We start from the raw sequence: 57,344 nt of genomic DNA, 5'->3' as shown, positions 1-57,344 counted from the left end.
TTGTTCGCTGTATTTATGGCATATCCGATCGTTTATTCGTTTCTGCTCAGCTTTCAAACGAGCGAAGCGGGAGAAATGGTGCCGGCTGGACTATCGAACTATGAGCGGCTGTTAAGCGATCAGATCTTTTTTACGGCGCTTAAAAACACCTTTATCATCATGATCATACAAGTGCCGCTCATGCTGTTTTTTGCGATCGTACTGGCATCCAGCCTGAATGCGGTGAAGCGGTTTAAGGGCGTATTCCGGGTTTCGTTCTTCATGCCCGCAGTTACATCGCTCGTTGCGTACTCGATCATTTTCTCCATCATGCTCATGGGCGACGGCATTATCAATCAAGTGCTGGGGTGGCTTGGCATTGGCGCAATTCCTTGGCTTTCCCATCCGTGGTGGGCGAAGGCGGCAATTATTCTCGCTATGACCTGGCGCTGGATCGGCTATAACATGGTCATTTATTTAGCAGCTATGCAAAATATTCAAGAATCGCTTTATGAAGCGGCAAGCATTGACGGTGCAAGCCGGATCAAGCAATTTTTCTCCATTACGGTTCCGCAGCTTAAACCGGTTATTTTGTTTACGGCTATTCTATCTACGATTGGAACGATTCAGTTGTTTGACGAGCCTTATACGCTCACGAAGGGCGGTCCAAGCGACGCAACGCTTACGATCGGAATGTACTTGTATCAAACAGGCTTCCGCTATTTCGATTTCGGCTATGCCTCGACGCTTGCTTATGTCATTGTCGTCATCATCGCAGTACTTTCTTTCATTCAATTTAAAGTAACGGGGGATGAATGATGAAAACGTCAAACGTCCGATCCTTGCTCGTCTATGTCATGCTGATCATCGGTGCGGTTGTGTCGCTGTTTCCGTTTTATTGGGCAGCTATCGCAGCGACGAACGAGAGCGGTAAAGTTTTTGCCAAGCCGCCTGTGCTTGTTCCCGGCGGAATGCTATTTGAGAATATCGCGAATTTGAATGAAGCGATCGGCATCGGCCGGGTAATGTTCAACTCGCTGTTTGTCGTCGTTATTTATACAGCGCTCAGCCTCATTATTTGTACGATGGCCGGGTATGCATTTGCGAAGTTTCGGTTTAAAGGGAGAGACGTCTTGTTCGCAGTGTTCCTCCTCTCGATGATGGTGCCATATCACGCGCTCGTCATTCCTTTATTTAAAATGATGGCGGCATGGGGCTGGCTGAACACCTATCAAGCGCTGATTTTGCCTAACCTCGCTTATCCGTTCGCGATTTTCCTCATGCGCCAGAATATGCTGGCCGTACCGGATCCGATGATGGAAGCGGGCCGCATTGACGGTGTCAATGAATGGGGCTTGTTCACGCGCATTATTTTGCCGTCGGTTAAGCCTGCGCTTGCCGCGACAGCGATCTTCCTGTTTATGTACCAATGGAACAGCTTCCTATGGCCGCTAATCGCGATGCAGACAAAAGAGATGTACACCTTGCCGATAGCCTTATCGAGCTTGTTCGGTTTGTCGCGAATCGATTATGGGCAAGTGATGGCCGGTGTTACGTTCGCGACGGGTCCGATTATTATTTTCTTCCTGCTGCTGCAGCGTCATTTTATATCGGGAATGCTTGGTTCGGCGGTTAAAGGATAAAGAGACAGCTAGAGCTAGGAGACGGAGGAGAGAGAGAGCATGTATGTAGGCGTAGATTATTATCCGGAATATTGGCCGGTCCAGTTGATGGATGAGGATATAGAAGGAATTGCAGAGCTTGGAGCCAATATGGTACGAATCGGAGAGTTTTCGTGGCATAAAATGGAGAGTGAGGAGGGAAGGTTCGATTTCTCCTTCTTTGACGATGTTGTGGCACGGCTTAAGAAGCGTGGACTTCACGTCATGTTCGGCACGCCAACGGCCACCTTTCCAGCTTGGCTCGTGAAGAAGCACCCGTCTATTTTGTCTAAGGACTTGGATGGCAATGCTCGTTCATTCGGAGGCAGAAGGCAGTATTGCTTCAACTCCGATATGTATTGGGATTACAGCTCAAGGATTACTCGCAAGCTAGTTGAGCACTATGCTGGTGAAGAGGCAATTGTATCCTGGCAAATTGATAATGAGTTTGGGCATGAGGGCAGCGATATGTGCTATTGTCCGCAATGTCATACTGCATTCCAATCGTTTTTGAAGCGAAAATACAATGGGGATATCGGGCGGCTGAATGAAACGTACGGTACGATTTTTTGGGGACAGACCTATAATGATTTCTCTGAGCTTCCGCTGCCGCTGAAAACGATCACCACCCATAATCCTTCGCTGCAGCTCGATTGGGCGCGATTCCGGTCGTATTCCGTCAATTCTTTTGCGGCGCGCATGGTGGAGGTTGTGCGCGAGGCGAAAGGCGGGCATCAGACGGTGACGCATAATTTGCCGGGAGGCTTTTTTCAAAAATGGTATGACCATGCGGAGCACGCGGAGGCGCTTGATTTCGTCTCGTATGATAATTATCCGGTATGGGGAGGTCTTGCAGAGCCCATTACGCCGGCAGCGATCGCGATGGGGCATGATTTCATGCGCGGTCTGAAGGATGCGAACTTCTGGATCGTCGAGGAGCTGATGGGCGCGCAAGGTCATGATGTAATTGGCTATCTTCCTCGTCCGGGCCAAGCGAAGATGTGGTCGCTGCAGGCGTTCGCGCATGGCTGCTCGGACATGCTTTATTTCAGCTGGAGAGCGATGACGCGCGGTGCAGAGCAGTTCTGCATGGGCATTGTCGATCATGATAATCGCCGCGGCGACAAATATAAAGAAGTTCAGTCGGTCTTTCAGACGATTACGCCATATGCGGATGTGCTGCAAACTGAAATTCAAGCTGACATCGCGGTGCTGTACGACTACGACAATGTGTGGTCATGGCGTTTCCAGAGGCAGAGCGAGGCTTTCGATTTTACGGAAGAGCTGCTGCGGTTGTATACGCCTTTTCATCGTTTGAACACTCGTATTGATGTTGTACCTGCTGCTCGTGATTTTTCTCGTTACAAGGTGCTCGTTGTGCCTGTTCTACAAGTCATCGATAAGGATCTGGGAGAGAGGCTTGCCGCCTTTGCCCGCGAGGGTGGAACAGTCATCTTCTCCTATCGTGCGGGTATTCGCGATAAGAGCAATAACATCCACTTCGGTATGGAAACGCCGGGTTATGTCGCTGAGATGGTTGGTGCGGTTATTCATCGCTCAGAAGCGCTTCCGCTAGGCAAGAAGGTTCCGATTGCGAAAGCGGGTGCTAATGGAGAAGGCGCGAAGGGCCCCTCCACCTGCGCAGTATGGCGCGATTTACTGACGCCGGCAACGGCCGAGGTGCTGTATTACTACGATGAGCTTATATTCCCTGCGGCGGCGGCGACACGCAATCGTTATGGCAGAGGGAATGTTTATTATATAGGAGGAGGCTTGAGTGCGGATGTCCTCCATGAACTTGCCAATTGTATTGTCAAGGAGCTGGAAATCTGGCATATTGAGAGTGACGAGGGCGTTGAGGTAGTTGTCCGTGAAGCAGGCGATCGCAAGCTGTGGTTTCTGCTGAACCATACGGAGGAGACGAAGACGTTCAGGGGCCAGCAGCTGGACCCGTACGAGAGCAGGATCTTGGAAGCCGAACGGTTGTAGATTGGAATCCATGCTTTAGCTCGTATTTAGGTAGTTTTTAGCCGCGCCTAGCAGGAAGGATAGATAGTATGGCTACGATAAAAGATATTGCGCAGAAAGCGAAGGTTTCTCTCGCAACGGTATCTCGGGTGCTTAACTATGATCCAGGCATTTCCGTTGCGGATGAGACGCGTAAACGAATATTTGAAATTGCGCAGGAATTAAATTATAAGACGCTGCGGCAACGGAGCGGTCAGACCGTGAAGGAGCGCTACCGTGTGGGGCTTGTCAATTGGTACTCGGAGCAGGAGGAAATGCTTGATCCTTACTATCTCGCAATCCGGCTTGGCATCGAGAAGGAGTGCTTCCAGCGCCAATTTGAGCTAGTCAAGTTGTACATGCACGGTGATGAAGGCATCAAAGATTGGTCCAGCGACACGCTTGATGGCATTATTGCGATTGGCCGGTTTGAGAAGGATGATCTGGACTGTTTTCCAGAAGGGCTTGAAAATATTATATTTGTCGATTCGTCTCCTGACGATAACCGGTTCGATTCGGTAGTCATCGATCTGAGGAGGTCGGTTACTGAGGTACTCGATTACCTGGTCGGTCTAGGGCATACCGCAATCGGTTATATTGGCGGGCATAATAGGGTCAATAACAAGCGGGTGAAGGATGAGCGCGAGCTTGTGTATACGGAGCAGTTGACCTCACGTGGGCTTTTTGACCCAAAGTTTGTGTTTACCGGCGAAAATCTGTATTCCGAGGACGGCTATAAGCTGATGAAAGAGGCGATAAGCGGGGAGAAGCTGCCCACAGCCTTTTTTATCGAAAATGATTCGATGGCAGTCGGCGCGCTCCGGGCGCTGCATGAAGCGAAGCTGCGAGTACCGCATGATATATCGATCGTGGGCTATAACGACATCGCGATTTCTGCCTTTTTGCAGCCGCCGCTTACAACTGTGAAGGTGCATATGGAGCATATGGGCGAGACGGCGGTAGAACTGCTAGCCGACCGCCTGGCGGCGAAGCGGGACATCGCGAAGAAAATCGTACTGCCAACCTCGCTGCAGGAGCGGGAAAGCAGCGGCAAGCCGAACATAAATAGTAATTCTGTGGACCAGTCAGGACTTCCCAATGGTCAACTTACTTAGCGCGGAGGTGCGAGCATGTCGTTGCTGCTGAACGGTCAGAATGTATTGCCGGCTGTACATAAGCTGAAGGATGTGGAGGCGGTTCTTGCCTCCCCTTTTTCATATATGGTACTGCTTGGCGGTCATTTGGGGCAGTTGAAAAATATAGTCGATCTGGCGAGCCAGCACGGGAAAAAGGTGCTGCTGCATGCTGATCTGATTGACGGACTGAAAAATGATGAATACGCAGCAGAGTTTTTATGCCAGTCGATTCGTCCTGCCGGCATTATTTCGACACGCGCAAGCGTGATTGGGCGCACGAAGCAAAATGGGCTGATCGCGATCCAGCGTATGTTTCTTATCGATTCGGATGCGTTGGAGCGCAGCTATTCCCATTTGGAGAAGGTGCGGCCCGATTATATTGAAGTGCTGCCAGGCGTACTCCCCGATATTATTCGGGAGGTCAAGGAACGCAGCGGCATTCCTGTCATCGCAGGCGGCCTCATTCGCACGCAGGAACATGTAAGGCAGGCGCTTGCTGCGGGGGCATCGGCGATTACGACATCGCGTAAGGAATTGTGGAAGATGACATAATTAGGGGTACAACGGTAAGAGGGGGGAAACGATGGACACTTATATGCTATCGCTAGACCAAGGGACGACAAGCACAAGAGCGCTGCTCGTTGATCGCAGCGGCTCGATTATCGATATGGCGCGCGAGGAGCTGCCGCTCGAATATCCACATTCGGGCTGGGTTGAGGCGGATGCCCAATATATTTGGAAATCAACGAAGAAGGTCATGGAGGAGCTGCTAGAGAAGTCGGGTGTTCGACCGGAGCAGATCGCCGGCATTGGCATTACGAATCAGCGTGAGACGACAGTTGTCTGGGATAAAGCAACAGGGGAGCCGATTCACCGCGCGATTGTCTGGCAGTCGCGCCAAACGGCGGAAATTTGCGAGCGGCTTAGGCATGAAGGACATGAGCAGACCTTCCGGGATCGGACAGGGCTGCTGATCGATGCTTATTTTTCCGGCACGAAGGCGCATTGGCTGCTGGAGCATGTTGAAGGCGCGCGGGAGAGAGCGGAGAAGGGCGAATTGTTATTCGGAACAATCGATACATGGCTGATTTGGAAGCTGACTGGCGGCCGTATTCATGTGACGGATGTAACGAATGCGTCAAGGACATTGCTGTTTAATATTCATGAACGCAAGTGGGATGACGAGCTGCTGCGGATTTTGGCCATTCCGAAGTCGATGCTGCCGGAGGTCCGCTCCTCCTCTGAAATTTACGGTGAGCTTGATGAAGCATGGTTAGGCTGCAAAATACCGGTCGCAGGCGCGGCTGGCGATCAGCAGGCAGCTTTGTTTGGGCAAAATGCTTTTCAAGAGGGCAGCACCAAAAACACCTATGGCACGGGCTGCTTTATGCTCATGAATACGGGCTCGAAGGCTATTGCTTCGAGCAAAGGCTTGCTCACGACAATTGCCTGGGAGGTTGACGGCAAGCTGGAATATGCTTTGGAAGGCAGTGTATTTGTGGCGGGAGCCGCCATACAATGGCTTCGCGACGGACTTCAGTTAATTGGCTCGGCTGCCGAGACGCAAGCGTATGCTGCCGAGGTTGAATCGACCGATGGCGTTTATGTCGTTCCAGCCTTTGTCGGGCTAGGTACACCTTATTGGAACAGTGATGTTCGAGGCGCAGTATTCGGACTCACGAGAGGAACGTCTAAAGCTCATTTTGTCCGCGCTGTATTGGAATCACTGGCGTATCAGACGAAGGATGTGCTATCTGTGATGGAGGAGGAATCAGGCTTGCCGCTGCAATCTCTGTCGGTGGACGGCGGAGCGGTGGCGAATGATTTGCTGATGCAGTTCCAAAGCGATCTCCTCGGCGTTCCGGTAGAGCGTCCGGTCGTAAATGAATCGACAGCGCTTGGCGCGGCCTATTTGGCTGGGCTCGCGGTGGGCTTCTGGGAGAGCCGCGACGAGCTTGCCAAGCTGCGCAAAGTGGATCGCGTGTTTAAGCCTTCTATGGATGAAATGCGGCGCGATGACTTATATAGCGGCTGGCATCGCGCGGTCAAAGCGGCCATGGCTTTTGCTGAGTAATTATGGTATGATGGCGACAAGTTAATATCGGTTGGAGACTTGGAGAAACCACGATGACCGCTTCTGAGCCCCTGTTTGGGGCGGGAAGCGGTTGGAGTGGTTTTTTTTATTCATATTGCTTGGAATCTGAGTAATGAAGTGAATATGGCATAATACGATTACGGATAGATAGCTGGGAGGCTGCGTATATGATGACAGAACTAAGGAAACAAGATTTTGGAGCGGAAAGCCGGGAGAAGCTGTTAGCGGAGATAGAGAAGTCTCCGATTGATGTATTGGTGATTGGAGGCGGCATAACCGGCGCGGGCATCGCGCTTGATGCCGCTGCGCGCGGCATGAAGGTTGCGCTCGTGGAGATGCAGGATTTCGCGGCTGGAACCTCGAGCCGCTCGACGAAGCTCGTGCACGGAGGCTTGCGTTATTTGAAGCAGCTGGAGATTGGCGTCGTTGCTGAGGTGGGCAAGGAAAGGGCGATCGTATACGAGAACGGACCGCATGTGACGACGCCGGAATGGATGCTGCTGCCGCTTTATAAGGGAGGTACGTTCGGTAAATTTTCCACATCCATCGGTCTGCGTTTGTACGACTTTTTGGCTGGCGTGAATCGGAACGAACGGCGGGTTATGCTGAGTCTGGCGGAGACGCTGCATAAAGAGCCGCTATTAAAACGGGAAGGCCTTAAGGGCGGGGGCTACTATGTCGAATATCGGACGGACGATGCGAGGCTGACGATTGAGGTTATGAAGAAAGCAGTCGAGACAGGAGCGCTTGCCGTCAATTACGCCAAGGTAGAGACACTTCGGTATGATGGCGGCGGTAAAATAACGGGTGCACTCGTACGAGATAGGATAAGCGGTTCGGAATATGAGATGAAAGCGGCGAAAATCATTAATGCTACTGGTCCATGGGTGGATGATCTTCGCGAGATTGATGGATCCAAGCGAGGCAAGACGCTTCGACTGACGAAGGGCGTCCATCTCGTCTTCGATCAAGGACGCTTCCCACTGCGGCAAGCGGTCTACTTCGATACGCCGGATGGCCGCATGGTGTTCGCGATTCCTCGCGAAGGCAAAACCTATTTCGGAACGACGGATACGAATTATAAGGGCGACACCGTTAACCCCGTGATGACGCTCGAGGATCGGACATACCTTCTGAAGGCAGTCAATTTTATGTTTCCTGACCTGAAGCTCCGTGAAGCGGATGTGGAATCGAGCTGGGCAGGCCTGCGGCCGCTCATTCAGCAGGAGGGCAAATCGCCGTCAGAAATTTCGCGAAGAGACGAAATATTTGTATCGGAATCTGGACTGATTTCCATAGCAGGCGGAAAACTGACGGGCTACCGCAAAATGGCCGAAACCGTCGTTGACAAGGTCGTAGAGCTGCTCGGACAGGAAGGCAAGGGCGCCACCTACGCGAGCAGCGCCACCAAAGCGCTGCCGATGTCGGGCGGAGAGCTTGGCGGCTCGAAGGGCTTCGAGTCCTTCGTAGCGAAGAAAACGGCTGAAGGCGCAAATTTCGGCTTCACCAAGGAGGAAGCGGCATTTCTTGCCCGCCGCTACGGCTCGAACGTCGACAGGCTGTTCTCGCTGGCCGTGCTTACGGCAGAATGGGCGGCCTCGTTTAAGCTGCCGCTCATGCTGGCAGTACAGCTTGTTTATTCGATGGAAGAGGAAATGACGGTGAAGCCGGTCGACTTCTTCATTCGCCGTACGGGGAATCTGTTTTTCCGTATTGCTGATGTGCAGCAATGGAAGGAGCCAGTAATGGCGGCGATGGCCAGCCGATTGGGCTGGAGTGACAAGCAGCAAGCCTCTTATGCGGCTGAGCTCGAGCAGAAGCTGACGGAGGCAATAGAGCCGCTGCGGAGTTAAAGGAGTAAAGGGCATCGATACTGGACATCGTTCAGCAGACGGTGTCCTTTTGTTTTTCGTTCATTTTTAGACCATAAGCGTTATGTTTGAATACGATGGAGCAACCTAATGAAGGGATGGCGGAGCGCACTTTATGCGGCAGTCGTTTTTTGAAAGCTGCAGCTCGTAATCTGTTGTTGCATAAGAGATGGAATTTACATATAATATATATGAGCATGTATTCATATGTTATTCTGATTCAGAGCAAAACACATCTATACTACACGTTTAATTGACTGAAAATGGATAGCTGATCTGCGGATTCGAACTGGGGGAGATTACGATGAGTAAAACCGGGCATGAGCCTAATGAAGATCACAAGCATAAATGCAGCGGGGAGCAGCATGGAGAGGAGGGTCAGGGACATTTGGACGGACAAAAAAGTGGTCACGCTTGCTCGCATGATGAAGGCGATCATTCGCATGATCATCATCATGGCAAGCATTCGCACGGCCATGAAAATCATGGTCACCACCATCACGGTCCAAACAATAAGGCTGGCTTATGGATTGCCCTTATTATTACAACGGGTATTATGGTTTTGGAGTTTGTTGGAGGGTTGGTTACGAATTCTTTGGCGCTCCTATCGGATTCCGGCCACATGCTAAGCGATGTGGCAGCACTAGCCTTAAGCTTAGCTGCGATGTGGTTTGCTGCCAGGCCATCGTCACCGCATCGCACGTTCGGCTTCCATCGCTTTGAAATATTGGCTGCGCTGCTGAATGGAATTACGCTGTTTGTTATCGCGGCATTCATTATAGCCGAGGCGGTCAAACGGTTTGCAGAACCGCCGACAGTCGCCAGCGGCTCAATGATGATCATTGCAACGATTGGGCTGCTGGCCAATCTTTCAAGCGCATGGTTTCTTATGCGGAAGGCCGATGTGAAGAATAATCTGAACGTTCGCAGCGCGTACCTCCACGTGCTTGGGGATGCGTTAGGCTCGGTAGGCGCCATTGCTGCAGGTATTTTAATGCTCGCATTTTCCTGGTATATCGCTGATCCGATCATCAGTGTTATCGTCGCATTGCTTATTTTAAAAAGCGCATGGGGCATCGTCAAATCTACCGTTCATATTTTGATGGAAGGAACGCCTCCTTCGGTCAATGCTGAGCAGGTCATAACTACGCTGCAGCAGATCGATGGGGTGAAGGATGTCCACGATCTCCATATTTGGACGATTACCTCTGGACTTGATGCATTAAGCTGCCATCTCCTCGTTGAGGACAGCAAGGATTGCCAAGCAGTGCTGCAGCAGGCTATCAAGCTAATTACCGTAAAATTCAATATCGAGCATACGACCATTCAGGTCGAAAAGTCGCAGCTTCAGCATGCGGCATGCAAGGTGTAGATTAAAGCAAAACAGGGCTGTCCCGAAAGGTCATAGTTGACCTAAGGGATGGCCCTTCCAGTTTAGCCGCAAACATAGCGTATTGGTATACAGTTGAATGTATGGCCAAGGGCAAGGCGCGACGCAACAAGAAACAGAAAAAAATGGAATCGGAATTTTGAGCAGGCGGAAAAATAAGGAGCGGCAGGCTGGACATTAAGATCCAGCTTGCCGCTCCAATTATTAGTTCGAGCTTGCTACAGTTAGATGAATCGCTATGCCTACAGGATCGTGCACGACAAATGCACTGTCTTGCTCTGTAAGGGCAACGCCTTCGGTGCGAAGATGGCTAAGCAGCTTTTCGCGTGAAGCAGCGCTTGGAAAAACGATCGTGAAATAGGAGAGCCCAACCGTATTTGCAGGCGGCAGTACAGCACCTGCGCCTGCCCAAATATTCAATCCGATATGGTGGTGATAACCGCCAGCGGATATGAACAAAGCGGACATTTGCGCATAGTTGCCGACGACATCGAAGCCAAGCTTTCCTTCATAGAAAGCTCGAGATACGCGAAGGTCACCGATATGGAGATGAACATGGCCGATGACCGTGCCTTCCGGAAGGCCGTTCCAATGGTCGCCGTCCGCTTCGCTCTCAGCAAGAAGGCTCTCGATGTCGATCGGATCGGTAGACATCACGTAATTGCCTTCCGCATCGCGCTTCCATTGCGCTTTTGGACGATCCGCATAAATTTCAATGCCGTTGTTATCGGGGTCGGAAATGTAGAGCGCCTCGCTGACGAGGTGATCTCCTTGCCCGACATGAATGCCGTGACGAGCCAAATTGCGCAAGGAGAGCGATAAGGAACGTCGGTCCGGAAGCAGTATGGCAAAATGATAAAGTCCCGCATGACCGCGCCGCTGCGGTATGATCGCATTTTCAATTTCCTCCAGCACCAGCAGCGTATTCCGTCCATCGGCGGTGAAGGCGGCAGTACGCTTCTGAGCATCATGCCGCAGCACCCTCAGTCCGACAATCTGCTCATAAAATTGGATCGACCGATCCAGCTGACTAACCTTTAGTTTTACCTCGCCTAACGAAATATCATCATCCAGTAATGCTGACATTCGGATCACTCCTGCAAGTTGTTATAGTTAAACTTTTTTATTAACATGCCTCTTATACCGCTTATTTTACAACATCATCACATAAAAGTAAAGCTGCTAATTAAAAGTAAGTGAAAATGAAGACGATCGTTTTATTTTTGGAACTAGACTATAATGATAAGACGTTTATACATAGAATCGTAAATTCGAAATGAGGGCTTGCGATGCCGATAACAAAACTGAATTTAGTTGGCTTCACAGTATTTGAGCATTTGGAAATGACCTTCTCGGAAGGCATCAATGTGTTCATTGGCGAGAATGGAACGGGCAAGACCCACCTGCTGAAGCTGCTGTATGCTGCTTGCCAGGCTTCGCGCAGAGATGTTTCATTTGAAGATAAATTGGGAAAAGTGTTCAGGCCGAAGGAGATGAAGCTCGGCAGACTTGTACGCAGAGTTAAAGGAGGCAGCGGAATGGCAGCCATTGAGGTGAGCATAAAGGATGCCAGCCTGCATACGGATATCTCGATCAAAGCGGGTAGCAGCAGAGGCGTTCACACGAGAGGCGAGGAGCAGTGGAAGGAGAATTTCCCGGGGAGCAGCGCATTTATACCTGCGAAAGAAATTTTGTCTCACTCGTACAATTTTTTGGAAGCGCATCGCGCGGGAAATATTGATTTCGATGATACCTACGCCGATATTATTGCCTATTCCAAGGTCGATATACGAAAGGGGCCGGAGTCTCCGCACAGAAAGCTGTTTTTAAAGGATTTGGAGAGTTTGGTCAGCGGAACGGTCAAAGTGGATCGGGATGTCTTTTATTTGCAGCAGAAGCACGGCGGGCCGCTTGAGTTCAGTCTGGTGGCCGAAGGGATTCGCAAGCTGGCTCTCCTGTGGATGCTGATCAAGAATGGTACGCTGGAGAAGGATGCGGTTCTGTTCTGGGATGAGCCGGAAGCGAATATTAATCCATCGGCAATTCCCGTTGTCGTGGGCATTTTGCTGGCCTTGGAGCGAGAAGGGGTTCAAATATTTATCGCTACGCATAATTATATTTTATTGAAAGCTATCGATCTAAGAAAGAAACGGGACTCTCGGATCGTGTACCATTCCTGTTATCGTGAGCAGGATGCCGTGAAGACCAACAGCTTTGCGGAAATGCACCAAATATCGCCTAACCCCATTATTGATGCTTATGCCATGCTTATGGACGAATCCGTTCATGCAGAGCTTGGAAACTGACCATGCCAGCGCATAATGCCAAGCAAGTGACGGAGAAGGATATTTTCTTTGATTTTTCAAACGCATTGCAGGTTAATAAGGGTGATGCAGTTACGATAAACGGCATGAAATTCGTCGATTTTATTATCGAGCTGGCCGATCGATTTATATTTCTTGAAGTGAAGGACCCGGATAATCCAAGAGCTACGCCGGAAGCCAAATTGAATTATTTGCGGAAAATGAGATCGAGGGAGATAGGCTGGGAATTAGGCCAGAAGGTGAAGGACACGCTGCTGTATGAGTGGGCCCGCGACAGGAGACTCGATAAGCCGATCCATTATGTTGTCTTGATGGAAGCGAGCTTTGCGGACAGCCCAACCTTACTGGCGCTTATCGATCGCACGAAGGGCTACCTGCCGCTCGGCTTAACGAATAGGCCCGAGGTGAAGCGGAATTGTATTGACCATTTTCTGATCTTAACGCTGCAAAAATGGAATGAGCATTATGCAGAGCTTCCCGCTCATCGAATGAGCAACACAATCGCTGCGGATAGTTGAAAGGTGGGGTTTCTCTCATGTGGCTGACTTTTTCGATTTTCGCGGCTTTATGCTTCGGATTACGCGGGATTTTTTATCATTGGACGAGTCAAAAGCCGATCAGCCGAAATTTGCTGCTTTGCGGCACGTTCAGCATGGGTGCGATTATAAATGGCATTTGCGCGCTTATTTTTGCGTCGGACTGGACGCTGGCAGCACTGATCGGCATCCAAATGGGGCTGTTCTCCTTCGGCGCCAATGCAAGCATGTTCAAAGGCTTTGCGGTCGGCAAGGCTTCGATTGTCGCCATATTGACGGCATTGCCGTCGGTCGTTGTCGTAATTGCAGCTTTCGGACTATGGGGAGAGAAGCTGCATGCGATGCAGCTCGTAGCCTTCCTTGTTATTGTCGGCGGTGCATTGCTCGTACGGCTGTCGAATGATATCTCGCTCAGCAACCTGCAAGGGGCGCAGTGGGGACTCATTGCGATGCTGCTGTTCGCGGCAAATGATCTGTCGGGCAAGTGGTCGACGATCGAGGAAGCGTCGTTGTTTCCGACAATGTTTTTTATGTTCGTGACCGGAGCGGCCTGTTTCGGGCTATGGTGGCTGCGGGATTTGCAGAAGGAGCACGCTGCTTTACGTGTGCGGCAAGTAAGTGATCGGGTTTTTTCTGAGGTACATATATCACAGCACACCTCTGTTGAGTCCGCCAGCGGCGCAAGTTCGGGATGGAGCGGCAAGCGCACCTTTCTTGTCGGACTAGCGATCGGAACGACGAATGCGTTCGGCATGATGCTGATCGTGACCGCCTTTGATCTCGGCAAAGCGGGTCTCGTATCTGCGGTCACAGCGCTTAACGTATTGATCGTGCTGCTGTATACTCGATTTGTCGTGAAGGAGCGATTTACTAAAATCGAGGTAACAGGCATCTCGCTAGCATTTGCGGGGATAGTGCTTATGCGTTTGTTTGGGGCTTAGCGAGAGCCGCAAGCTGAGTATTGAAAAGCTGCCAAGAGGGCAGCTTTTTTTGTTTTGAAATTTATCATTTTTTCTATTAGGCTAACTTAGCTCTTCTTGTATTGAGCAGGGGTCATGCCCGTCAGCTTCTTGAACAGCCGGTGAAAATGAGGCAGGCTTTCGAAGCCGCATCGCTCAGCGATGTCAGCGATATTGACGTCCGTCTCGATCAGCAGCTCCTTGGCCCGAATGTTTCGTTTCGTTGTAACGTATTCGGTGACGTTCATGCCGGTCAGCTTTTTGAAGACGCGCGAGAAGTGGGCCGGTGTGACGGCTGCGCGTCCCGCAAGCTGAGACAAGCCGAGCGGCAAGTCCGGATGTTCATCGATATAAGCAAGAATACTCGTCATCCATCCGGGAAGCGAGCTGGAGACCGTTTGCTCTGCATCCGATGGAGGCGCCGCGCGCCCTAGAAGCAGCAGTATTTGCTGGAGATGGAGCAGCACCGCCTGACGATAGCCTTGCTGCTTCTCGGTTTCCTCCGTATGAATGGCTTCGATTAATGCGATTACCTGCTTCTTGTCCGCGTCGCTTACAGGCAGCTTAAATGACTTGCGGCGAGAAGCTTGCTCGTAGCAGCGCAAAAAAGAATAGGAGTCGCCAAGCGGCGGGCTATGCACCAGCGATGCGCTGAAGAATAATGCCGTCGACAGCTTCGGGTCGTGCGGATCGGGGAACGAGCGATGGATTGTGTTGCCGGGAATGAGGAAGATATCGCCGGGTTCGGCGTTGTAGATTGATTGATCAATAAAAAATGTCCCTTTGCCGCTATAAATATAAACGAGCTCATACCAATCATGCAGATGATCGGGAAGCTCGTTTTGTGCGGTTTTCGAATCGCGATAAACACATTCGAACGGAAAAACGCTTTGCGTATGGAATCTTTTACGATAAGGATTCATATGCGGCACTTCATTGTTCTGGTTTATCAGCCTGATTGTAACAAATATCCATCTTCGAAAAGAGAAAAGTCCATTCCGATCGAAGGAAAATCGTGTAAGATAGAAATTGTTGCTGATAATGGTTATCACTCTGAGAAGAATGACCTGAAAGCAACATCATTTTTTGAGATTAACTGAGAATGATTATCTTCGATAATGCCGTTCGATTTTGCTTTTCGTTTAATTTGAATCCAGTCGATTTGAGGAACTGTGATGAAGCTAAGGTATCTATTAATAGCGCTTGTTCTATTATCGTTCACCTCGCTGTTTATCGGCGAGAGCGATTTATCGCCGCTCCATCTGATGAGCATGACCGAGCAGCAGCTGCAAATTTTAACGATCAGCCGTTTTCCGCGTCTTATTAGCATTATCATCGCGGGCGCGGCTATGAGCATCTCTGGCCTGATCATGCAGCAGCTAAGCCGCAATAAGTTCGTATCGCCGACGACGGCGGGAACGGATGACTCGGCCAGGCTCGGCATTCTGGTCGCGCTCATGCTGTTCACCTCTGCTAGCGCAATGGAGAAAATGCTGATCGCTTACGCCAAGCAGTCCTCCGCGAAGCAAGCGATCGAGAACGAGCTGGTCAAAAATACGAATGCCTACAAAGAAGGCAACATCGTATATCTTGATTCGAATTACTGGTACCTCTCCGGCGGCGGCCTTGTATCCGTTGCGGAAATGGTCAAGGAAATCGACGCTGGCATAAAATAAACTTTAATGGCAGCTTATTTTGTTCGTGTACAATAACGCTATAATAGTAGAGAAAGCAGATTGGAGGGCAGTTCGTGGAATCTGTAATGACATCATGTTAAGCCTGTTAAGCAGCCGGTTGTGGTTTACGAACGATTTGCGCATTCAAAAAATTGAACAAAAAGGATGATGGATATCGTGAAAGTATACAATAGCGGAACCGCTTTAAGCGAGCAAATCGTCAAAACAGAGCTGCCAGATCAAGCATTAGCGTTGTGGGCGTTGGGACAGGAGGGCTTTCTCGTCAAATGGAAGAACAAGACGGTGTTATTTGATCCTTATTTGACAAACTCCGTTTATGAACAAGCCGGATCGCCGTGGTCGAGATCGTTTGAAGCACCGCTGACACCTTCACAGCTTAAGGATGTTGATTATGTCGTTTGCTCGCATCATCACGAGGATCATATGGACAAGCAGACGCTGCAGGCGATCGGGCAATCCGGCATCACGCGTTTTGTCGTGCCTAAGGCTCATCTTTCTCTTATGAAGGAATGGGGATTTCGTGACGATCAGCTCATCGGCATTTCCCACGGTCAATCGCTGGAGCTGGCAGACGGCATGAAGCTGGAGGCTTATGCCGCTAAGCATGAGCAGTTTGAGCAGGATGAGGCAGGCGAGCATAAATTTCTTGGCTACGCCGCTGATTTTGGAGGTATTCACCTCTATCACGCCGGAGATACGATCGGGTTTTCGGAGCTTGTGAGCTGGTTGCAAAAGCGGCAGATCGATATCGCTCTTCTGCCCATTAATGGACGGGATTTCGTTCGGCAAGGACAGGGTATCGTCGGCAACTGCAATTACCGGGAAGCGGTTGAAATCGCGGCACAAATTGAGGCGGATATCCTCGTTCCGATGCATTATGGGCTCTTTCCGCACAATGACGAGAATCCTGCCTTTTTCGTGGACTACTTGTACCGCAATTATCCAGCTCAAAAATTCCATATGTTCGCGCCCGGAGAGAGATTTATTTATATGAAATAATCGTAGAATAACCGGTATGACAATTCGATTGCGCCCCTTGGCAAACGCAAGGATGATTTTATGAACAGCAGGGCAAAATGACGGGAGAGTGACGACTGGAGGGTGGGAGTAATGGTGAATAGAGGATTATGCACGGCGCTTACAGCTGTCGCTGCAGCGCAAGTGCTGAAGCTGCCCGTTAATTACGCTGAAACAGGCAAGTGGGATTTCACGAAAATCATTGGTTCAGGAGGCATGCCTAGCTCGCATTCAAGCGGCGTGTCTGCGCTGGCTGCCTATACAGCCACGAAATATGGCATAAAGACGCCGGAATTTGCGATTTCGGCAATGCTTGGCATAATCGTTATGTATGACGCGATGAATATACGCAGGCATGCCGGAGAAATTGCGATGCAGGTGAATGATTTGGATGAGGATGTCGAGAAACTGGCAGGCGAGCATCCTGGTGTATATCATAAGCGTCAGCGTGAGAAGCTCAAGGAAAGCTTGGGCCATCAGCCGATTGAGGTTTTGGCAGGTTCTCTGTTAGGAGCTTTTATTGGATTGACGGGGGCGCTAACGGCTCGATACTGAATATGATCGATGTACGTTCTGCTAGCTTGAAGCTTCACCATATTAAAGCACTGCCAATAACGGATTCTCCGATCTCGATGGCGCTCGGCATTTCTACCAGTTTAACATAGCTGTGTAAGATCATTCCATATATAATGGGGAAAGATTACATTTTCTATGCAGCGAAAAGGAGTAGATGCAAGTGAGTGAGCTATTATTGTGGCCAAAGGGAGCGCCTTATGCAGAAGGAGAGTCGGATGAGGACCGTCCGGCAATAACGCCGTTTTTGGTGGAGGGAGATAATCGGCCTGCGGTAATCGTCTGTCCAGGCGGCGGATATGGGATGCGTGCTCATCATGAAGGGGAGCCGATTGCGAAGTGGCTGAATAGTCTGGGGATTTCCGCCTTTGTGCTGCGTTACAGAGTTGCGCCGTATCAGTATCCATGTGCGCTTATCGATGTACAAAGAGCGATCCGCCTCATTCGTCAAGAAGCGAAGGCATTTCGGATTGATCCTAATAAATTGGGACTGCTTGGTTTTTCTGCGGGCGGGCATTTGGCGGCTAACGCCGGGACGAGCTTCGATTCCGGCAACAAGCATTCAGAGGATGTGATTGAGCGTCAATCCTCCAGGCCTGATCTGCTAGTGCTGTGTTATCCGGTTATTACATTAACAGATCCCTTCACGCATACGGGCTCCAGAGAAAATTTGCTGGGCAAGGAGCCTTCGCTTGTCCAGGTTGAGCAGCTCTGCAATGAGATGAACGTAACCGAAGACACGCCGCCGACCTTTCTATGGCATACCTCTGATGACGCGGCCGTTCCCGTTGAGAACAGCCTGATGTTCGCAGCGGCGCTGAGTAAGCATAAGGTGCTGTTTGATCTTCATATTTATGCGAAGGGGCGGCATGGATTAGGACTAGCCGAAGAAGAAAAGCATACTAACGGCTGGAGCGATGCCTGCGCTTCCTGGCTGAGATGGAATGGCTTTAACTAGAGCAGCTTTTACGTGCATAATATAATTTGTCTTACAAAATTACCTTTTCTAGTCGTGCAGCGATCTTGAATAAGGAAGCCTGCGTTCTCAATCATGTCGTCCATCGGGTCCGCCGTTACGATGACGGCTCTGCTCGCGATACGGCGGGCATGCTGCAATAACGAAAGCTGCGCCTCAGGCGTTGTTCTCGAAAAGTGATTATAAGGCATATCGAGAATCGCCGTATCATAATGTATGGTCACGTCGGCAATATCACCGCACACGACATCGGACTGCAGGTCAAAATGCTTCAGATTCTCTCTCGCTCCGCGGACGATAAAATGATTCATATCCCGACCATCGATATCCATACCCATGGACCGTGCCTCGACTAACACGGTTCCAATGCCGCAGCATGGATCAATCGCTTTCGCTTCGGCGGGGTTCGGCACAGCAATATTGGCAATCGCGCGGGCTACTCGCGTGCTAAGGGCAATCGAGTAGCTGCGCGGCTTGCTCATATGGGTAAGCCAAACCGCTTTGCTCTTGGCGTAATGACCGAAATACCAGCGGCCGCCTAACGTTATAATACCGAATACGACATCCGGATTTCGAACATCAGCCTCTCCCTCGATATGAACTCCGATTTCGCGTTCAATTACACGTGCCTCATCGAATTCGATTTTATCCGCTGGCGCCAAATCATTTGTTTTCACGAAAATCACTTTGAAGGTTGCTTCATGTAATTGTATTTCCTTTACTTGCTCCCAAATCTCGGGCAAGCAATTGCCCTGATAGAGCACCTCAAGCCGCTCTCTGAGAAAAGGACTGCGGTCAGGGTGCACCTCCACATCGCTCATGACAATGTTAGCGGGCGAATCCTCTCCGAAAAACGCACGCATCTCCAGCATGCAAAGCTCGGCTTCTTCCTCACGATAGGCATAGGTATAAATATATAACGGTGTTTTCATTATCGTTTTCATAATTAACAGGGTAACATAGTTAAGGGTCAGGTGAAAGCCAAATGGATGAAAAGGCGAATCGTCTTATCCAATTAGCGCAACGACATGCTGCTCGGCATGCAGCAGCTGCTCGCGTATACGGACAACCTCACCAATAATAATGAGAGCGGGATTACTTAGCTTCATGGTAGCGGCTAATGTATGAATGTCCGCCAGCGTTCCTACGATGGTGCGCTGTCGCGAGGTGGTGCCGCGTTCGATCACGGCTACCGGCGTTGAAGCGGGCTTGCCGTGCTTCAGCAGCTCTTCGCGAATAGCAGGGAGCTGGCTGACGCCCATATAGATGGCCAGCGTATCCACACTATGTGCAAGCAAATCCCAACGGATCGGCGACTTGTCTCCATGGCACCGGCTGCCGGTTACGCAGGCGAAGGAAGCGGCATAGTCGCGGTGTGTAACCGGAATGCCCGAGGCAGCAGCAGCTCCTATGGCCGATGTAATGCCGGGTACGATCTCATATGGAATTCCCCATGCTGCCAGCTCAAGCGCTTCCTCGCCGCCTCTTCCGAAGACGAAGGGGTCGCCGCCCTTCAGGCGGACGACCTGCTTTCCTGCCGAAGCATAGCTCACGAGCGCTTGGTTGATGAGCTTCTGCGGCATAGCATGTGAGCCCGGCGCCTTGCCGCAGTATACAAGCTCTGCATCTGGGCGAGCATAACCGAGCAGCTCCGCGCTCACCAGTCGATCATAGAGAATGACGTCAGCCAGCTGGATGCGTCTCATTGCTTTGACTGTAATGAGCTCAGGATCGCCTGGGCCTGCTCCAACAATATAGACTGTGCCTCTCGATGATTTTCTCATGGGCTGCTCCCTCCGGCGGTCATGGCCGCCACTGTATTTTGTAAACCTCAGTTGCCTTTATATCGTCAAGTAGATTGAGCCGCTGGCACTGTCGATTTCGGTTTCGAAGGTCGTAACGCAGCCGTCGTCGGGCTCTTGCACGCGACCGCTGCGCAGGTCGATTTTCCAATCGTGAAGGGGACAGTGTACGGCTGTGCCGCATACCATCCCTTCCGAAAGTGATCCGCCCTTATGCGGGCATTTGTTTTCTACGGCAAGCACACGATCATCCGACAAGCGGAATACGGCGATCTCAATATCCTTGACTGTGATTCTACGGGAGCCTTTTACATCAATTTCCGATAGATTGGCTACGAACAGCTTTGTTGTCATCGATGTGTCCTCCTATAATTGAGCCGGCGCAGCGGCAGTTAATGGCTCGAAATTTTTGCGTAATTCATCGTTCTCCACGATTTGCTTCCACGGATCAGTCGTTAGGCTGAGCGTTTTCTCGATCCGTTCCATGAGAGCAAGACGATCCTCGCGTTTCTCTAGCGCTTTCTTGACGGAATCCAGCCCGACGCGCTCTATCCATTGCGCAGTACGCTCGTTCCATTGCGCGTTCTCACGGTAATATTGCAGGAAGGCGGATGACCATTCCATGACCTCATCCTCGGTTTTGACGATGCACAGCAGATCGGTCGCGCGAACCTTCACGCCGCCGTTGCCTGCCACATGCAGCTCCCAGCCCCCGTCGATGGCTACAACGCCAAAATCCTTGATCGTTGCTTCCGCGCAATTCCGAGGACAGCCGGATACAGCGAGCTTCACTTTAGCTGGCGCATTGAGCCGCTCGAACGCTTTCTCCAATCGAATGCCCATACCGATCGCATCCTGTGTGCCGAATCGGCAGAAGGTATTGCCGACGCAGGTTTTGACCGTGCGCAGTGTCTTTCCATAGGCATGGCCGGAAGGCATATCGAGCTCCTCCCAAATTTTCGGCAGATCCTCTTTCTTCACGCCGAGCAGATCGAGACGCTGACCGCCCGTGAACTTCACCATCGGAACGTCGAATTTCTCGGCAACCTCGGCGATCTTCTTCAAATCGGCAGGAGAGGTTACGCCGCCGTAAATACGCGGAACAACCGAATACGTACCGTCCTTCTGAATGTTGGCGTGATAGCGCTCATTCGTAAAACGGGATTCATTCTCATCCACATATTCCTCCGGATAAAGCATGCCGAGATAATAGTTGAGCGCAGGGCGGCATTTCGTGCAGCCCTCCGTATTTTTCCAATCCAGCACGTTCATAACCTCTTTGGTGCTCATCAGCTTCATACGGGTGATTTCCTCGACGATCTCATCTCGGCTTAGCGTCGTGCAGCCGCAAATGCCTTCCTTCACCGCAACGGCGGCATCGCCGGCATAAAGATGCAGCAGGCCTTCTACTTGAGGCTTGCAGCCGCCGCAGGAAGCGGATGCTTTCGTGCAGGATTTAATGGCGCCAACTGTATTGCAGCCTTTATTCATGATGGCATCGCCAATCGTACCCTTCGATATGCCGTTGCAGCCGCAAACGATCTCATCCTCGGCCATGGACGCCAGTCTGTTGCTGCCGCCGCCGGATTGACCGAGCAGATCGGAGGAGATGCCAAGCAATATTTCCTTCTCGCGCCCGGCAATGGACTCGCCTTTTTTAATGAATGAGAATAATTCGGCGCCATCTGATGTATCTCCGAATAGCACCGCCCCAATCAGCTTGCCGTCCTGAATGACAATTTTCTTATAGGTGCCAGCCAAATCGTCTTGAATTTTCAGCGCTCGTGTACCCGGAGCCTCAATGAAGCTTCCTGCGGAAAACACGTCAACGCCGGATACTTTAAGCTTCGTAGAAGTAACCGAACCCGCGTAGCCAGCCGTTTCTACGCCGGCCAAACGCTTGGCCAGCACAGCGCCTTGCTCATACAGCGGAGCAACGAGGCCATAAGCGATGCCGCGGTGCTCGGCGCATTCGCCTACTGCATAAATGTCGGGCTCACTCGTTTGCATGAAATCGTCGACGACGATGCCCCGGTTTACCTCGATGCCGGATGCTCTGGCGAGCTCGATGTTTGGCTTGATCCCGACAGCCATGACAACCAGATCGCCGTCTACCTCGGTTCCATCCGTGAAGGAAAGCCCGGTTGCGCGGCGTTTGCCTTTAATGGAAGCAGTGCTCTTTTGTAATAAAAATTGCATACCCTGCGCTTCCAGCTCCCGCTGCAGCATTCGTGACGCCGCTTCATCTAATTGGCGCTCCATGAGGTAGCTGTGGATATGAACGACGTTGACCTCCATCCCCAGATGGAGCAGGCCTCTGGCCGCTTCAAGACCGAGCAGTCCGCCGCCGATCACGACCGCTTTTTTATATTTTTTGGAGGCATCAATCATGACCTCGCAATCATGAATATCACGGAAAGCAATGACGCCTTCCTTGTCAGCGCCAGGAAGCGGCAGCATGAAGGGGTTAGAGCCAGTCGCGATAATAATCGCATCGTAATTGACCTCAATGCCAAGATGTGAGGATACCTTTTTGCGCTCCGTATCGATTTTCGTCACCTTGTGGCCGGTATGCAGCGTAATGTTATTTTCCTTATACCAATCCCAGTCATTGATGACGATCTCTTGCATATCCGCGCCGCCCGCCAGCACGGACGACAGCATTATACGGTTATAGTTGGGATGCGGTTCAGCGCCGAAGATCGTAATGTCATAGCTCTCTGGAGAAAGCTTCAATAGATGCTCGACCGCCCGTACCCCCGCCATACCGTTACCGATTAATACTAGCTTCCTTCTTATCGTCATTATGTTTCTCTCCTCTCCAAACTCTGTCTGTATGATAAAAATAATAAAAGCCCGCCTCGCATCCAGGGAAAACGTACGTCTCCCGTGAAAACGAAAGCAGGCTTCTTTGCCGCTTCAAACGAACACATCGTTGTATTCGCGAATGATATAAAGTTGTTATTGTCACTATACAATGTTTTTTTCTTTCATGTCAATATACTTGACGTGAAATGGAGCTAAAAACTTGGATGATGACAAACTAGGCAAAATTATGTTATATATATTCACAAAGGTATCGACTTAAGCTTTGCGGTAAAAAAGTCGAATAGGAGGGGGCGCTTCTTCATGCGTTCTTTGTTAGTGGTTGAGCATCCAATGGCAATGGCGGCGGGGGACCCTCAGTCGGATCAAATATCGAAGAAACAAACGCCAAAATATATTCTCGAGGCTTATGGCTATCATGTGATGCGCGCAAATGATGAGAAGAAGGCAGAATTCCAAATGGGCGGCGCGGACGCCGTCATTTTCCATCTGCCCTTGAATGAAGTCAAGGGAATCGGGATGAAGCTGATCAAGCAGAAAACTGCTCCGATGTTGTGGTGGTGCAGCGCGTCGGCTGCTTCCTTGTCGGCAGCGTTTTGTGAGGATGATGTGCCGATTGACGGCGTACTGACACCTTCCATGAGCGAGCAGGAGCTGCATTGGTCACTGCATTTCGCATCGAAGCAATGCTTCGAGAGACAGCAGTGGCTTAATGAGCGCAAGCAGCTGGAAGGCAGGCTAGAGGAGCGGAAATGGATCGACATGGCGAAGGGGATATTGTGCAAAATTAAAAACATTTCCGAAGCTGAGGCCTATGACGTGCTCCGCAAGCAAGCGATGAATGAGCGCAAGCGCATGGTTGACGTTGCCACGTCCATCGTAAAGGTGTATCAAATACTTCAGGAGCAAAAATAAGGGGGTCTCGCGATGATTACGAATCTATTGAAGGAAGTTGCACGGGGAAAGCGAGGCGCTCGAGATCTGGGCTATGAGGAGGCGCTGCAGGCTGCTGAAGCCATCCTGGAGCTGAAGGCGACCCCCGCACAGATGGGCGCATTTTTCATCGCTGAGAGGATAAAGATGGAAAGTGTAGAGGAGCTGGAGGCGTTCGTGGCTGTATGCCGTAATCATGCCTATCGCGCGCCGATTCATCAAGGAATCGATTGTGCGGGACCCTACGACGGACGGAAAAAATCCTTTATCGCAACGTTCCCAACCGCATTTCTTCTGTCGGCCGCCGGGCTGCCGGTTACGCTTCATGGCGCAGCCTCGCTTCCTCCGAAGTGGGGCATAACGCTCCATGATTTGCTGCATCAGTCAGGAATAGATGCGGAGCGTCAGTCACGCGAGCAGATTATGAAAGCGGCTGCGGATACGGGGGTGCTGTATGTGCCGTCTGATGAATGGTGCCCTCCGCTCAAGTCGCTGCGGTCGATCCGGATTGAGCTAGGCATGCGGACGATATTAAATACGGCCGAGAAGCTGATCGATTACGCCCATTCGCCTTATTTAGTATTCGGGGTTTACCATAACACGGTATTCGAGAGAATGGCGAAGCTGGCGAATAATCTGCAATATCGGAAGGCACTTATCGTGCAAGGGGCGGAAGGCTCTGAGGATTTGTTCATTGATCGGCCGACTCGTACCTATAGGGTGGAGGAGGGGGAATCCAGACTTCATATCATTAGTCCGGACAGCTACGGTCTGGAAACGCCAATACCTGACATGGAGTGGACGCCTGCTGAGCATCTTCGTGTGACGGAAGAAGTGCTGCAAGGACGCGGGCATATCGCCTTCGCGAATCAAGTGCTGCTGAACGGCGCTGTCAGACTTCACTTGGCGGAGAAGGTCGATTCCGTCGAGGAGGGGCTGTATGTATGCAAGGATTTGCTTGACAGCGGAGCGCCATTGGAGCTCTATCGCAGGTGGCAAAATGTAATGCGGAGCGAAGGCGTACTGTCCTGTCCGGGCTGAGTGCCAGAAGTGCAGCTGTACAAAAAATAAAGATGGATAAAGAAGCTGTCGGGCGTTGTCCGACGGCTTCTTTTGCGCGTTTGCGCCATGCTGCGAGCTTGACAGGTTATGCTACTATAATGGCTACGGAGCTCTTTCAGCTGCGGAAGAGCACGTTTGTGTTCGCATCTGTGCTGTTATGTAACGGACGGCCCTTACTTGAGAGAGAGATACGGCGTCGTCCAAGGCGCTTCCGATGCGCGAAAGAGGACGCGCGGCTCGCCGGTAGCCCGCTTCAGATCGGCGCAGATCAAAATGATCTCGACTTGATCTCTAAACAAGTATTATCCAAAATGGATAAAATAAATATTAATATTCTCTTTATTTGAAAATCCCTGCACATAGTGCTACAATAATCCTGAGCTCATACAAAAATAACCAGAAGGGAGGAGGTTATCCATTAATCGTAATGAAGTTGGAACGCTAAAGAAAGGGCTGGATATCTTTCATTTAATTTCAGAGCATCCTAATTTGACTACTCAAGAGATTATCGAGAAGCTGAAGTTAAATCAGAGTACCGCCTATCGTTTGATCAGCACGCTGGAACAAAATCATTTCATTGTGAAAACCAGAGAAAATCGATACGTAGTTTCAGATATTCTGATTTCGAAGCTCCTGGAGAAAAACCGGCAGAAGCACGACTACTTCCTGTGGCGATCCGTATCCTTTATGGAGCAACTAAGCAACAAAACCGGGGAGACGACATATATCGGGATGCTTCATGGGACGGAAATGATCATCACACAGGCCGTTCAAGGGAATTATGCTACGCGAACCCATCATGAGATTGGGGACCAGCTTCCCCTTCATACCGATGCGATCGGGAAATGTCTTTTAGCTTTTCAAGACAGGGAAGAGCAGACACGGATCATCGGCAAATTATCTTTTGACAAAAAGACGGAGCATACGATTACGTCCTTGGATTTATTTTGCAAGGAATTGGACCATATTAAGATGAACGGCTATTCCTTGGATAATGAAGAGGGAGAAGTCGGCGTCCGCTGTATAGGCGCTCCGATTTATAAAGGGAACCAGGTCATTGCTGCCATTGCGATGTCCGGTCCTTCGGTTCGATTGTGCCAGGAAAAGGACACGACTCATATAGAGTTAGTTAAAGAATGCGCCAAAGTCATTTCGGAAACACTCAACTGATTTTAGATAAGGACTAGGAGGATTTGAAATGGGAAAAAAAGTTGCTGCTGTAATCACTGATTTGTTCGAGGATGTAGAATTCACGGATCCAGCACAGGCATTGGAAGCTGCAGGCCACAAGGTCGTGACGATTGGACCGGAAGCAGGTAAGGAGATTACCGGTAAGCATGGCGAGAAATTAACTCTTAATAAAGGCATCGGCGATGTGAATCCTTCTGATTTCGATGCGCTGCTTATCCCTGGCGGTTTCTCGCCTGATCTGCTTCGCGAGGATGACCGTTATGGGGAATTTGCGAAGGCGTTCGTTCAGGAAGGCAAGCCGGTATTCGCGATTTGCCACGGCCCGCAAGTTCTAATCGACACGCACCTGCTGAAAGGCGTCGATATGACAGGTTTCCGCTCCATTCGCAACGACTTGAAAAATGCCGGAGCAAACTACAAGGATGAAGAGGTTGTCGTCAGCCACAACATCGTAACGAGCCGTACTCCTGACGATCTTCCGGCATTCAATCGCGAATCTTTGAAGCTGCTGGGCTAAAGCTAGACCATGAAATGAATCGAGGAGGAAAATATGATGGATTTTGTTACTCTAAATAATGGTTTGAAAATGCCACAGCTCGGCTTCGGCGTTTGGCAAGTTGATGATGACGCAGCTGAAGCGGCTGTTGCCAAAGCGCTTGAAGTGGGCTATACGTCTATCGATACCGCGATGATTTACAAAAATGAAAAAGGTGTCGGCAGAGCCATTCATAAATCGAATGTGCCTCGAGAAAAGCTGTTTATTACGACAAAAGTGTGGAACGCCGATCAAGGCTACGAAAATACCCTGCGCGCATTTGATGAGAGCCTTGAAAGATTGGGACTCGATTATATTGACTTGTACTTGATTCACTGGCCTACCCCGGAGTATGATCAATACATTGATACGTATAAAGCGATGGAAAAGCTGTATCGCGATGGACGCGTCAAAGCGATCGGCGTATGCAACTTCGAAATCGAGCATTTGGAGCGACTGCTTAAGGAATGCGAAGTGAAGCCGGTTCTAAACCAGGTGGAGTGCCATCCATACTTAGCCCAAAACGAATTAAAAGATTTCTGCAGCAAGCATGATATCTTTGTGGAAGCATGGAGCCCTCTGGACCAGGGCGGCGATGTGCTGAAGGACGAAGCGGTCCTGAAAATGGCTGAAGCTTACGGCAAAACGACGGCTCAAGTCGTGCTGCGCTGGCACTTGCAGAACAACACCATCGTAATCCCGAAATCAGTGACGCCTTCACGTATTGAAGAAAACTTTAAGGTGTTTGATTTCGAGCTGACTGCGGATGACATGGCAGCGATCAACAAGCTGAATCAAGATCGTCGCAAAGGTCCAAAGCCAAGCGAAATGAATGTTCGATAAAATAAGCAAATAAAGTTTGATTGCTCGTCCCATGCCTCAAGCAAAACGGTTGTACCGTGCTGTTTGGGGCATTTTTAATTTCATAATATCCCCCAATTTCCATCTGACATTAATCGACAAAACCCCTCTATCGGATTAGTGCTGATGACCGTGCACGAATAACCTTGAAACTGTGATATACATTACTCCGGATAAGCTGATATACTTGTTCTGGAAAACATAGGCATAGCAGTGTGATTTTTATCAATATTAGGTTTGAATTGAAAAAGAGTAATTGCAGCAGGAAGAGGGGAAAGCCATGTCTTTTGTAATGCGCTTGAAGTGGTTTTTCAAGGATAGGTGGAGGAGCTATGCGATTGCCATCAGTATTATGGCTTGCGTAAGCTTGCTCTCAACGATACCGCCCAGCCTGATCGGGAGAACGGTTGATTATATCCGTGACGGGGAGCTTACCGCTTCGGGCTTGAATCAAACGGTGCTGCTGCTTGTAGGGCTGGCATTACTGCAATACGTATTGGTTTACATATGGATTACAACGTTGTTCGGAAACTCTGCGCTTATCGAGAAGGTGCTGAGAGGCCGTTTCTTGGCGCATCTGACGAGAATGAAGCCTGCGTTCTTCCAGCGAAACAGTACTGGACAGCTGATGGCGCTCGCCACCAATGACATCCTTGCGATCGGGCAAACGGCAGGCTATGGCGTCATGACGCTTGTGAATACGCTTGTCGGCGCGTCGGTCGTTATTGTGATGATGGTTTCGTTGGTCAGCTATAAGCTGATGCTTGCGGCGTTAATTCCGCTTCCGCTGCTCGCGGTAGTCATCAACATGCTTGGCAAAAGGGTCCGGACACGCTTTCTGGATGCCCAGGCCGCCTTCGGCCACATGAACGATCATGCGCTGGAGTCGATTTCCGGTATCCGGGTTCTGCGCTCCTATGTTCAGGAGGATAACGATATCGGGGCATTCGACAAGGTGACCTCCGAGGTCATGAACAAGAACAAGCGCGTTTCGATTCTAAATGCGCTCTTCCAACCTACAATCTCGTTGATTGTGGGCATTAGCTATTCGATAGGAATCGGCTATGGCTCTTATCTTGTATTTCAAAATGAAATTTCGCTTGGTCAGCTTATCTCGTTTAATATCTACTTGGGCATGCTGATCTGGCCGATGATTTCTTTCGGCGAGTTTATTAATGTATTGCAGCGCGGCAGTGCCTCTGTCGATCGTCTTGACCAGGCGCTTACGCAGAAGCCTGATTTGCAGGACCCGGATCATCCGGCTGTAATCGTTGCGCCGACAAGCATCGAGATGAAGCAGCTGACCTTTACGTACCCGGCGGCCGGCCAGCCTAGTCTTGACCAGGTTTCCTTCCGGTTGGAGCAGGGGCAAACGCTTGGCATTGTCGGCAAAACGGGAAGCGGAAAAAGCACGCTGTTGAAGCAGCTGCTTCGTCAATATCCGGTGGAGCCGGAGAGGTTGTTCATATCCGAAGTGCCAGTCGAGCGGATTGCCCTCGAGCAGATGAAGCGCTGGATCGCTTATGTGCCGCAGGAGCATTTGCTGCTGTCCAAGACGATCCGCGATAATATCGCGCTGGGCAAGCACGACGCATCCCCCGAAGAAATTGCCCGGGCAATAGAGATGGCTTCTTTTACTTCGGATATCGCGCAAATGCCGGAGGGGCTGGAGACGATTGTCGGGGAGAACGGCGTTATGCTCTCAGGCGGGCAGAAGCAGCGTCTCGCGATTGCGCGGGCGCTGCTCATGGATTCGGAAATATTATTGCTTGACGATTCCCTGTCCGCTGTCGATGCGCGAACCGAAAGCCGGATTCTCCATCATATCCGGCTGGAGCGCGAAGGGAAGACGACGCTCATTACGACGCACCGGCTCTCGGCGGTCAGTCATGCGGATTGGATACTCGTGTTGAACGGGGGAAGCATTGTCGAGGAAGGCACACATGATCAATTGATGCTGCTTGGCGGCTGGTACAAGGAACAATGGGAACGTCAGCAGATGGAAGCTAGCTTGGAGGAATGAGGAGGCGCGTGGGATGTCCAAGCAATCAACGGCAAGAAGGCTGATCGCCTATGCTCTTGTTTATAAGTATAGAATTATCGGCGCGCTGCTCATTCTTTTCTGTGCGGTAGCGGCCGAACTCAGCGGACCTTTTATTATCAAAACGATTATCGATAAGCATTTGGATGTTGAATCGGGCGAGTTGACCTCTGTTCTGGCCCTGCTTGGCCTATACATGGTACTGCTGTTTCTCGCGAGTGTCGCGAATTTTTCGCAAGCTTATTTGCTTCAATCGACAGCTCTGCAGATTATTAAAAATATGCGGATGGATCTGATGCGTCATATTCAGCGGATTCCGCTGCGGTATTTCGACAATACGCCGATTGGACAGATCGTGTCGCGTATAACCAATGATACGGAGGCCGTCCGCGACTTGTTCATGAGCTTCATGGCGACGTTCGTCGTAAGCTTCGTACAGCTCATTGGTATATACACGGCGCTGTTCATCCTGGATATGCGGCTTGCTCTATTTTGCTTACTCCTTCCGCCGCTGTTCGCCATCATTATGGTTGTACATTTGAAATATTCAAAAGGCTACATAGCCGTCATGCGGGCGCGGCTGAGCGATATGAACGCGATGATCAACGAATCGATCGCCGTCATGCCGATCATTCAGGCTTTTCGTCGGGAGAAGGCAACCTTACGGGAATTCGAGGAGCTTAATGAAGACAGGTATGTGAATCAAATCAAGCAGTTTAGAGTTTTTTCGTTGTCCTCGCGGAATATCGTAGGGACAATCGGAAGTCTGGTTACCGCGCTGGTCATATGGTATTTTGGCCGGGAATCGTTGGATGGCTTGATTTTGTTCGGCGTGTTTTATGCGTTTATCGATTATTTAGGACGGATATTCCAACCGATTATCGGGATATTCGACCAATTGACGAATGCGCAAAGAGCGTTTGTATCCGCAGAGAAGGTATTTGCGATATTGGACATGGAAGGCGATGAGGTTGAGCGTGTCGATTCGGTTAAACGGCCGGATGGCGTAGTCAGATTCGACAACGTGACCTTTGGCTATAATGAGGGAGAGTCAGTGCTCAAAGGTATATCGTTTGAGGCCAGACGGGGAGAGACGGTCGCGCTAGTCGGTCATACGGGATCGGGAAAGAGTTCGATTATGAACCTGCTGCTTGGCTTTTATGAAGCGGGTAAGGGGATCATTTCGATCGACGGACGGGATGTAAAGTCCTTCTCGAAGCAGGAGCTGCGCAAACATATGGGTATCGTGCTGCAGGATCCGTATTTATTTGCGGGAGATATTAAATTTAATGTCAGCTTATACAATAAGGACATTTCCATTGATCGGGTGAAGAAAGCGCTCAAGGATGTAGGAGCTGATACCTTCGTTGAGCAGCTTCCCGCTGGCTATGACGAGCAGGTGGTCGAGCGCGGAAGCACGCTATCCTCTGGACAGCGCCAGCTAATCTCGTTCGCGCGGGCGCTTGCATTCGATCCGGCGATACTCATTCTGGACGAGGCGACAGCAAGCGTGGACAGCGAGACGGAAGGACTGATTCAGCAAGCGCTGCGCGTCGTAAGTAAAGGGCGGACCACACTCGTCATCGCGCACAGATTGTCGACAATCCGCGAAGCTGATCAAATTCTCGTGCTGCACCGCGGCGAGATTGTCGAGCGCGGCGATCATGATACGCTGATGGCGCTTGGTGGACGTTACTTCAAAATGTATCAGCTGCAAAAGGGCGAGAGCGCGGCTGTAGATCCGGCAGGACGTAAAGGCTAGCATCGCGGCTGAAATTTCATCCGATGATCATCTGGACCTTGAGCAGCTTCTTAAGCTTGCTGATCAGGAAATGTACGATAATAAAGCTTTTCACACAAAAAAACAACAGGCGTAGTGTGATACAATGGCTGTACGCAAACAATTAGGAGATGACGAATAATGACTGAACAATTAAATGAGCAGGAGCTTGTGCAATACATTGCGGCCAAGACGAAGGCGGATGATAAGCTGATCAAGCTCGTATTGAAGCATGAGCAGGCTTTCATTAACAACGCGAAGGAGGATAAGAACGGCGAGGTCGACATTGATAGCGACGAGCTGGTCGATTATATTCTTGGCCGTTCCGATGTAAAGTCAAACGAGCTGATTGTAGAGTCCATATTGGAAGCAGAAATGGATTATTTGATGGATAAGGGATTGGCTGGCTATATTGATTAATAGGTGAGAATGATGTTATATTTTTGTAAAAATAGTATTTTTGTGGTAAAGTCAAAAGATTAAAGGAATGCAATGGGGGAAGGACCGTTGGCTAAGACGCACAAGAAGTTATCCTTTTTAGAAGTGATAAAAAGGTTTATTTTTATTACGATCGGCTCGGTATTAATGGGTGTTGCGCTTGAGTTATTTCTTGTGCCGAATACGATCATCGACGGAGGCATAGCAGGGATTTCGATTATGCTCTCGTACGTAACGCCGCTTCCCCTGGGACTTTGCTTGTTTATTCTTAATGTTCCATTTCTTATTCTCGGCTATAAGCAAATTGGCAAAACGTTCGCTTATTCTACTCTTTACGGTATCATTGTCATGTCGATCACGACAACGCTGCTGCATCATTCCGAACCGTTTACCGATGAGAAGTTGCTGGCTGTTCTATTCGGCGGTTTAATTCTCGGTGCGGGTGTAGGTCTTACGATTCGTTTCGGAGGCTCGCTTGATGGCGTAGAAATCGTATCGATATTAATTTCAAAGAAGCTGCGTATGCCGGTCGGGCAAATCATTATGGTTTTTAACGTCGTGATTTTTATTATAGCCGGCTTCGTATTTACGTGGGATTCCGCCATGTATTCGATGTTTACCTACTACATTGCGATCAAATTAATCGATATTGTCGTAGAAGGGCTGGAAGAGTCAAAGTCTGTCACGATTATATCGAGCGAATACGAAGAAATTTCCGAAGCGATCATTGATCGGCTTGGACGCAGCACAACGCTGCTGCAGGCGCGAGGCGGCTACTCCAGAGAGAATACGCAGGTCATTTATTGCGTGGTGACGCGTCTGGAGCTGGCGAAGCTGAAATCGATTGTGCAAAATATTGACGGCAATGCATTTATCGCCATTGAATCTGTAGCCGATGTGATGGGTGGAGGCTTCAGCAAGGGCAGCATACACTAATCAAAAAATCCGGACCGTTGTCGAAAGACGAGGGTCCGGATTTTTTGGTGCGTCGTTAAAGGCTGGACGCTGCGCCTTTTTCGGGAATGGCATTGTCATTGGATAAGCCTTTGTCCTTCACGCCAAGCAAGCATAACAGGGCGAGCAGCATCCCGCCGGATGCGAAGTAGAACAGAACCGAATAGCCGAATAAATCGATCATGCCGCCCATTAACGGCGGCGACGTAATGGCCGCAAGCGAAGAAACTAAATAGTAGATGCCTGTGCGTGTCCCTATGCTTTGCTCTTTGCCGAGCGCGATGATGTACGGGTAGGAGTTAATGTTGATCATGGCCCAAAAGACCCCTCCTGCGATAAGAAGCACTCGGAGCGGCAACAGCGCATCAATAAATGATATAGCTGCAAAGGTAAGCAGCAGTCCGATTACGCCCAGCAGGATAAGGAGTTTTTTGCCGAAGCGTCTTCCTAGCAGTCCGCTTGGAATGGAGGCAAGCACGAACGCCAGCGAGAAGAAAGCGAGCGAGAAGGAGGCTTCTCCCTCTGATAGTCCCAGATGGTTTTTGCCGTAGAGCGTGAATAAAGCTTCAACGCCCTGATAGGATAGAAACCAGAAGAAAATCGCGCCCAGCAAAAAGATCGTAGGCCGGTTCCACTCGCCTTTGAATGAGAAGGCAGTGTCTTTCTCGACTGGCTTGTAGGAGATTGCGTCGCGTTTTTCTTTTATAACATACAAAAGGATGGCGAGGCATAGCAGGGTCAAAAGGGATGAGGATAAAAAAGGCAGCGAGGCATGCTTCTCATACAGAAAAGCGCCTCCCGCAAAGGCGATAATGGAGCCGATGCCGCCCATGAAATTGATGATGCCGTTAGCCTGCGTCCGTTTATGATCAGCCGTAATATCCGGCATGAGCGCAACGGTGGGCGAGCGGTACAGGCTCATGGACAGGTTCATCAGCACCATAAACAATACGAGCGTCAGCAGACTGGTATGCCAAGGAATTAAAGCGCCGAATACAGCTGCGAGAGGCATACCGATGAGCAAGTATGGCATTCTTTTGCCGAAACGGCTGTTTGTGCGATCGCTTCGGCGACCGATCCAAGGCTGCAGAAACATCGCGAAGTAATTGTCTATGGTCATCATGAAGCCGATTAATGCGGTGCTCGATATAAATTTTTCAAGGAAAAAAGGCACAAACGCGTTGTAGAGAGCCCACGTAATGCTTATGCTGAAAAATCCAAAGCCGAGCAGCCATGTTTTTTTCATACCTTGCCCGCTCCTCTCCTAATCAGCGCCTCGGCCAGCCGGTCTGGATAATCAGTAATGATGCCGGAGACGCCCATTTCGATCAGCCGCTCCATTTCGGCATTCTCGTTAACGGTAAACGGATGATATGCGATGCCGTGCTCGGCGGCCTCAGCTGTCCATTCCGGAAGGACTGCGTATTTGTAAGCGTGAAGCGCATAAGGCCGCCATCGTATTCTCGGGACAATAGCCGCTTGCTCCGCGATGGGCGAAATTAATGAGCTGGTTCATTTGAATTCATCCTCTCGGTTAAGGTTGTCATAGAGCAAATATACAGGCTGTTTGTTTGGGCTGTATAATAAGAAACCGCTTGAAAGCTGCGCAAAGCGTTAAATTTGCGGAAGCTGCAAGCGGTCTTGGATGAGAGCCTAGGCGAATCTGTAATAAATAAGGACGAACGTTGCCAATACGAAAATAAAGTTAAGCGATACGAACACCATTCGATCAATTGCTGTACGGTGCATGGCAACCGGAGGCTTATAGAAGCTGACGCCTTCGATAACAAACAGAATCAGAACGATATGGATCATAAAATGTCCAATCAGCTCCGTCATGCCAAACAGCATTGTTGTGGAGATAAAGATCAGCGTCAATACGACGGCAAGGAGCCGGTTCAGTATGCCGACAACGAGTAAATAACCAACGACAAATTCGATAAAGCCGGTCATCACGATAAACAGCCCCGGAGCAAAGCCGAAGGTGGGCACGTTGTGATTTACGATAATATCCTCGGCCATCGTCGGGTAGATCCATTTCTCGACGGCAACCCAGCAGAGCGATAGGCCTGTTCCGAGATAGAGCAGCGGGAAGCGGAGCTGTGATTCCCTCGTCCGCTCGATAAGCAGAACGCCGATAATCGCAAGATAGAAGCCATAGTCCAGCATGTGGAACAGTCCGGCCACTCTTAAGGTATCGGCGAATAAGACGAGCATAGCAAGCGCGCCCGCTTTGGTCGCATAGTGATGAGGAAACAGAAGCAGAATAATTGCGGCCCACATAACGATCGTTTGCCAGCCGCCTGCAAGATCGAATTCGTTAGCAAAGCGGGTACCCGTCAGCGCTTGAATCAGAAGGGCTGCAGCTGTTCCGTATTTCAGGATAGGCGAAGAGTACTTCCTTAGCTTATCCAGCCCGTTGTCGATTCGTGTAGACAGCCCCGATTCTGAGATTGAAGGGAGCAGCTGAGTCAGCACTGCAAGCAGAATAGCTGTGAATACGGCAAGCGTCATAAAAAAAGGAGATAACACGCCTGCAATCGGTTCTTTCTCAGCGACAACGTCTGTGAACCATTTGACATGCGCATAATAATCCATATGTGATTCTCCTCCGTCTATGTATAATGTTACCTCGCTGATTGGATAGTAGCATAATGTTAACGAGATTAAAAGTAGTCGTAATGGGATAAATAAACAATTTTAAAATAATCGCTTTACATACCCTACGGGGGTATGTTATCCTGATTTCAGGAACAGATACCCCATGGAGGTATGTTGGATGAACAAGGAATCGAAAGAAGCGATAGTTGACGTTCTTAAGCATTCGCATGAGACGGGCTCGGCTGAATGCTGCGATACAGTGGCTCCACGCAAGAGTCATCATTCCGTTCAAATGAAGGATAATTTGACGAAGCGGCTCAATCGGATCGAAGGACAAATTCGAGGCGTGAAGGCGATGATCGAGAAGGACACGTATTGCGACGATGTGTTAAACCAAATTGCTGCGGCACAATCCGCGCTGAACAGCGTCGGCAAGCTTCTTCTTGAAGGTCATATGCGAAGCTGTGTCATTGAGCGAATCCAGTCCGGCGAGAGCGAAGTCATCGATGAGCTGCTTATAACCGTTAACAAACTAATGAAATAATTTGAGAGGGGATATAATTATGGCAAACACAGTATTGAAGGTAGAGGGTATGACTTGCGGACATTGCGTAAGCGCGGTAGAGAAGGCAGTCAGCAAAGCGGGAGCAAGCGGCACAGTGGACCTTGCAGCTAAGAGTGTTGCAGTGGAATACGATGAAGCGAAGGTTTCGATCGAGGCTGTGAAGGAAGCGATTGAGGATCAAGGCTACGACGTCGTGTAAATCAAGGAAAAAACGGGCTTCTTACTGTCTTGTGAAGACAAGCTGAAGCCCCTTTTTTTTCAATAAAATATACCCCATGCGGGTATGTGGAGAACGGGTGATCGGGCATGAGCAAAACACAGACGACGATACAAATAACAGGTATGACCTGCGCGGCCTGCGCCACTCGAATTGAAAAAGGGCTCAATCGCATTGATGGCGTGGAGGCGAACGTCAATCTCGCGCTCGAGCGGGCATCGGTTACTTACGATTCGGGTATGGTGAATCAGGATAAGCTGGAGCAGAAAATCAAGGAATTAGGCTATGGAACGGTAAAGCGTCCGGAGGAGGGAACAGAGGTCGATGGCGATTATAAGCAGCGGGAAATTAACAAGCAAAAGCTGCGCTTCATCGTTGCGGCGTTGCTCTCTTTGCCGCTGCTGTGGGCAATGGCGGGCCATTTCTCTTTTACAAGCTTTATTCCCGTTCCGGATTTATTGATGAACGCTTGGTTCCAGTTGGCGCTAGCCGCGCCGGTACAGTTTGTAATAGGCTGGCCGTTCTATCGCGGGGCGTATAAAGCGCTGCGAAATGGCGGAGCCAATATGGATGTTCTGGTTGCGCTTGGCACCTCGGCTGCCTTCTTCTACAGTTTGTATGTGACATTTGAGACATTGAATATGCAGGGACATGGTGGGCATCAAGTAGAGCTTTATTACGAGACGAGCGCGGTATTAATAACATTGATTGTCTTAGGGAAGCTTCTTGAGGCCATCGCTAAGGGCAGATCGTCTGAAGCGATAAAAACGTTGATGAGTCTGCAGGCGCAAACGGCTACGGTTATTCGCGACGGAGCGGAGCAGCGCGTGTCCATCGATGAGGTTGTCCTTGGCGAAGTCATCGTGGTGAAGCCCGGAGAGAAAATTCCAGTGGATGGCATCGTCCTGGAGGGCGCTTCAACTGTTGATGAATCGATGCTTACCGGCGAGAGTATGCCGGTGGAGAAACGGGCGGGCGATGCTCTAATTGGCGCAACGATCAACAAGAATGGCGCGCTTCGCATGCAGGCCGAGAAAATCGGGAAGCAAACGGCACTCGCCCAAATTATACGGGTAGTGGAGGAGGCGCAGGGCTCAAAGGCGCCGATTCAGCGGGTAGCTGATCATATATCCGGTGTATTCGTTCCGATTGTTGTGGCCATAGCGCTTCTTACGTTCGGGATCTGGTTCCTGTTCGTACAGCCCGGCGAGCTTGGCGGCGCTCTCGAGAAGGCGATTGCCGTTCTTGTTATCGCATGCCCATGTGCGCTTGGTCTGGCGACACCGACCTCGATTATGGCCGGGTCCGGCCGTGCCGCGGAATTAGGGGTGCTGTTCAAGGGCGGAGAGCATCTTGAAAGCACGCATCATGTAAATACAATCGTACTGGATAAGACCGGTACGGTAACAAAAGGAAAGCCGGAGCTTACTGATGTTATCGTGGCAGCACAATTTGATGAAGCTGAGCTGCTGACATGGGTAGGCGCTGCAGAACGAAGCTCGGAGCATCCGGTAGCACAGGCGCTAGTGGCTGGTATTGAGTCCCGTTCGATTACGTTGCCTGCAGCTGAGCAATTCGAAGCTATTCCTGGCTATGGTATTCAAGCCGTAGTGAATGGGCAACAATTGCTTGTGGGAACTCGCAGGCTTATGGAGAAAAATGGAGTAAGCACTGCTACGGTGCAGCAGGAGCAGGAAAAGCTGGAGTCCGCAGGAAAGACGGTTATGCTAATTAGTGTTAATAGCCAGTATGCAGGTATGGTTGCCGTGGCGGATACGGTAAAGGATACATCTGCTGCAGCGGTAGCCCGTTTGAAGGGAATGGGGCTCGAGGTGATCATGCTGACCGGTGATAACGAGCGGACAGCAAAAGCGATTGCTCGTGAGGTTGGCATTGACCGCGTGGTAGCCGAGGTGCTTCCAGAGCAGAAGGCGAAGGCGGTTCAGGACCTCCAAGCCGAGGGACGGAAGGTAGCCATGGTTGGCGATGGTATGAATGATGCGCCGGCCCTTGTTGCAGCTGATATCGGCATGGCGATTGGGGGCGGCACGGATGTTGCTATCGAGGCGGCCGACATCACGCTCATGAGAGGCGATTTGAACAGTATAGTCGATGCGATACGGATGAGCCGCGTAACCATGTCTAATATAAAGCAGAATTTATTTTGGGCGCTCGCTTACAATGTCATTGGAATACCGATAGCGGCAGCGGGCTTCCTTGCACCGTGGCTGGCTGGAGCGGCGATGGCTTTAAGCTCGGTTTCAGTCGTGCTTAATGCGCTAAGACTGCAAAGAATGAAAGGTTGAGCTAGCAGATATGGTATAGTCGCTATGAAAACAAACTCAAGGCTTCCTCTTTGTGGAGGAGGCCTTGAGTTGTTAATGCTGTGGAGCTGGACTTACCACTGCTGCTCGTCTTACACTGCCTGAAGGCCAGCTTGGTTGAGCAGGTTCCACGGCTTGTTGTAATGCGGCTGGAAGAAGAAGTCGACATAGCTTAATTCATCCATCGTCATGCCGTTCTGGATGCAGACCGACAAGGTGTTGATCGACTGTGTGAGGTCGACCTTCGACAGGACCTGAGCGCCGACGATTCGGCGGCTGTCCGCCTCATAAACGACCTTCAGCGTGACCTGCTCGTAGGTTGGCATAAACTCGGGACGATAGTTATCGATGATTGTGACATTTTTCACATTCAATCCCGCAGCAAGAGCAGCCGTTTCTGTCAGGCCAGTCGATGCGATATTGTAATCGTAAATTTTGATGCCCGATGTGCCCTGTGTGCCTAAATATTTGACGGTTGGCTGCATGAGGTTCTTAGCGACAAGCGTCCCCATTCGAACGGCATTGGTGGCAAGCGGGATATATGCATTTTGGCCGGTAGGATTGTAATGAACAGCACAGCTGTCGCCAGCGGCAAATACGTCTGGTTTGCTCGTTCTCATATATTCGTCGACGATGATTGCTCCGTTCGGAAGCATATCGACCTGCCCCTTCAACAGCTCGGTATTAGGTCGGAATCCAATGCACAGCACGACGAGATCTGCTTCATATTCGCCAGCAGTTGTAACGACGGTTGTTACACGGCCTTCCTCACCTGTAAACGAAGTGACGGTCTGGCCTGTTGCGATTGTTATCCCTTTGTCGATTAACGCTTGCTCGGTCATGTCCGTAAATTCACGATCCAAATATTTATAAAGTATCCGCTCCATGTTATCGATCAGCGTAACCTGCTTGCCAAGCTGCTCGAACGCTTCCACCAGCTCGATCCCGATATAGCCTGCTCCAATAACTGCGATCTGCTCGGCTTTTTTTGCTTTCTCGATAATAGCTTGCGAATGGCTGTAGTTTTTGCAAAGCAATATATTGTCGAGCTCAATACCATCCATTTGCGGGATGATCGGCCACGAGCCCGTCGTCATGACCAGCTTATCGAACGTATCGGTGAATGCTTCACCAGTAGCAAGATTGCGGACCAAAATTGTTTTTGCTTCCGTATCAACCTCCAATACATCATGCCGCATATTCGTTGTTACACCGAGTGCAGCCAACTGGTCAGGTGTAGCGTAGAATAGCTGCTGGGCATCCTTTACGACGCCGCCAACGTGAAGGGCAATGCCGCACGATAGAAACGAGATATTGTCATTCCGTTCATATACAGTAATTTGTGCTTCGGGGTAGAGCTTGGCCATTTGGGTAATCGCAGCGGTTCCTGCGTGGGTACAGCCTACAACAGCAAGTTTTATAGTCATAATAAACGCCTCCAATGTAGTATATGAATTGTGAGCAGCAAGAGCTGTCACTTTCTATAACGTGAAATATTTCACAACTAACTCTACAATGTGAAAACATTCACAATCATTTCTTGCATTTATCATATGCGTTTTACAAGCAAATATCAAGGGCTTAGCATGTTATTTTCCTTAAATTAATTAAATTTTCAGATAACTTGACATACAAGTTTCACAATTGTAATGCTTCTTTGTGTCGGATGCTTCTATAGCTGGATTGTACACAGGCTGCTGCGATCAGGTACAATGGGAGACAAATGATAAGGCAAGGAGAGTGGATGTTATGGAAACCAAATTTACGAATAAATACGTTCTAATAACGGGTGCCGGAGCGGGGATTGGCCGTGCAATTGCACTTGCCTATGCGGAGCAAGGAGCAGTTCCTGTATTAGTGGATAAAAATGCAGACGGGCTTGCGCAAACGTCGAAGCTGCTGAAGGAAGCAGGCTGTGAGGCGGCTTCCTATGTGACCGATATGAGCAAGCCTGAAGAAATCGTGCAGATGATGCAGGCTGTAGAGGCTACGTTGGGACGATTGGATATTGTCATCAACAATGCAGGCTTTGGCATTTGGAAATCGCCGTATGACCTTTCGCTGGACGAGTGGGATAGCGTGGTGAACACAAACCTTAGAGGTACCTTCGTCTGCTCCCGCGAAGCTGCGAAGCTATTGAAAACGAGCGGAGGCGGAGCGATCGTGAACATCTCCTCGACGCGGGCAATCATGTCGGAGCCGAACTCGGAAGCGTATGCCGCCTCCAAGGGAGGCATTCTGTCGCTGACGCATGCGATGTCGCTGTCGCTGGGACCGGATCGAATTACGGTGAATGCCATCTGTCCAGGCTGGATTGAGAATGGAGACTACAGCAAGCTGCGTGTGGTGGATCATGAGCAGCATCCGTCGCGGCGGGTCGGAAGGCCGGAGGATGTCGCGCGTGCTTGTCTTTATTTAACCAATCCCGATAATAATTTCATTACGGGTACGCACCTTACAATTGATGGCGGTATGACGAGGAAAATGATTTACGAGGAGTAGGCTTGTTCTTTTCGGACAATGATGTTTCTGAGGGCGTGATCAATACCAAGCATAGCAGGTATACAACGCGAACATAATAGGAAATAAACCTATGATGAACTGGTCAGGAGCATGAACCGATGTATACAGAAAAAGCCATTTCAATTGTTGACCGCAAAATTAAAGTTATTGAAAGTGATCGAAGTAATATTTATTTAGTTGGACCGATTCGTCTTCCGGTACGGCTGGGTGAGGAAGAGGCAACATTTCACTGGTACTGCTGGCTGTCATGTGAGGAGAAGCTTGAGGATGCCCAGAAAGTGATCGAGAAGCTATCGTCGATTAATTTGGCGGAAATGCAGCAGTCCAGCGTGCTTGTCTATGGTGATTTTGATCAGGCGGACGAAGCATGGATTCGTATGCACAGCATTTGTCACACTGGCGATATCTTCGGCAGCAAACGCTGCGATTGCGGCTTCCAGCTGAATGAATCGATGCGGAGGATCGTCGAGCATGGCTCGGGCGCATTATTCTATCTCGCAAACCATGAAGGAAGAGGCATTGGACTATTCAGTAAGGCAATGGCATATTTACTTCAGGAGGAAGGCTTCGATACGGTCGAAGCTAACATACAGCTTGGATTTGTCGATGACGCACGCAGCTACGGCGATGCTATTCGGGTGCTAAAGTCACTTCGGACAAAACCGGTAGCTCTGATCACGAACAATCCAAGGAAGCTGGATGCGCTGCAAGCCGAAGGCCTTAATGTGACAGAGCGTATCCCGCTCTGGGGGGATCGATCGAAGCATAACGAACGTTATTTAGCGACGAAAATAAACCGCTCAGGACATTTTGCCGAGAGCATATGTCCGAACGAGTAAGCACGTCAAAATTGGACAGGGCTGTCCTGCGAGCGCATAAATGCGTATCGCGGGACAGCCCTTATTTGGTATTGTATATTTAACCGGACCTTTTGGCTAATAAAAGGCCGTGTCGAATCCCCTTGTTAACAGCAAATAGCATGTATACCAAGTTGTTAATAACTCGCATCCTAAAACAACGAAAGCCCTACCTCTCTCTCGTCCTTGCGGCTCCGATGACCGCGCCAGTGTGAATCAGAAATACAGCACGAAACATGATTGGAATTAACAGCAAAGAAATCAAAATCCGAGGAAATCAATGAATTTTACTGGGGATTTACTGGGGTTAAATATAATACATTCATATCATCATACTATATAATCGTGAAAGTTGCAATAGACATTTGGAAACGAATGACTTTTTCTGTTCTGGACACTATAAAGATCGAAAGGGGGATGGACATGCCGAATTGGCTGGAAATCGTTATTCGTACATTAGCTGCTATTTTTATTTTATTTGCGTTCACCAAGGTGCTGGGAAAGCGACAAATATCTCAGCTTTCCTTATTTGAGTACATAACGGGTATATCGATCGGTAATATCGCCGCTTATGTGTCGTTGGATATTGACAATTTATGGTACTTAGGTATTATTTCCTTGGGAGTGTGGGTGATTGTATCGGTCGGGATGGAATTTTTGACGATGAAGAGTAAAAAGGCGCGCGACTTTGTCGACGGGAAGGGGAGTGTGCTTATAAAGGACGGTCAGATATCCAAAAAGCAGCTGTTCAAGGATCGTTTGACAATAGATGAGCTGCTTGAACAGCTGAGGAAAAAGGACGTCTACCGCGTAGCTGATGTTGAATTTGCAGTAATGGAGCCAAGCGGAGATCTAAACGTGCTGCTCAAAAAACAGTACCAGCCCATTACGCCGGATATGCTTGGCTGGAAGTATAGCGAAGAAAAGGCGCCTCAGACAGTCATTATGGACGGCGCGATTTTAGAAGGGGCTCTAGAAACGGCGGGCTTCGATAAAGAATGGCTCCACCATCAGCTTAAAAGAAAAAAGACCGATTTAAAGGATGTGTTTCTCGCTCAAATCGACAGCAACGGCGAGCTTACGCTGCAGCCAATGGATGGACACCAGCAGCCGGATAGCGTGCAGTCAAAACCAAGGGACCGAGTTGCAATACTGAGCGAGCAATTCGAAGAAGAGCTTATCCGGCTGAAGCGATTCGCGCGCAATGAAAAGGATAGACGCGTCTATCAGCATGCCTTGGATCGGTTTCAAGCAGACTTCAAACCGCTTACAGAACGATTGAAGCGGAATTAGCTACGTCCATCTAGCTGACCAAAGCTTCATTTCCTTTAGAATTTGATGCAAATCCTCGCCTTTCGGCGTCAGTGTATACTCAACGGTGACCGGTACGGTCGGAAATACGGAGCGCTCGAGCACGCCCTTGTCTTCAAGATGACGGAGCGTGCTTGTTAGTGCGCGTGGACTTACGGACGGAATAAGCCGCGCAAGCTCTCCAAATCTCTTCGTCCCGCAGAAGAGCTCCCTTAGTACGAGAAAAGCCCATTTTCCTCCGAGGACATCTAAAGTCTTCTCAATATTGCATTCAATATGTACAGGTTCCTTCGGAACATAATTATGTGCGCACATGCGTAATTCTCCTCTCTTTATCTACTATCACCAAGTATAGTATATATAGTAAAGATTAGAAAATGAAAAAATATTCACTACTATTAATATCCCCTGATCTGCTATACACTACGAAGGAGCTCGTAAGGAAATAAGCGAGGAGCGATACATATGAAATATAGAAGGCTTGGCAAAAGCGGACTGAAGGTAAGCGAGATCGGACTTGGTAGCTGGCTTACCTATGGAACGGCGACTGCCGCTGATACAGCTGGGGCATGCATTCATAAAGCCTATGAGCTGGGTATTAACTTTTTCGATACAGCCAATGCTTACAACAATGGAGAAGCCGAGAAGGTTATGGGCGACGCTTTGAAAGCGTATACCCGCAGCAGCTATGTGCTTGCTACAAAGGTGTTTTTTCCAATGGGCGCAGGTCCAAATGATCGCGGTCTGTCTCGCAAGCATATCGTGGAGCAGTGTGAGGCGAGCTTGAAGAGACTCGGAGTCGACTACATCGATTTATATCAATGCCATCGCTTTGATGAGGATACGCCGGTTGAAGAGACGCTGCGAGCGCTTGATGATTTAACGGCGCAGGGCAAAGTGCTTTATACAGGCATAAGTGAATGGAGCGCTTCACAGATTGCAGAAGCAAGCGAGACGGGCAAAAGACTTGGATTGCGGCCTCTCGTCTCCAACCAGCCTATCTACAACATGTTCGAGCGGTATATTGAAAAGGATGTGCTGCAGGTATGTGAGCGGGAAGGCATGGGACAGGTCGTATTCTCACCGCTGGCGCAGGGAGTGCTAACCGGCAAATACAAGCCTGGTCAAGCAGCGCCAACGGACAGTCGTGCTGCGAATGACAAAACGAACAGCATCATTAACAGCTATATGCGGGAGGATGTCCTTCTGGTAGCGGAGAAACTGGAGCAGCTAGCACTGAGCATCGGAGCAACGCTGTCACAATTCGCATTGGCATGGGTATTGCGACAACCAGGCATAAGCTCAGCCATAATTGGCTCCAGCCGCCCATCGCAAATCGAGGAAAACGTAAAGGCTATTGCGTTGAATCTGTCGGAAGAGGTGCTGGCACAGGCTGATAATATATTGGCAGAGGTAAGCGGATTTTCTCCAATACGTTAATAAGTATGCAAAAATAAGGTGAAGCTGGATTAGGTCCTGCTTCACCTTATTTGCTATATATAATAGAAGGGATTTTTTTACCGATTGATTTGCGACTCGGAAGGCGTGTAGGTACCGGGCTGCGTAATCGGGGGAGGCATAACCTTGCCGCCAGCAAAGTGGTATTTCACGAGTGTATTGAAAGGATCAATCCATGGCATGAGCGAGCGTCCACCCCAGGCCTCTTTTGCAAATTCATTAAAATAATTCATAAATTCCATATTCGCAGATATATGCACCTCTTGCACGGTTGGTGCCATCTCCCGAACCTTTACCGCAACCGTCTGTTTCAATTCCGGGGATAGGTTATTCAAATCATTGACCGAGAAATAAGAGTTATAGGGGTACACAAGGACACGGCTGTTGCCGTATGGACTTCCCGTATCATTATTATAGACGCCTTGAGTCGTCCCTGTATTGTTCTGTTCGCGTTGACCGCCGGAGCCCTGCGTGCCTACCGCCGTCCAGTCGAGCATAAGACCAACATACGCGTTTTTGTCCGTAAGCATCACAATGGCGGAGGCTACTCCGTTAAGATCGCTTACTTTACGGGAGATGGCTGAGCTGTATTCAAAGAATGCATTATCGTGCTGATAAGGATTGATGGTCATTGGTCCATAAGCCTTGTCGCCGAGCATCTTCGGATCATTCGCCTGCCGGCTGCCATAATCGGTGTCACTTTTTTGCGCCAGCTCTTCGTAATTGCAGCCGGCAGCTGCCGTAATCATAACAGCGGAGAGCAGCAGCGCGGCTATTCGTTTAACCATAAAGAACGGACCCCCATTCGTACGATATTGGCTATAGTTTCTGTAAGAAGACCTCATTTATACGTTTCAAACAGCATACATAATTGACCATGGTTTTGGTGCACAATGTAGGATAGAAGATAGTCGGATGGATAAGCTGCAGCCGCGTAATAAAAATCAGGATGAAAACGTTGAAATCGTGCGATTTTGACAGCTTTGAGAACAATTTGTGAACTCTCTGTGGAACATTGACAAATAGGGTCTTCAACTTTATATTTAATAAAGTGATTTAAGTTGCAGGAGTTGTCATAACATCTGTGAAACACGCAGCCGGCCGCTTGCCACGTGAAATTAGGCAGCTGCGAAAAAGTCAAAAGTGGGGTTGATTAATGATGAAACGGTGGCGATTTGTAAAACGGCTTGCGCCGCTAATGGCCATGATGGTGCTAGTGCTTGCGGCATGCGGACGGGAAGATTTGTCAACGCTGAATCCCCAGGGACCTGTAGCGGAAGAGCAATTCGGACTGATGAAGCTGGCGATAGGAATCATGTTAATCGTGATTGTTGTCGTATTTGCGATTTCTTTGTATGTAATTATTCGTTTCCGCAGACGTCCTGGAGACAAGACGATTCCAAAGCAAGTTGAAGGAAGTCACAAGCTGGAGATTATATGGACGGTTATTCCGATCATCATGCTGATTATCCTTGGTGTTCCGACTGTTCAATCCGTATTTAATCTTGCTGAAGATTACAGTAAAGATCCGGATGCGGTTAAGGTTATCGTAACCTCGCATCAGTACTGGTGGGAATTTGAATATCCGGAGCTAGGTATTAAGACAGCTCAGGAGCTTATTATTCCGACTGGCAAGACGATTGCGATTGAAGCGAAATCGGCTGACGTTATTCACTCCTTCTGGGTTCCGTCGCTTGCGGGCAAGATAGATACGAATCCAGGCGCGAACGTTAACTCTATGTATTTCTCAGCGCCAAAAGAAGGCGTTTACCTTGGTAAATGTGCCGAGCTTTGCGGACCTTCTCACGGATTGATGGACTTTAAAGTGAAATCAGTGGACGAGGCTTCATTCGACCGCTGGGCAGCAGCGATTCAAGAGCCAGTTGCGCTTCCAAGCGATCCTGCGATTGCAGCGGCATTCGAAAGCAAATGTCTTTCCTGCCATGCTGTCGGTGATCTAGGCGGACCGGCATATCCTAACTTAACTGGTATTGGCAGCCGTGAGACTGTCGGAGGTATTCTTGTTAACACCGATGAACCGCAGTACGAAAATGAAGGTTCAGTTTACGATAACTTGTATCGTTGGATCAAAGATCCAAATGAAATCAAGCCAGGAAACCAGATGAGCGGGACTTACGATCTGACTGAACAAGAACTTGAAGGTATTGCGAAATATTTATCTGAACTGAAACTCGACTACGAACAATAATTTATCGGTGATTGAAGGAGGTACCTACTTTGGCTCATGCGCATACGCATACGGTCAAGCGCTACAGCGGTTTAATGGACTGGCTGACAACGGTTGACCATAAAAAAATTGGCATATTGTATTTGATCGCTGGCGGTTTTTTCTTCCTCATCGGCGGGTTGGAAGCAATTTTGATTCGGGTTCAATTATGGAAGCCGCTTAATAACTTTGTTAGTGCGGATACATATAACGAGCTTCTGACGATGCACGGAACAACAATGATCTTCTTAGCGGCCATGCCGCTGTTGTTCGCCCTCATGAATGCAATTGTTCCGCTTCAGATCGGGGCTCGTGACGTTGCATTTCCATTCGTTAACTCTTTGGGCTTCTGGACATTCCTCTTCGGTGGCGTGCTCCTCAATGTAAGCTGGTTTACCGGCGGAGCGCCGGAAGCAGGCTGGACTGCTTACGCACCGCTGGCCGGTGATACGTACAGCGCTGGAAAAGGTATGGACTATTATGTTTTAGGCTTGCAAATAGCGGGTATTGGTACATTAATCGGGGGGATTAACTTCCTAGTCACGATTATCAACATGCGTGCACCTGGTATGACGTTTATGCGTATGCCGATGTTTACATGGTCAGCGTTCATTACGTCATGTCTTATCCTGTTTGCATTCCCTGCTCTTACTGTAGGTCTTGCCGCACTAATGTTCGACAGAATATTTGACGCTAATTTCTTTGATCCTACCGGCGGCGGTAATGCCGTGCTTTGGGAGCATATTTTCTGGATATTTGGGCATCCTGAGGTTTATATCCTCATCCTGCCGGCCTTCGGTGTTATTTCCGAGGTAATAAGTACATTTTCACGTAAAAGATTGTTCGGATACAGCTCGATGGTATTCGCTACCATTCTGATTGGCTTCTTGGGCTTCATGGTTTGGGCGCATCATATGTTCACCACAGGTCTTGGACCGGTGGCAAATGCGTTGTTCTCGATTGCAACGATGCTTATCGCGGTACCAACAGGTATCAAAATCTTTAACTGGCTGTTTACAATGTGGGGCGGATCGATTAAGTTCACTACGGCGAACTTGTTCGCTGTCGGCTTCATCCCGACCTTTGTAATGGGCGGTGTAACCGGGGTCATGCTGGCAGCAGCGCCTGCCGATTTTCAGTACCACGACTCATATTTTGTCGTAGCGCATTTCCACTACGTTATTGTTGGTGGTCTGATTCTTGGTATTTTCGCAGGCCTGCACTACTGGTGGCCAAAAATGTTTGGACGGATGTTGAATGAGACTCTTGGCAAGCTAACATTCTGGACATTCTTTATTGGATTCCACTTGACGTTCTTTATTCAGCATTTCCTTGGCTTGCTTGGAATGCCGCGTCGTATCTGGACTTATCTAGACGGTCTAGGTTTTAATGAAATGAACATGATCAGCACAGTCGGCGCTTTCCTAATGGGCTTCGGAACAATCTTCTTCTTGCTAAACGTTGTTATTACAGCGTTCAAGCCGAAGAATGCACCTGCAGATCCATGGGAAGATGGACGTACACTCGAGTGGACGATTCCATCGCCGCCGCCAGAGTACAACTTTGCTCAAACGCCGCTTGTACGTGGTTATGATGCGTATTGGAAAGAAAAAATGGACGGTCACAGCGGCATGACGCCAGCTGAGCCAATCGGTCCAATTCATATGCCGTCTCCTTCGATTCTGCCTTTCTTTATGGGACTTGGATTGTTCATCGCAGGCTTCGGTTTTATGTATGCTCAGGATTGGGGAATCCTGTTCGGAATTAATACAGGTTATGTAATAGGAGCTGTTGGATTGCTTATCGTATTCGCTTGTATGTTCTTGCGTTCCGTTCACGATGACCATGGCTTCCACATTGAAGAAGAAGAAATCCTTAAAGATATGGGGGGGAAAGCATGAGCGCGCATTCGCATGTAGAAGGGCAATTGCCTCATGAGCCCGAGAAGGCGACCCTCGAGGGACGCAATAAAGTTTTAGGCTTCTGGTTATTCCTTGGCGGCGAGACCGTATTGTTCGGAACGTTGTTCTCAGCGTTCCTTGCGCTTCGCCATCAAGTGCTTGATGGACCGCCTGCGCATGAGCTGTTTCAGCTGCCGCTTGTCGCGATGGCAACAGCACTGCTGTTAACATCCAGCTTGACCAGCGTATTCGCTGTTCATGCTCTGCACACGAATCGGATTAAAGCTCTAATCAATTGGTTGATCATTACCGTTGTTTTGGGCGTTGCATTTCTTGGTCTTGAGATTTATGAGTTTGTACATTATGTACATGAAGGTCATGGTTTTACGACGAGCGCATTCAGCTCATCATTCTACACGCTCGTTGGATTCCACGGAGCGCACGTTGCCTTCGGTATAGTTTGGATTTCGTTGATCATTATGCAGTTGTACAAAAAAGGATTAAACGTCGTTACCGCTCCGAAGGTATACGTATCCGCAATGTACTGGCATTTTATCGACGTAGTCTGGGTATTCATTTTCACCGTCGTTTACCTGATGGGAAAGGTGGTTTAATCAATGGCAAGCAATCAATCTGCCACAGAGCAAAGCACCAAGCGTCATAGGGTCGAAGGACCAAAGAAGCATATTATTGCTTTTATTTTCTCCGTACTGTTAACGTTCATCGCGTTTGCGACCGTCATCAGCGGTGAGATTAACAAGGATTTCACTTACATTATTTTAGTAGGTCTAGCTATTTTGCAGGTATTCGTGCAAATGGCTTTCTGGATGCACATGAAAGACCGCGGACATCAGTTCGCGATCATCGGAATTTTATCTGGTGTTTTCATCGTATTTACTTGCGTGATAATGGCCCAATATTGGGTCTGGTGGTAAGAACATTGTCGTAATGTCGTAGAGGAGGGTCCCGGGCTTGGGTCCCTCCTCTTTTGTAAAATAGGTTAGCGTAATTGAAAGGAGCATCCACGGTGCTTGGCTTACAATATTTCAGCTTCGAAGAATTGTGGACCCCCATGTTTATGTTCGCAATGGCCGCTGTAGTCATTCTCTATTTCTACTTGATTGGTCCATGGCGGAAAAAAAATTTTCCGCAGGCGCCGGCCGCAACAACGCTGCAGAAGGTGTTGTTTGTATCCGCTGCTATACTTTTTTATTTTGTTCACGGTGGACCTTTTAATCTATTAGGCCATCTCATGTTCACATTTCATATGATCAATATGTCTGTATCTTATTTAATCGTTCCGCCGATGGTGCTGCTTGGCGTGCCAAGCTTCATTTGGCGCAAAATGTTCGAGGCTCGCTTCTGGAAGAAATTTAGCTTGCTCATGCATCCGGTCATTACTTTAATCTTGTTTAATATGTTATTCTCGATCTACCATATCCCACTTATCCACGACTATGTGATGACTCACTTTACTGTGCATCGTCTTTACTATTTTATTTTACTCGTTACCTCATTCATGATGTGGTGGCAAATCGCATGTCCGGTTCCGGAATGGAACAGGCTTACCGATATGAAGAAAATGGCATATGTATTCGCGAACGGAATTTTGTTAACGCCTGCTTGCGCATTAATTATTTTTGCAACAAGCTCAATGTATTCCATTTACAGCGATCCAAATGTCTGGGTAACGGCTATGGGTTACTGCGTCTCCGGTGATCCGAGCAGATTGCTTGATAGCTTTGGTGGTCCGCAGTTTTTCAACCTCATGGATGTTGTGGAGGACCAGCAGTTGGGCGGAATTGTGATGAAGCTTGTACAAGAAGTAATGTACGGTATCATTCTCGCCTATATATTCAAGCAGTGGTTCAAGCGTGAGCATACGGAGGATGATTTGCCGAATACGAATACTGGTACGGCATAGGATCAATCATTTATTTTATAGTAGGTGGGGTTGCATTGGATACTTATTTGATTATGCCGACGATAAGCACCGCCTTAATCGTTACTAGCGCAGTGCTAGTAGCATTCGGGTGGAGGCTGGCGATCAAGCGGAGACTCGAGCAGCATCAGAAAATGATGTTCTGGGCCGCAATTACGGCAATATTGTTCTTCATTATTTATTCTTCAAGAACGATTATTTCCGGTAATACCGAATGGGGTGGACCTGACAGCTTAAAGCCATTCTATTTAGGTTTTCTTTTGTTTCATATTACGCTTGCAACGATCGGAGCCGTTTTCGGCATTACTACGCTTACGCTAGGCTATAAGAAAAAATTCGCCAAGCACCGCAAGTGGGGCAGGGTGACATCGATTGTTTGGTTTATTACGGCCATAACCGGAACGATGGTTTATATATTGCTTTATTTGATGTATCCAGGCGGCCATACGAAGCCTATGATCGATGCAATTTTTGGTTAAGCTTTCAATCGAAAATGGAAAAACCGTGCTTTCGAAAGAGATGAACTCTTGCGAAAGCACGGTTTTTTTCTTTTTCAAGGGAATAGTTGACAAATTTGTATAAAGTAAATATACTGTGTATAAAAATATATACAGTATAACAACCGCTGATGTTGAAAGGAGCAAATGCTGTGAATGTTTGGAAAGGTGCATGGTATCTGGCGAAGCATGAGATATTACAGGATCGCTGGAAAATTCTTATTTCATTATCTTTCGTCATCTATATGTTATTATTTTCGATTCCGCTGTTTATGGCAGATTTCGCAGGCGAAAGAGAAACAACAATGAATTGGGCAACAGATTTTATTTATCTCTCTCTTCTGCCTTGTCTCGGATTTGTAATTAATAAATCGATGATGGGCTACTGGAAAGAGGATACGTTTACGAAAAAAATGGCGCATTGGCACACGATGCCTATTACATCGAAGCAGATTGTGCTTGGCAGATTGATTCATTTGACGATTGTATTGCTTGCCTCACAGCTTATCTTTTTCGCCCTGCAGTATACGTATTTTTATGTAAACGAGGCAAACCTATCGATTTTAGATTTTATGCTGTATGGGTTGTCATGGTTCTTGTACTCCTTGTCGATGGCAATTGCTTATATATACTGGGAAATCGGTTATCCTGGGAAAACGTATTTTCTCGTTAACTTTATCTATATATTCGGATTTTTGGCCTTATCCGTCTGCTTGTCAATATTTAAGGTAGGAAATATTGTAGTTAACTCGTTTCATCTGATCGAGGATGGTAATTGGTGGATCGTACTTGTCGCACTCGCTGTATGTATTGCAGCAATTTTTATTGGTATAAACCGTATGGAAAACCGGTTGGAGAAACGAAGCTACAGCGTTTAAGCATTGGTGTATGAAAGAGGGTGAAAGCTATTCGGCTGCCGATACAAATTAACGCCCAAAGCGCTGAGCCGCTGTATCATCAGATAGAAGTGCAGCTGCGTGCTTTAATCGTGAGCGGACAGCTGGAGGAAGGAACGCTTCTTCCATCGATTCGCGAGCTTGCTCAAATGGTAAAATGCAGCGTCATTACGGTAAAACGAGTTTACAGCGATTTAGAGCAGGAAGGCTTGCTTCGAACAAGGCAGGGAACAGGCACCTATGTGGCAGAGGTCGGCCAGAAGGAGCGCGACCGGCATCGTTTGTCAGCTGTTATCGAGGCGATGGAACAAGCGGTCATAGCCGGAAAACGTGTGCAGTGCTCGGAAGAAGAGCTGGTGAAGATGTTCAAGGAAGCGATGCACAAACATTTTGAATGAAGGCAGGGAAGCTCGATGGAGGAAGAGATTGCGATTCAAATGAACGGCGTTATTCAGAGCCGGTCTAATTTCAGACTAGGTCCGCTTCATATGAGTATACCGAAGGGCTTCATTACGGCAATCGTGGGTCCCAACGGCTCCGGCAAAAGCTCAACGTTCAGCTTGATGCTTGATCTTGCCAAGCCGGATGAAGGATCCATCGAAATGCTTGGAAATCAGATCGGGCAAGGCAGGGATCCCGAGCTATTGAGGAGGATCGGATATTTGCCGGAGCAGCCCTCACCGCACGAGGACAATATGAAAGGTACGGCAAAGGCTGAATTTAATCGTTTCTGGTACGGTGCAACTTGGGATGTAAATCGGTACCGCGAGATGCTGCGCATTTTGGAGGTTGACGATAATCAGATGCTCGCCAAAATGTCGAAGGGGATGCGCCGAAAGTTCGAATTCGCTTTGGCGCTGGCACATGAACCGGAGCTGCTGCTGCTCGACGAGCCTTCATCCGGTCTGGATCCTCTTGCCTGGAAAACGATGATTGAGATTCTTCACCGATATATGGATAATGGCGAGCGAACAATTCTAATGACATCCCATATTGTTGAAGAAGTTAAGCGGCTTGCCGATTATATCGTCTTTATGGCACAAGGACGAGTATTAGGGATGTACGAGAAGGATGAGCTGTTCAGCAGCTGGTTCACGTTATTCGTTAGCGGAGAAGGTCTTACCCAAAAGAAGGCGGCAGGTATGCCGGGGCAATGCGGCGTTGAGCATGCGGGCGGAACGACTTACCGTATCACGACAAATATGGCCGCTGAAGCAGAGCGATGGTGCGCGGCGGAAGGCTTGAAGCTTGTAAGCAGGCAAGCGCTGGAGCTCGATGAAATTATGAGCGCATTGCTGCAGGAAGACCGATTGCGTACTAGGATGAACGAAACGAAGGGAGTATGGAAATGAATCCATTAAAAGTAGAAAATGTTGTGAAGCAGTATGGAGATAAAACAGCAGTCAACGGGATCAGCTTCGAAGTAAGCGCAGGGGAAATTTACGGTTTGCTTGGCGCCAATGGCGCAGGCAAAACAACGACGATGCGAATGGTGCTTGGTCTCATTTATCCGGACGAGGGAAACATTTTTTATCATGGTAAAGCATACAGCAACGAACAGCTTCGCAATTTGGGCTATTTGCCTGAGGAGAGAGGTCTATACCCGAAGGTAAGGGTGAGCGATCAGCTTATTTATCTCGCACAGCTGCGCGGGATGTCGAAGAGAGATGCGGAACAAAGCCTGAAGAAGTGGCTCGATCGCTTTGAGGTGCCGGAGTATTACAACAAAAAGGTCGAAGAGCTGTCCAAAGGAAATCAGCAAAAAATTCAATTCATCGCAGGCGTCATACACTCGCCGAAAATTGTCATTCTCGACGAAGCGTTCAGTGGTCTCGATCCGGTCAACGTAGAGCTGTTGAAATCGACGGTTAAGGAGCTGCGTGATTCAGGCACAAGCATTCTGTTCTCGACGCATCGCATGGAGCATGTCGAGGAGCTGTGCCGTAATATTACGATTTTGCATCGCTCGAATGTTGTGTTGAAAGGGAATTTGAAAGAAATTAAGAAGCAATTTCCGAAGGAGCGCGTTATACTCAACACAGAGAAAGAAGTATCGGGTCTGGATAAGCTTGTCGGTGTAACAAATGTCATCCGTCATGAGTACGGCTACGAAATCGGAATTGCAAACGAAGCTGTGGGCGGTGATATTTTGCGCCATGCAATGGGGCAGTCGACGATTACGAGATTTGAGATCAAGGAACCAACATTGAACGAAATATTTATTAAAACGGTAGGTGATCGCCATGAATAGCTTTTGGACAGTAGTTGGCTTTACGTTAAAGAACAAATTCAGAGGCAAGGCATTTCTTATTACGACTTTAATTATTGCAGTAATTATTTCGATTGGTATTAATTTGCCTTATATTTTCTCGCAGTTTAACAGCGGCGGCGACAAAGTGACGAACATCGGCTACATTAGCTCGCAGCAAGCGGATCTAGCGGAAGGCACTTCAACCGGCGATCAGCTAAAAGCTTTCTATGAAATGCAGGAAAAGCCGACTTACAGGCTGGTAGCTTTCGAGGATAAGAGCTCCGCTGCTGAGAACGAGAAGCAGCTGAAGCAGGCGATCGAGGACAAGGAAATCAAAGGCTATTTGGAATTTGGTCAAATGACAGAGAGCGGCTTTCCTGAGATGATCTACAAATCGGAGAAGCTGATGGAATTCGAATTGTCCAGCTCCCTTCAAGGAGCGCTGCAGCTTATTCGTCAGGATACAATACTGCAGGATGCGGGATTATCTGATGAACAGCGCGCCTTGCTGAACGCTCCGATCCAAATCGACACGGTACAAATCTCGGCAACAGAAGGCGCCGGCAGTGTTGGAGAGGGCAAAACGCCGGAGCAGCAAGGAATGAACATGGGTCTCATCTACTTTATCATCGTCCTTCTGTTCATGGCGATCATGATTACAGGGCAGCTGATTGCATCGGAAATTACGGCCGAGAAAAGCTCGCGTGTTATGGAGATTCTCATTACTAGTGTATCGCCACTGAAACAAATGTTCGGAAAAATCGTAGGTATGTTTCTTGTTGGATTGATTCAAATAACGGTTTATGTCTTCGTCATTATTATTAATGTCATGCTTCCGCACAATAACAAGGCGTTAAGCAACTTGAATATAGACTTCACCCAAATCGATCTGAGCTTGCTGCTCTATTCCGTCCTGTTCTACTTGACAGGATACTTCTTATTCGCAACGCTGTATGCGGCGGTCGGATCGATCGTCAGCCGTACGGAGGATTTGGGTCAAGCTGTGCTGCCGATTACAATGGTGTCGTTGGCAGGCTTCTATATTACGATCTTTAGCATAAGCAGTCCAGACAGCACGCTTGTAACGGTCACTTCCTTCATTCCGTTCTTCTCACCGTTCGTTATGCTTCTCAGACTCGGTCTTACCGATCCGCCAGTGTGGCAGGTTCTCCTATCGATTGGCATCCTGATCATAACCATCTATATTTCGGTATGGATTTCCGCGAAGATTTACCGCACAGGCGTACTCATGTACGGCAAGCGTCCTAGCTGGAAAGAGCTTCGGAAGGCTATGAAGGCTTATAAGATTTAGAAGGTTTATTAATTTTTGTTGATAATCGGAACAAAAAGTTTGTTTCAGGAATGGCACTTGGAATTACAATCGGCGTAGCTCTCGGGGTGGCGTTAGAAAATATTGCGATCGGCATAGCCATTGGCGCCGGATTAGGAGCCGCATTCAGCGCAACATCTTCTAAGTCGCCGATAAGCAAATAAGTAACAAATATGAAGAAAGGAGGACCAGATGATGCAGAGGATTAAGTTGATGTATAAACTATTTTTGAGCGAGCCATGGTGGTTCAAAGTTCTTGTCATTTCCATGCTGCTCATTGCCATTATTTTTAGCGGATCATCGTTTAATGGGTATTTTCAGAGCGGGGCTAAGCTTGCCGCGGCTATATTTTTCATTTCATACGGTATCAAATTTAGGAGAAACACTCGAATTGGAATTATCTTCTTCTTAGTGGCGCTTATCTCGTTATATCTGTCTTTTGGGCGTTTTAGAGAGGCAGCCAGCTTTTAATGATAACGGCTCATAAGCGAATTCGTAGCAGGGACTCAGCCGTGAAGCTCGAGGAGGGCGATTGGTGAATAACGTCCTTGACAAGGACATCTATTTTCTGGAATAATATGTAATCTTAGAGATACCCGAATATAATCTCACTAACGGATATGGATGATCACTGGGCTGAGGAAAGAGTGCTCGCCGCACTTGAACTTGGTTTGCTTCAGGCTATCGAGAGGGTACGTTTCGACCGGAGCAGCAGATAACGTGCGTCGAGTTTGCGTGCGGCGCTGTTGGCGAGAGCACTTTTACTTCCAAACGAGAAAGGTCTAACATTTGCCGATGTGAAGCAATCCCGCCCTGGTCAAGGGGCACTGTAGCGGCTGCGGTAAGTTCAGGGCCTGTGAAAGGGGACGGTGACGGAACCTTCCGTGCGAGCCGTTTTATTCACTGTCCGGAAATGGCTGTTATAAGTAAGTGCTTAGGTTAAGATATGTCTCCGGTTTAAGCACTACATGCTACCCGTGTAAGTTCTTTAATAGGTGATTGGTAATGGAATATAATGGGGAGGACGTAGCCCAAGCGAAGGCGCGGGAGCGTTCTTTTATTGAACTAACTGGCAGATTAGTTCAATACATGGTCAAATAAATGTTGTTAATCTTAGGCTTGAATGTTACTATGGTTAAAATTTACTTTTGGAGTGAATAGAATGTCAGATTCGGTTGAGTTGATAAAACCATCAGTTGAATTTAAGGATGAGTACATATCGTTTTATAAAGATTGGAAATCAAGTGGCCAAGATATTACCCCGTGGGTTGTAGAGAAAGATCCTTCTAATTTTGATGGCATGATTGATTTCTTGTACTCGGAAGATACAGAAGATAAGATAACGAACGGGAGTTTTGTGCCCCATTCTACGTTCTGGCTTATAGACAAACATTCAAAAAAAGTCATTGGTGCAGTAAACATTAGACACAGACTCAATGTAAAGCTCCTGAATTGCGGTGGACACATCGGTTATGGGATACGTCCATCAGAAAGAAGAAAAGGTTATGCATCGATACTATTAGCATTAACACTTGAAATAACGAAAGAAATGGGTTTAAACAAAGTTCTTCTAGTTTGCGATAAAGGAAATGTAGCATCAGAAAAAACCATTATAAAAAATGGCGGTCAATTTGAATCGGAGTATGTGGAGGATAGTGGGAACCTTGTAAGACGGTTCTGGATACAGTTATAACCCTTTTTTGATGTGGGCACAGCGGTGGATCCGATCCATCGCTTGTTTTGCATTGCTGGAAATCCGCTCAGCTAACTGGCAGGAATGTTCAATAAAACAATTTTGGT

57 protein-coding genes and 2 pseudogenes (1 of these 59 running past the window's edge) are annotated in these 57,344 nt (G+C 48.9%); 47 read left to right on the top strand and 12 right to left on the bottom strand.

The genetic code is table 11. The annotated features are described in order from the left end of the window. The 8 genes from ACO9K6_RS10565 to ACO9K6_RS10530 form a co-directional block, all read left to right on the top strand. On the top strand, positions 1-798 hold the 3' portion of the coding sequence (locus ACO9K6_RS10565; protein WP_424767524.1) for a carbohydrate ABC transporter permease. It extends 51 nt beyond the left edge of the window; 798 of the gene's 849 nt are visible here — the last part of the coding sequence; the start codon falls outside the window, past its left edge; the stop codon is at positions 796-798. Continuing rightward, positions 798-1,622, top strand: coding sequence for a carbohydrate ABC transporter permease (locus ACO9K6_RS10560; RefSeq protein WP_424767523.1), 825 nt, complete (start codon positions 798-800; stop codon positions 1,620-1,622). Before ACO9K6_RS10565 ends, ACO9K6_RS10560 begins: the two co-directional genes overlap by 1 nt. Positions 1,623-1,661: 39 nt before the next feature. Next, entirely contained in the window at positions 1,662-3,629 is a 1,968-nt protein-coding gene (locus tag ACO9K6_RS10555; protein ID WP_424767522.1) for a beta-galactosidase, read from the top strand. Positions 3,630-3,697: 68 nt separating this feature from the next. Next, positions 3,698-4,762 (top strand): LacI family DNA-binding transcriptional regulator, encoded by a 1,065-nt coding sequence (locus tag ACO9K6_RS10550; protein ID WP_424767521.1) that lies wholly within the window; start codon positions 3,698-3,700, stop codon positions 4,760-4,762. A gap of 21 nt (positions 4,763-4,783) precedes the next feature. Next, positions 4,784-5,335 carry a glycerol-3-phosphate responsive antiterminator gene (locus ACO9K6_RS10545; RefSeq protein ID WP_424767639.1) on the top strand — a complete coding sequence of 184 codons (552 nt, stop codon included), beginning with the start codon at positions 4,784-4,786 and terminating at the stop codon, positions 5,333-5,335. Between the two features lie 31 nt (positions 5,336-5,366). After that, positions 5,367-6,857 carry a glycerol kinase GlpK gene (gene glpK / locus ACO9K6_RS10540; protein WP_424767520.1) on the top strand — a complete coding sequence of 497 codons (1,491 nt, stop codon included), beginning with the start codon at positions 5,367-5,369 and terminating at the stop codon, positions 6,855-6,857. 188 nt (positions 6,858-7,045) lie between these two features. Further along, on the top strand, positions 7,046-8,731 hold the full coding sequence (locus ACO9K6_RS10535) for a glycerol-3-phosphate dehydrogenase/oxidase (protein WP_424767519.1): 1,686 nt from the start codon (positions 7,046-7,048) through the stop codon (positions 8,729-8,731). A 322-nt stretch (positions 8,732-9,053) separates the two neighbouring features. Beyond that, positions 9,054-10,121, top strand: a complete 1,068-nt coding sequence (locus tag ACO9K6_RS10530) for a cation diffusion facilitator family transporter (protein WP_424767518.1) — start codon at positions 9,054-9,056, stop codon at positions 10,119-10,121. Positions 10,122-10,343: 222 nt separating this feature from the next. Here ACO9K6_RS10530 and ACO9K6_RS10525 read toward each other — a convergent pair whose 3' ends face one another. Further along, complete coding sequence (locus tag ACO9K6_RS10525) at positions 10,344-11,225, bottom strand: VOC family protein (RefSeq protein ID WP_424767517.1); 882 nt, start codon at positions 11,223-11,225, stop codon at positions 10,344-10,346. Between the two features lie 203 nt (positions 11,226-11,428). Here ACO9K6_RS10525 and ACO9K6_RS10520 point away from each other — a divergent pair, with 203 nt between their 5' ends. The 3 genes from ACO9K6_RS10520 to ACO9K6_RS10510 are packed head-to-tail and all read left to right on the top strand — an operon-like array spanning position 11,429 to position 13,940. After that, complete coding sequence (locus ACO9K6_RS10520; RefSeq protein WP_424767516.1) at positions 11,429-12,445, top strand: AAA family ATPase; 1,017 nt, start codon at positions 11,429-11,431, stop codon at positions 12,443-12,445. A 2-nt stretch (positions 12,446-12,447) separates the two neighbouring features. After that, positions 12,448-12,981, top strand: coding sequence for a hypothetical protein (locus tag ACO9K6_RS10515; protein WP_424767515.1), 534 nt, complete (start codon positions 12,448-12,450; stop codon positions 12,979-12,981). A gap of 17 nt (positions 12,982-12,998) precedes the next feature. Beyond that, positions 12,999-13,940, top strand: a complete 942-nt coding sequence (locus ACO9K6_RS10510) for an EamA family transporter (protein ID WP_424767514.1) — start codon at positions 12,999-13,001, stop codon at positions 13,938-13,940. Between the two features lie 86 nt (positions 13,941-14,026). Here the strand turns inward: ACO9K6_RS10510 and ACO9K6_RS10505 are convergent, their stop codons facing one another. After that, on the bottom strand, positions 14,027-14,881 hold the full coding sequence (locus tag ACO9K6_RS10505) for a helix-turn-helix domain-containing protein (protein WP_424767513.1): 855 nt from the start codon (positions 14,879-14,881) through the stop codon (positions 14,027-14,029). A gap of 252 nt (positions 14,882-15,133) precedes the next feature. Between ACO9K6_RS10505 and ACO9K6_RS10500 the strand changes: the two are divergent. The 4 genes and pseudogenes from ACO9K6_RS10500 to ACO9K6_RS10485 form a co-directional block, all read left to right on the top strand. Next, a pseudogene (locus tag ACO9K6_RS10500) lies at positions 15,134-15,463 on the top strand (iron chelate uptake ABC transporter family permease subunit); the annotation flags it as partial. Between the two features lie 348 nt (positions 15,464-15,811). Next, a complete protein-coding gene (locus ACO9K6_RS10495; RefSeq protein WP_424767512.1) occupies positions 15,812-16,654 on the top strand; it encodes an MBL fold metallo-hydrolase in 843 nt (280 codons plus the stop codon). 111 nt (positions 16,655-16,765) lie between these two features. Continuing rightward, positions 16,766-17,227, top strand: a complete 462-nt coding sequence (locus tag ACO9K6_RS10490; RefSeq protein ID WP_424767511.1) for a divergent PAP2 family protein — start codon at positions 16,766-16,768, stop codon at positions 17,225-17,227. Positions 17,228-17,408: 181 nt separating this feature from the next. Continuing rightward, the gene (locus ACO9K6_RS10485) at positions 17,409-18,203 is read left to right on the top strand and encodes an alpha/beta hydrolase (RefSeq protein ID WP_424767510.1); all 795 of its coding nucleotides are present in this window, start codon (positions 17,409-17,411) and stop codon (positions 18,201-18,203) included. A gap of 8 nt (positions 18,204-18,211) precedes the next feature. Here the strand turns inward: ACO9K6_RS10485 and ACO9K6_RS10480 are convergent, their stop codons facing one another. The 4 genes from ACO9K6_RS10480 to nirB form a co-directional block, all read right to left on the bottom strand. Next, on the bottom strand, positions 18,212-19,165 hold the full coding sequence (locus ACO9K6_RS10480; RefSeq protein ID WP_424767509.1) for a TRM11 family SAM-dependent methyltransferase: 954 nt from the start codon (positions 19,163-19,165) through the stop codon (positions 18,212-18,214). Between the two features lie 63 nt (positions 19,166-19,228). Further along, positions 19,229-20,005, bottom strand: a complete 777-nt coding sequence (gene cobA, locus ACO9K6_RS10475; protein ID WP_424767508.1) for a uroporphyrinogen-III C-methyltransferase — start codon at positions 20,003-20,005, stop codon at positions 19,229-19,231. A 57-nt stretch (positions 20,006-20,062) separates the two neighbouring features. After that, complete coding sequence (nirD, locus tag ACO9K6_RS10470) at positions 20,063-20,377, bottom strand: nitrite reductase small subunit NirD (protein ID WP_424767507.1); 315 nt, start codon at positions 20,375-20,377, stop codon at positions 20,063-20,065. A 12-nt stretch (positions 20,378-20,389) separates the two neighbouring features. Further along, positions 20,390-22,828, bottom strand: coding sequence for a nitrite reductase large subunit NirB (nirB, locus tag ACO9K6_RS10465; RefSeq protein WP_424767506.1), 2,439 nt, complete (start codon positions 22,826-22,828; stop codon positions 20,390-20,392). Between the two features lie 324 nt (positions 22,829-23,152). On the opposite strand from nirB, the gene ACO9K6_RS10460 reads away from it, so the two are divergent. The 10 genes from ACO9K6_RS10460 to ACO9K6_RS10415 all read left to right on the top strand — a co-directional run bounded on the left by ACO9K6_RS10460 (position 23,153) and on the right by ACO9K6_RS10415 (position 32,626). Continuing rightward, positions 23,153-23,764 (top strand): ANTAR domain-containing response regulator, encoded by a 612-nt coding sequence (locus ACO9K6_RS10460; protein WP_424767505.1) that lies wholly within the window; start codon positions 23,153-23,155, stop codon positions 23,762-23,764. A gap of 12 nt (positions 23,765-23,776) precedes the next feature. Beyond that, the gene (locus tag ACO9K6_RS10455) at positions 23,777-24,823 is read left to right on the top strand and encodes an anthranilate phosphoribosyltransferase (protein WP_424767504.1); all 1,047 of its coding nucleotides are present in this window, start codon (positions 23,777-23,779) and stop codon (positions 24,821-24,823) included. Beyond that, positions 24,775-25,191: a hypothetical protein gene (locus tag ACO9K6_RS10450; RefSeq protein WP_424767503.1), complete on the top strand. Its 417-nt coding sequence runs from the start codon at positions 24,775-24,777 to the stop codon at positions 25,189-25,191. Before ACO9K6_RS10455 ends, ACO9K6_RS10450 begins: the two co-directional genes overlap by 49 nt. Positions 25,192-25,261: 70 nt before the next feature. Further along, positions 25,262-26,014 (top strand): IclR family transcriptional regulator, encoded by a 753-nt coding sequence (locus ACO9K6_RS10445; protein WP_424767638.1) that lies wholly within the window; start codon positions 25,262-25,264, stop codon positions 26,012-26,014. A gap of 28 nt (positions 26,015-26,042) precedes the next feature. Continuing rightward, entirely contained in the window at positions 26,043-26,552 is a 510-nt protein-coding gene (locus ACO9K6_RS10440) for a type 1 glutamine amidotransferase domain-containing protein (protein WP_424767502.1), read from the top strand. A gap of 36 nt (positions 26,553-26,588) precedes the next feature. Next, on the top strand, positions 26,589-27,413 hold the full coding sequence (locus tag ACO9K6_RS10435; RefSeq protein ID WP_424767501.1) for an aldo/keto reductase: 825 nt from the start codon (positions 26,589-26,591) through the stop codon (positions 27,411-27,413). 298 nt (positions 27,414-27,711) lie between these two features. Next, positions 27,712-29,454: an ABC transporter ATP-binding protein gene (locus ACO9K6_RS10430; protein ID WP_424767500.1), complete on the top strand. Its 1,743-nt coding sequence runs from the start codon at positions 27,712-27,714 to the stop codon at positions 29,452-29,454. 13 nt (positions 29,455-29,467) lie between these two features. Continuing rightward, a complete protein-coding gene (locus tag ACO9K6_RS10425) occupies positions 29,468-31,234 on the top strand; it encodes an ABC transporter ATP-binding protein (protein ID WP_424767499.1) in 1,767 nt (588 codons plus the stop codon). A gap of 159 nt (positions 31,235-31,393) precedes the next feature. Continuing rightward, positions 31,394-31,672: a hypothetical protein gene (locus ACO9K6_RS10420; protein ID WP_424767498.1), complete on the top strand. Its 279-nt coding sequence runs from the start codon at positions 31,394-31,396 to the stop codon at positions 31,670-31,672. 87 nt (positions 31,673-31,759) lie between these two features. Further along, entirely contained in the window at positions 31,760-32,626 is an 867-nt protein-coding gene (locus tag ACO9K6_RS10415) for a YitT family protein (protein ID WP_424767497.1), read from the top strand. A gap of 55 nt (positions 32,627-32,681) precedes the next feature. On the opposite strand, the gene ACO9K6_RS10410 is transcribed toward ACO9K6_RS10415, so the two are convergent. The 3 genes and pseudogenes from ACO9K6_RS10410 to ACO9K6_RS10400 all read right to left on the bottom strand — a co-directional run bounded on the left by ACO9K6_RS10410 (position 32,682) and on the right by ACO9K6_RS10400 (position 35,242). Beyond that, positions 32,682-33,890: an SLC45 family MFS transporter gene (locus ACO9K6_RS10410; RefSeq protein ID WP_424767496.1), complete on the bottom strand. Its 1,209-nt coding sequence runs from the start codon at positions 33,888-33,890 to the stop codon at positions 32,682-32,684. Beyond that, positions 33,887-34,087, bottom strand: a pseudogene (locus ACO9K6_RS10405) (glycerophosphodiester phosphodiesterase); the annotation flags it as partial. The gene ACO9K6_RS10410 and the pseudogene ACO9K6_RS10405, both read right to left, overlap by 4 nt. Positions 34,088-34,297: 210 nt before the next feature. Then, a complete protein-coding gene (locus ACO9K6_RS10400) occupies positions 34,298-35,242 on the bottom strand; it encodes a DoxX family membrane protein (protein ID WP_424767495.1) in 945 nt (314 codons plus the stop codon). A 181-nt stretch (positions 35,243-35,423) separates the two neighbouring features. Here ACO9K6_RS10400 and ACO9K6_RS10395 point away from each other — a divergent pair, with 181 nt between their 5' ends. The 3 genes from ACO9K6_RS10395 to ACO9K6_RS10385 all read left to right on the top strand — a co-directional run bounded on the left by ACO9K6_RS10395 (position 35,424) and on the right by ACO9K6_RS10385 (position 38,333). Further along, entirely contained in the window at positions 35,424-35,789 is a 366-nt protein-coding gene (locus tag ACO9K6_RS10395) for a metal-sensitive transcriptional regulator (RefSeq protein WP_424767494.1), read from the top strand. A 19-nt stretch (positions 35,790-35,808) separates the two neighbouring features. Next, positions 35,809-36,009, top strand: coding sequence for a copper ion binding protein (locus ACO9K6_RS10390; RefSeq protein ID WP_424767493.1), 201 nt, complete (start codon positions 35,809-35,811; stop codon positions 36,007-36,009). A 107-nt stretch (positions 36,010-36,116) separates the two neighbouring features. Further along, positions 36,117-38,333: a heavy metal translocating P-type ATPase gene (locus tag ACO9K6_RS10385; protein ID WP_424767492.1), complete on the top strand. Its 2,217-nt coding sequence runs from the start codon at positions 36,117-36,119 to the stop codon at positions 38,331-38,333. Between the two features lie 110 nt (positions 38,334-38,443). On the opposite strand, the gene ACO9K6_RS10380 is transcribed toward ACO9K6_RS10385, so the two are convergent. Then, positions 38,444-39,772 (bottom strand): FAD-dependent oxidoreductase, encoded by a 1,329-nt coding sequence (locus tag ACO9K6_RS10380; RefSeq protein WP_424767637.1) that lies wholly within the window; start codon positions 39,770-39,772, stop codon positions 38,444-38,446. A 328-nt stretch (positions 39,773-40,100) separates the two neighbouring features. On the opposite strand from ACO9K6_RS10380, the gene ACO9K6_RS10375 reads away from it, so the two are divergent. The 3 genes from ACO9K6_RS10375 to ACO9K6_RS10365 all read left to right on the top strand — a co-directional run bounded on the left by ACO9K6_RS10375 (position 40,101) and on the right by ACO9K6_RS10365 (position 43,024). Further along, complete coding sequence (locus tag ACO9K6_RS10375) at positions 40,101-40,853, top strand: SDR family NAD(P)-dependent oxidoreductase (RefSeq protein WP_424767491.1); 753 nt, start codon at positions 40,101-40,103, stop codon at positions 40,851-40,853. Between the two features lie 119 nt (positions 40,854-40,972). After that, positions 40,973-41,713, top strand: a complete 741-nt coding sequence (locus ACO9K6_RS10370) for a GTP cyclohydrolase II (protein ID WP_424767490.1) — start codon at positions 40,973-40,975, stop codon at positions 41,711-41,713. Positions 41,714-42,154: 441 nt separating this feature from the next. Further along, positions 42,155-43,024: a DUF421 domain-containing protein gene (locus ACO9K6_RS10365; RefSeq protein WP_424767489.1), complete on the top strand. Its 870-nt coding sequence runs from the start codon at positions 42,155-42,157 to the stop codon at positions 43,022-43,024. Here ACO9K6_RS10365 and ACO9K6_RS10360 read toward each other — a convergent pair whose 3' ends face one another. Beyond that, positions 43,025-43,357 carry a winged helix-turn-helix transcriptional regulator gene (locus tag ACO9K6_RS10360; protein WP_424767488.1) on the bottom strand — a complete coding sequence of 111 codons (333 nt, stop codon included), beginning with the start codon at positions 43,355-43,357 and terminating at the stop codon, positions 43,025-43,027. Between the two features lie 150 nt (positions 43,358-43,507). On the opposite strand from ACO9K6_RS10360, the gene ACO9K6_RS10355 reads away from it, so the two are divergent. Beyond that, entirely contained in the window at positions 43,508-44,482 is a 975-nt protein-coding gene (locus ACO9K6_RS10355) for an aldo/keto reductase family protein (protein WP_424767487.1), read from the top strand. 77 nt (positions 44,483-44,559) lie between these two features. Here ACO9K6_RS10355 and ACO9K6_RS10350 read toward each other — a convergent pair whose 3' ends face one another. Then, the gene (locus tag ACO9K6_RS10350) at positions 44,560-45,288 is read right to left on the bottom strand and encodes a hypothetical protein (protein ID WP_424767486.1); all 729 of its coding nucleotides are present in this window, start codon (positions 45,286-45,288) and stop codon (positions 44,560-44,562) included. Between the two features lie 368 nt (positions 45,289-45,656). Here ACO9K6_RS10350 and coxB point away from each other — a divergent pair, with 368 nt between their 5' ends. The 15 genes from coxB (at position 45,657) to ACO9K6_RS10275 (ending at position 57,237) form a co-directional block, all read left to right on the top strand. Next, on the top strand, positions 45,657-46,709 hold the full coding sequence (gene coxB / locus ACO9K6_RS10345; RefSeq protein WP_424767485.1) for a cytochrome c oxidase subunit II: 1,053 nt from the start codon (positions 45,657-45,659) through the stop codon (positions 46,707-46,709). 74 nt (positions 46,710-46,783) lie between these two features. Continuing rightward, positions 46,784-48,628 carry a cytochrome c oxidase subunit I gene (ctaD, locus tag ACO9K6_RS10340; protein WP_424767636.1) on the top strand — a complete coding sequence of 615 codons (1,845 nt, stop codon included), beginning with the start codon at positions 46,784-46,786 and terminating at the stop codon, positions 48,626-48,628. Further along, on the top strand, positions 48,625-49,242 hold the full coding sequence (locus ACO9K6_RS10335; protein ID WP_424767484.1) for a cytochrome (ubi)quinol oxidase subunit III: 618 nt from the start codon (positions 48,625-48,627) through the stop codon (positions 49,240-49,242). Before ctaD ends, ACO9K6_RS10335 begins: the two co-directional genes overlap by 4 nt. A 3-nt stretch (positions 49,243-49,245) precedes the next feature. Beyond that, on the top strand, positions 49,246-49,563 hold the full coding sequence (locus tag ACO9K6_RS10330; RefSeq protein ID WP_424767483.1) for a cytochrome C oxidase subunit IV family protein: 318 nt from the start codon (positions 49,246-49,248) through the stop codon (positions 49,561-49,563). Between the two features lie 92 nt (positions 49,564-49,655). After that, a complete protein-coding gene (gene ctaG, locus ACO9K6_RS10325; RefSeq protein WP_424767482.1) occupies positions 49,656-50,552 on the top strand; it encodes a cytochrome c oxidase assembly factor CtaG in 897 nt (298 codons plus the stop codon). A 35-nt stretch (positions 50,553-50,587) separates the two neighbouring features. Then, positions 50,588-51,049 carry a DUF420 domain-containing protein gene (locus ACO9K6_RS10320; protein ID WP_424767481.1) on the top strand — a complete coding sequence of 154 codons (462 nt, stop codon included), beginning with the start codon at positions 50,588-50,590 and terminating at the stop codon, positions 51,047-51,049. Positions 51,050-51,219: 170 nt separating this feature from the next. Beyond that, entirely contained in the window at positions 51,220-51,945 is a 726-nt protein-coding gene (locus tag ACO9K6_RS10315) for a hypothetical protein (protein ID WP_424767480.1), read from the top strand. A gap of 29 nt (positions 51,946-51,974) precedes the next feature. Continuing rightward, a complete protein-coding gene (locus ACO9K6_RS10310; protein WP_424767635.1) occupies positions 51,975-52,361 on the top strand; it encodes a GntR family transcriptional regulator in 387 nt (128 codons plus the stop codon). Positions 52,362-52,376: 15 nt separating this feature from the next. After that, positions 52,377-53,315: an ABC transporter ATP-binding protein gene (locus tag ACO9K6_RS10305; RefSeq protein ID WP_424767479.1), complete on the top strand. Its 939-nt coding sequence runs from the start codon at positions 52,377-52,379 to the stop codon at positions 53,313-53,315. Next, positions 53,312-54,214 (top strand): ABC transporter ATP-binding protein, encoded by a 903-nt coding sequence (locus ACO9K6_RS10300; RefSeq protein ID WP_424767478.1) that lies wholly within the window; start codon positions 53,312-53,314, stop codon positions 54,212-54,214. Before ACO9K6_RS10305 ends, ACO9K6_RS10300 begins: the two co-directional genes overlap by 4 nt. Continuing rightward, positions 54,207-55,526: an ABC transporter permease gene (locus ACO9K6_RS10295; protein ID WP_424767477.1), complete on the top strand. Its 1,320-nt coding sequence runs from the start codon at positions 54,207-54,209 to the stop codon at positions 55,524-55,526. Before ACO9K6_RS10300 ends, ACO9K6_RS10295 begins: the two co-directional genes overlap by 8 nt. A 50-nt stretch (positions 55,527-55,576) precedes the next feature. Continuing rightward, positions 55,577-55,708: a hypothetical protein gene (locus ACO9K6_RS10290; protein ID WP_424767476.1), complete on the top strand. Its 132-nt coding sequence runs from the start codon at positions 55,577-55,579 to the stop codon at positions 55,706-55,708. 31 nt (positions 55,709-55,739) lie between these two features. Further along, positions 55,740-56,015, top strand: coding sequence for a hypothetical protein (locus ACO9K6_RS10285; protein ID WP_424767475.1), 276 nt, complete (start codon positions 55,740-55,742; stop codon positions 56,013-56,015). A gap of 244 nt (positions 56,016-56,259) precedes the next feature. Beyond that, positions 56,260-56,487, top strand: coding sequence for an S-layer homology domain-containing protein (locus ACO9K6_RS10280; protein ID WP_424767634.1), 228 nt, complete (start codon positions 56,260-56,262; stop codon positions 56,485-56,487). Between the two features lie 219 nt (positions 56,488-56,706). Further along, positions 56,707-57,237, top strand: coding sequence for a GNAT family N-acetyltransferase (locus ACO9K6_RS10275; RefSeq protein WP_424767474.1), 531 nt, complete (start codon positions 56,707-56,709; stop codon positions 57,235-57,237). Positions 57,238-57,344 lie beyond the last annotated feature (107 nt).

Origin of the sequence: Paenibacillus praedii, assembly GCF_049725345.1 — a bacterium.
In the GTDB taxonomy this organism is placed as follows: Bacteria; Bacillota; Bacilli; order Paenibacillales; family Paenibacillaceae; genus Pristimantibacillus.
The sequence above is the reverse complement of the archived record's forward strand: the minus strand, read 5'-3'. Positions and strand labels throughout refer to the sequence as shown.

Excerpts from the sequence above, each read along its gene's own strand:
- ACO9K6_RS10560 (WP_424767523.1), top strand. The coding sequence starts at position 798 with ATGAAAACGTCAAACGTCCGATCCTTGCTCGTCTATGTCATGCTGATC.
- ACO9K6_RS10555 (WP_424767522.1), top strand. The coding sequence starts at position 1,662 with ATGTATGTAGGCGTAGATTATTATCCGGAATATTGGCCGGTCCAGTTG.
- ACO9K6_RS10550 (WP_424767521.1), top strand. The coding sequence starts at position 3,698 with ATGGCTACGATAAAAGATATTGCGCAGAAAGCGAAGGTTTCTCTCGCA.
- glpK (WP_424767520.1), top strand. The coding sequence starts at position 5,367 with ATGGACACTTATATGCTATCGCTAGACCAAGGGACGACAAGCACAAGA.
- ACO9K6_RS10535 (WP_424767519.1), top strand. The coding sequence starts at position 7,046 with ATGATGACAGAACTAAGGAAACAAGATTTTGGAGCGGAAAGCCGGGAG.
- ACO9K6_RS10530 (WP_424767518.1), top strand. The coding sequence starts at position 9,054 with ATGAGTAAAACCGGGCATGAGCCTAATGAAGATCACAAGCATAAATGC.
- ACO9K6_RS10525 (WP_424767517.1), bottom strand. The coding sequence starts at position 11,225 with ATGTCAGCATTACTGGATGATGATATTTCGTTAGGCGAGGTAAAACTA.
- ACO9K6_RS10520 (WP_424767516.1), top strand. The coding sequence starts at position 11,429 with ATGCCGATAACAAAACTGAATTTAGTTGGCTTCACAGTATTTGAGCAT.
- ACO9K6_RS10515 (WP_424767515.1), top strand. The coding sequence starts at position 12,448 with ATGCCAGCGCATAATGCCAAGCAAGTGACGGAGAAGGATATTTTCTTT.
- ACO9K6_RS10510 (WP_424767514.1), top strand. The coding sequence starts at position 12,999 with ATGTGGCTGACTTTTTCGATTTTCGCGGCTTTATGCTTCGGATTACGC.
- ACO9K6_RS10505 (WP_424767513.1), bottom strand. The coding sequence starts at position 14,881 with ATGAATCCTTATCGTAAAAGATTCCATACGCAAAGCGTTTTTCCGTTC.
- ACO9K6_RS10490 (WP_424767511.1), top strand. The coding sequence starts at position 16,766 with ATGGTGAATAGAGGATTATGCACGGCGCTTACAGCTGTCGCTGCAGCG.
- ACO9K6_RS10480 (WP_424767509.1), bottom strand. The coding sequence starts at position 19,165 with ATGAAAACGATAATGAAAACACCGTTATATATTTATACCTATGCCTAT.
- cobA (WP_424767508.1), bottom strand. The coding sequence starts at position 20,005 with ATGAGAAAATCATCGAGAGGCACAGTCTATATTGTTGGAGCAGGCCCA.
- nirD (WP_424767507.1), bottom strand. The coding sequence starts at position 20,377 with ATGACAACAAAGCTGTTCGTAGCCAATCTATCGGAAATTGATGTAAAA.
- nirB (WP_424767506.1), bottom strand. The coding sequence starts at position 22,828 with ATGACGATAAGAAGGAAGCTAGTATTAATCGGTAACGGTATGGCGGGG.
- ACO9K6_RS10460 (WP_424767505.1), top strand. The coding sequence starts at position 23,153 with ATGCGTTCTTTGTTAGTGGTTGAGCATCCAATGGCAATGGCGGCGGGG.
- ACO9K6_RS10455 (WP_424767504.1), top strand. The coding sequence starts at position 23,777 with ATGATTACGAATCTATTGAAGGAAGTTGCACGGGGAAAGCGAGGCGCT.
- ACO9K6_RS10440 (WP_424767502.1), top strand. The coding sequence starts at position 26,043 with ATGGGAAAAAAAGTTGCTGCTGTAATCACTGATTTGTTCGAGGATGTA.
- ACO9K6_RS10435 (WP_424767501.1), top strand. The coding sequence starts at position 26,589 with ATGGATTTTGTTACTCTAAATAATGGTTTGAAAATGCCACAGCTCGGC.
- ACO9K6_RS10430 (WP_424767500.1), top strand. The coding sequence starts at position 27,712 with ATGTCTTTTGTAATGCGCTTGAAGTGGTTTTTCAAGGATAGGTGGAGG.
- ACO9K6_RS10425 (WP_424767499.1), top strand. The coding sequence starts at position 29,468 with ATGTCCAAGCAATCAACGGCAAGAAGGCTGATCGCCTATGCTCTTGTT.
- ACO9K6_RS10420 (WP_424767498.1), top strand. The coding sequence starts at position 31,394 with ATGACTGAACAATTAAATGAGCAGGAGCTTGTGCAATACATTGCGGCC.
- ACO9K6_RS10410 (WP_424767496.1), bottom strand. The coding sequence starts at position 33,890 with ATGAAAAAAACATGGCTGCTCGGCTTTGGATTTTTCAGCATAAGCATT.
- ACO9K6_RS10400 (WP_424767495.1), bottom strand. The coding sequence starts at position 35,242 with ATGGATTATTATGCGCATGTCAAATGGTTCACAGACGTTGTCGCTGAG.
- ACO9K6_RS10395 (WP_424767494.1), top strand. The coding sequence starts at position 35,424 with ATGAACAAGGAATCGAAAGAAGCGATAGTTGACGTTCTTAAGCATTCG.
- ACO9K6_RS10390 (WP_424767493.1), top strand. The coding sequence starts at position 35,809 with ATGGCAAACACAGTATTGAAGGTAGAGGGTATGACTTGCGGACATTGC.
- ACO9K6_RS10385 (WP_424767492.1), top strand. The coding sequence starts at position 36,117 with ATGAGCAAAACACAGACGACGATACAAATAACAGGTATGACCTGCGCG.
- ACO9K6_RS10375 (WP_424767491.1), top strand. The coding sequence starts at position 40,101 with ATGGAAACCAAATTTACGAATAAATACGTTCTAATAACGGGTGCCGGA.
- ACO9K6_RS10370 (WP_424767490.1), top strand. The coding sequence starts at position 40,973 with ATGTATACAGAAAAAGCCATTTCAATTGTTGACCGCAAAATTAAAGTT.
- ACO9K6_RS10365 (WP_424767489.1), top strand. The coding sequence starts at position 42,155 with ATGCCGAATTGGCTGGAAATCGTTATTCGTACATTAGCTGCTATTTTT.
- ACO9K6_RS10360 (WP_424767488.1), bottom strand. The coding sequence starts at position 43,357 with ATGTGCGCACATAATTATGTTCCGAAGGAACCTGTACATATTGAATGC.
- ACO9K6_RS10355 (WP_424767487.1), top strand. The coding sequence starts at position 43,508 with ATGAAATATAGAAGGCTTGGCAAAAGCGGACTGAAGGTAAGCGAGATC.
- ACO9K6_RS10350 (WP_424767486.1), bottom strand. The coding sequence starts at position 45,288 with ATGGTTAAACGAATAGCCGCGCTGCTGCTCTCCGCTGTTATGATTACG.
- coxB (WP_424767485.1), top strand. The coding sequence starts at position 45,657 with ATGATGAAACGGTGGCGATTTGTAAAACGGCTTGCGCCGCTAATGGCC.
- ctaD (WP_424767636.1), top strand. The coding sequence starts at position 46,784 with ATGGACTGGCTGACAACGGTTGACCATAAAAAAATTGGCATATTGTAT.
- ACO9K6_RS10335 (WP_424767484.1), top strand. The coding sequence starts at position 48,625 with ATGAGCGCGCATTCGCATGTAGAAGGGCAATTGCCTCATGAGCCCGAG.
- ACO9K6_RS10330 (WP_424767483.1), top strand. The coding sequence starts at position 49,246 with ATGGCAAGCAATCAATCTGCCACAGAGCAAAGCACCAAGCGTCATAGG.
- ACO9K6_RS10305 (WP_424767479.1), top strand. The coding sequence starts at position 52,377 with ATGGAGGAAGAGATTGCGATTCAAATGAACGGCGTTATTCAGAGCCGG.
- ACO9K6_RS10300 (WP_424767478.1), top strand. The coding sequence starts at position 53,312 with ATGAATCCATTAAAAGTAGAAAATGTTGTGAAGCAGTATGGAGATAAA.
- ACO9K6_RS10295 (WP_424767477.1), top strand. The coding sequence starts at position 54,207 with ATGAATAGCTTTTGGACAGTAGTTGGCTTTACGTTAAAGAACAAATTC.
- ACO9K6_RS10290 (WP_424767476.1), top strand. The coding sequence starts at position 55,577 with ATGGCACTTGGAATTACAATCGGCGTAGCTCTCGGGGTGGCGTTAGAA.
- ACO9K6_RS10285 (WP_424767475.1), top strand. The coding sequence starts at position 55,740 with ATGCAGAGGATTAAGTTGATGTATAAACTATTTTTGAGCGAGCCATGG.
- ACO9K6_RS10275 (WP_424767474.1), top strand. The coding sequence starts at position 56,707 with ATGTCAGATTCGGTTGAGTTGATAAAACCATCAGTTGAATTTAAGGAT.